The organism is Rhizobacter sp. P2_D12 (assembly GCF_056404395.1).
Map to the genome: position 1 here is coordinate 54,840 of NZ_JBFUEB010000002.1, position 56,812 is coordinate 111,651.

Here is a 56,812-nt window from a genome sequence, read left to right on the forward strand (position 1 = left end):
GGCCTACCTCGGGCCGTTTTCGTACGTGCTCGGCACCACGGTCGCCGACATCGAGGCCTTCGCTGTCGCCGAGACCAAGAAGGCCGGCCGCACCTACTACCACTCGCTCATCGTCGCCCACAAGGACAGCGGCATCAAGACGGTCGCCGACCTGAAGGGCAAGAACTTCGCCTTCGTCGACCCGAGCTCGACCTCGGGCCACCTGTTCCCGAAGGCCGGGCTGATCAAGGCCGGCTTCAACCCAGACAAGGACTTCGGCCGCGTCATCTTCTCGGGCTCGCACGACTCGAACGCCGTCGCGGTGCAGAACAGGAAGATCGATGCCGTCGCGATCGCCGACCGCATCCTCGACGCGGCCATCGCCAAGGGCCTGGCCAGGCGCGAGGACCTGGTGGTGGTGTGGAAGTCGGACCCGATCCCCGAGTCGCCCACGGTCTGGCGCAAGGACCTCGATCCCGAACTGAAGAAGCGCGTGCAGGCCGCCTTCCTGCAGGTCAAGGACATCCCGTGGTCGGACCAGGGCGAACTCAACGGCTTCCACCCGACCGACGACAAGGCCTACGACATCATCCGCGACACCGCGAAGGCCCTCAACCTCGACCTGAGGAAGCTGAAGTGATCAAGATCCGCGGCCTGACCAAGCGCTACGGCGAGATCGACGTCCTCAAGGGCCTGGACGTCGACGTGGCACCGGGCGAGTTCCTCGTCGTCCTCGGGCCCTCCGGGGCCGGCAAGTCGACCCTGCTGCGTTGCATCAACCGGCTCGCCGAGCCGACGCAGGGCGACATCCACATCGACGGCGAGCTCGCGACATCGAACGCGGCGAGCCTGCGCAAGCTGCGCCGCGAGGTCGCGATGATCTTCCAGCACTACAACGTCGTGCCGCGCCTGTCGGTGCAGAAGAACGTGCTGACCGGGCGGCTCGGCGCGGTGCCGTCGGTGCTGTCGTGGCTGCAGGTCTTCCCGCGCAAGGACGTCGAGATCGCCCGCGAATGCCTGCGGCACGTCGAACTCGACGAGAAGGCCGGGATGCGCACCGACACCCTGTCGGGCGGCCAGAAGCAGCGCGTGGGCATCGCCCGCGCACTCGCCCAGCAACCCAAGGTGATCCTCGCCGACGAGCCGGTGGCGAGCCTGGACCCGAAGACTTCGCGCACCGTGCTGACCTACCTGAAGCAGGCCAGCCGCGAGCTCGGCATCACGGTGATCTGCAACCTGCACCAGATCGACTACGCCAAGGAGTTCGGCGAACGGATCGTCGGCGTCTCGGCCGGTCGCATCGTCTTCGAGGGCAAGCCCGAGGCACTGACCGACGAGGTGCTGCAGCGCATCTACCCGGGGCTCGACGAAGGGCGCGCCCAGGCATCGCCGCCGCAGCGCGACGACGCGCCGGCCGCCGGCCTGCACAACTTCGCCCTCGAGGAGGCGTGAGATGAACATCGGTTCCTATACCTTCATGATGGCGCGTCCGGGCGGCAGCCTCGGCTGGTGGCCACGGATCGGTCTGGGCGTCGCGGCCGTCGGCGTGCTCTGGTGGGCCGCACGCGGCAGCCAGGTCAGCGTCAGCGAGCTGGTGAAGGGCGCGCCTTGGATCGCCGACTTCCTGTCGCGCATGTTCCCGCCCAACTGGGCCTTCATCGACAAGCTGGTCACGCCGGCGATCGAGACGGTGCAGATCGCGCTCTGGGGCACGCTGCTCGCGGTGATCCTGGCGGTGCCGGTGTGCTTCTTCGCGGCGCGCAACCTGACACCGAACATGGTGGTCTTCCACTTCACCCGCCAGGTGTTCAACGTCACGCGCGGCATCAACGAGATCATCCTGGCGCTCGTGTTCGTCGCGGCCGTCGGCCTGGGCCCGTTCCCCGGCGTGCTGGCGCTTGCGGTGCACGGCGCCGGCATGCTCGGCAAGTTCTTCTCCGAGTCGATCGAGGAGATCGACCAGGGCCCGATCGAGGCACTGCGTTCGACCGGTGCCGGGCCGATCCAGATCGTCATCTTCGGGGTGATCCCGCAGGTGATCACGGCCTGGATCGCCGTCGTGCTGTACCGCTTCGAGACCAACCTGCGCCAGGCCACCGTGCTCGGCATGGTCGGCGCCGGCGGCATCGGCTTCGAGCTGGTCGGCAGCATGAAGCTGTTCCAGTACCAGGACACCGCCACCTGCATCCTCGTGATCATCGCGATGGTGATGGTGGCCGACTACGTTTCGACCCGGCTGCGCGCCTGGATCCAGAAGGGAGCCCGTTGATGAACGCGAACCATGAATCCGTCGAGGCCAACGGCCGCCGCTACCTGAAGCCGGCCGCACCGGTGGTGGTGGTCTGCGTCGACGGTTGCGAGCCCGACTACATCACGCAAGCCATCCAGGCGGGCGTCGCCCCCTTCCTGCAGCGCATGCTGGCGAACGGCAGTTCGCTGATCGGCGACTGCGTGGTACCGAGCTTCACCAACCCGAACAACGTCTCGATCGTCACCGGCGTGCCACCTTCGGTGCACGGCATCTGCGGCAACTTCTTCTACGACGTCGCCGCCGACCGGGAAGTGATGATGAACGACCCGGCCTACCTGCGCGCACCGACGCTGCTGGCGGCCTTCGCCGACGCCGGCGCGGTGGTCGCGGCGGTGACGGCCAAGGACAAGCTGCGCACGATGCTGGGTCACGGGATGAAGGGCATCTGCTTCTCGGCCGAAAAGGCGGACAAGGCAACGATTGCCGAATGCGGCATCGACAACCTGCTGGCCCTCGTCGGCAAGCCGTTGCCCTCGGTCTACAGCGCCGACCTGAGCGAGTTCGTGTTCGCCGCGGGCGTGAAGCTGCTCGAGACGCGACGGCCCGACCTGACCTACCTGTCGACCACCGACTACGTGCAGCACAAGGCGGCGCCCGGCACGCCCGAGGCCAACGACTTCTACGCGATGATGGACGGCTACCTCGCGCAGCTCGACGCGCTCGGCGCGGTGATCGGCCTCACCGCCGACCACGGCATGAGCCCCAAGACCGATGCGGCCGGCCGGCCGCGCGTGATCTACCTGCAGGAGGCACTGGACCAGCACCTGGGCACCGGCCGGGCGCGCGTGATCCTGCCGATCACCGACCCCTACGTCGTGCACCACGGCGCGCTCGGTTCGTTCGCGACGGTCTACCTGCCGGTGGCGGCCCGTTCCCACGCGGTGCGTGCGCTGCAGGGCTTGCCGGGCATCGACGTGGTGATGACGCGCGAACAGGCGGTCGAGCGGTTCGAGCTGGCCGGTGATCGCATCGGCGACCTCGTGGTTGTCAGCGACCACCTCACCGTGCTCGGCACCAGCGCCGCGCGCCACGACCTCTCCGGCCTGACGGTACCGCTGCGCTCGCACGGCGGCATCTCCGAGCAGAAGGTGCCGCTTCTCTTCAACCGGCCGCTGCAGGGCGTGGACCCGGCACGGCGGCTGCGAAACTTCGACGTGTTCGACCTCGCGCTGAACCACGTCGCCGCGCCACGCCAGGGAAGCTGACATGTCGAATGAATACTTCAACCCCGTTCGCAGCGTCTACGGGGCAGGGGCCCTGTCATCCCTGCCGAAGCTGCTCGCCGGCCGACGCGCGCTGCTGGTGACCTTTGCGGAAGCGCGCAGCCTCGGCTTGGTCGCTCGCGTCGAGAAGCTGCTGAAGGACCAGCTTGCGGGCGTGATCGACGACGTCAAGCCCAACCCCGATGTCGCCGAACTGTGCGTGCAGTACGAAGCCTTCTGGCGCGACAAGGGCGGCGCCGACGTGATCGTCGCGCTCGGCGGCGGCAGTGCGATCGACACCGCCAAGGCACTGATGGTCGGCACCGAGAGCGGCCGCTTCGACGACCTGGTGGCGGGTCTCGCCGGCGGCAAGGCCTTCGCGCCGGCGAAGTCGAAGACCCTGATCGCCGTGCCCACCACCGCCGGCACGGGCAGCGAAGTCACGCCCTGGGCGACCCTCTGGGACCGCGCCGCGCAGAAGAAATACTCGCTGCACCTCGAGCAGACCTGGCCCGCCGTCGCGCTGATCGACCCGGAGTTGATGCTGTCGCTGCCGGCCAGCGTCACGCTGCAGAGCGGTCTCGATGCCCTCTCGCATGCGCTGGAATCGATCTGGAACATCAACGCCAACCCGTTGTCGGACACCTTTGCGGTCGCCGCAGTGCACGACATCCTCGACGCGCTGCCCAGGCTGATGAAGCACCTCGACGATCTCGACCTGCGTGGCCGGATGGCGCTCGCGGCATTGAAGGCGGGCATGGCGTTCTCGAACACCCGCACGGCGCTGGCGCACTCGATCTCCTACGAGATGACCCTGCGCCACGGCCTGCCACACGGCATCGCCTGTTCGTTCCCGCTGCCGATGGTGCTGGAACGCGCGATCGGCCAGAGGCGCGACCGCGACACCGTGCTCGAACGGGCGCTCGGCCCGCTCGATGCTGCGCCGCGCCGGCTCACCGCCTTCATCGAGGGGCTGGGCGTGAAGACCCGTTTCGCCGACTACGGTGTCGGCGATGCAGAAGCGGATGCCATGGTCGCCCACGCGTTGACCGGCCCGCGCGGGAGGAACTTCATCGGAACGGCGAACGAGGTGACGGCATGAACGCGAGCATCCCCCTGGGTGGCAAGACACAGGATGGCGCCATCTTCCGCGCCGAGGCGTTGCGCATCGACGGCGAGAAGGTGCGCACCGAGCGGCACCTGGATGTGCTCAATCCGTACAGCGGCGAACGCGTCGGAACCGTCGGCATGGCCACGCTCGAACAGGTGCGCCGCGCCTACGAGGTCGCACAGGCCTGCGTGCCGACGCTGTCGCGCTACGAGCGCGCCGCCATCATGAACCGCGCTGCAGCCCTGCTGCGCGAGCGCACCGAAGAGGCGTCGGACCTGATCACCGCGGAGTCGGGCCTGTCGAAGCAGGACAGCCTGTACGAGATCGGCCGCGTCGCCGACGTTCTCTGCTTCGGCGCCAGCGAGGCCTTGCGCGACGATGGCCAGGTGTTCTCGTGCGATCTCACGCCGCACGGCAAGCGCCGCAAGGTGATCACGATGCGCGAGCCCCTGCTCGGCGTGATCACGGCGATCACGCCGTTCAACCACCCGATGAACCAGGTCGCGCACAAGGTGGTGCCGTCGATCGCGACCAACAACCGCATGGTGCTCAAGCCATCGGAGAAGGTGCCGCTGTCGGCGCTGTACTTCGCCGACCTGCTCTACGAGGCCGGCCTGCCGCCGCAGATGCTGCAGGTGCTGACCGGCGATCCGCGCGAGATCGCCGACGAACTGTTGACCAACCCGCACGTCGACCTGATCACCTTCACCGGCGGGGTCTCGATCGGCAAGTACATCGCCCACAAGGCAGGCTACCGCCGCGTCGTGCTCGAACTCGGCGGCAACGACCCGCTGATCGTGATGGACGACGCCGACCTGGACAAGGCGAGCGAGCTCGCGGTGCAGGGCTCGTACAAGAACTCGGGACAGCGCTGCACGGCCATCAAGCGCATGCTGGTGCACGAGAAGGTCGCGCACGAGTTCACCGAGCGCGTCGTCGCGAAGACACGCGCCTGGCGCTACGGCGACCCGATGGACAGGGGCAACGAGATGGGCACGGTGATCGACGCGGCTGCGGCGCGGCTGTTCGAGGCGCGCGTCGAGGAGGCGGTGGCGCAGGGCGCGCGACTGCTCGTCGGCAACCTGCGCGACGGTGCGCTCTACTCGCCCACCGTGCTCGACCGTGTGCGCCCTGAAATGGCACTCGTGCGCGAAGAAACCTTCGGGCCGGTCTCGCCGATCATCGCTTTCAAGGACATCGACGACGCGATCGCGATCTCCAATGGCACGGCCTTCGGACTGTCGTCGGGCATCTGCACCAATCGGATGGACGATGCCACGCGCTTCGCCAGGGAGCTGAAGGTCGGTACCGTGAACCTGTGGGAAGTGCCTGGCTACCGCATCGAGCTGACGCCCTTCGGAGGGATCAAGGACTCGGGGCTGGGATACAAGGAGGGCGTGCAGGAAGCCATCAAATCGTTCTGCAACGGGAAGACGTTCACGCTGCCTTGGTAGACGACGCCGAGGTCCGTGTCGATCCCCGGCAGCGTTCGGAACCGCCCAACGCCGTTGTCGAGAGATCCCGCTTCTCAGCGATGCAGGAGCCGTCCAACATGCCGACGGCGTCCCTGATCGACGCCAGCCGGACCTGAACCAAGGGCGTCGATCTCGGTTCGCTTGCGATGAGGCTGTACGAGCATGGCGAAATTTTCCAGGACGTTGCGAGGGCAGCGCGAGCTACGACGACGGCGCCTGCCCTTGCCGTGGCAGGCCCGCGCCCTGCTCATCCTGATCGACCGCACCCGGCACGTGGAGGATTGCATGCGCCAGGTGCCGGGTTCGCTGGCGTGCGACGTCGCCCTGCTCGCAGACCTGAAGCTGATCGCACTGGAGCCGCAGTGAATCCCGAAGCTGCGACCCGTCTCAGTCGTCCCATCCCGTCGGCCGCGTGTCCTCGAAATCGCCCGGCATGAGCGCGGCCGTGGCGGCAGGGCCCGGGTGCCGCGGCACCTGCGTAGCCAGCTGGATCGACGCGGCCGCGTCTTCGAGGCGCTCCGCCCACATCCGCATCTCGCTGCTCCCATGCTCGCGGCAGACGCGTTGAATCTCGCGGATGTATGCAACATCCTCGGCCAGCCAGTCGATGTCGGTGTTGCGCCGCAGCGTGCGCAACAGCTTCATGTGCACTTGCATCGCAAGCGCGAGCAGTTCGTACTTGTTCACGGTTTTCCTCCGAGGACTTCGCGCGAATCGTCGTCGCATTGCCTCGGCGTGGCGAGCGAGATTCGCCAAAGCCTGCATTCGCCAAATTGCACGCGCCGGTGTAACCCGCGACACGCCACATGCGAACTTACCGCTGAGGGGACGTGGCAATGCAGCGGATCGAGTTCGAATGCTCGCGAGCCCCATGAACAAGACCGAGGAGGAGCACATCGTGAAGCCAGCATTCCACGCCGGCGGGGCCATGCACCGCGAGGCGGCGTCAGCATGCACGTGATCGCGAAGACATGAGCGGCCCGGACACGGCGATCCGGCGAACCGGCGCGGACGGCTGGCTCGCCCGATGGACGGACCTGGAGCGCGGCCTGGACGAGGGCATGGCGGGTTGGCTGCGCGCAAGCCAGCTTCGAGGCGTGCTGCGGTTCACGCCGGTGGTCATGGCCGTCAACCTCGTCAACGCCGCCATCGTGGTCGGATCGTCATGGCACCTCGTCTCCCACGTCGTGCTGCTGGGCTGGTTCGCGGTCCTCTCGCTCGTCGTGGGCCAGGGGATTCGCGGCTGGTATCGGGCGACCAAGCGTCGTCCCACGCGATGGGCATCCACCAGCGCGACCCGGCGCGCCACCTTGCACGCTTGCGTGCTGGGGCTGATGTGGGCCGTGGTCCCCGTTGCGCTCTACCCTTCATCGGATGCGCAGGCGCAGACATTCATCGCCGCGGTCGTCTCCGGGATGATCGGCGGCGGAGCGCTCGCGCTCGCGAGCATTCCGCGGGCGGCCACCGCCTACGTCGCCATCCTCGGGACCGGCAGCATCGTCGCGCTCGTCGCCTCGCACGGCACCGGCACCGTCGTGCTGACGGTCCTGCTGGTCGTCTACTGCCTGATCGCGATCTCGGGCGCATGGAACTGCGCCAACCTCCTCGCCGGACGCATCCACGCCGAGGCCGACCTCACGCGCGAGAGCGAGGAAGTCGCGGTGTTGCTGCAGGAGTTCGAGCGCCACTCGAACGACTCGCTGTGGGAGATGAATGCCGACGGGCGGTTGACTCGGGCCTCGCCGCGCCTCGAGCAGGCACTGCACGTGCCAGCCAGCGCATGGAGCCAGCACGAGGCCCTGTCGATCCTGGGACGCCAGGTCCCGTCCGAGCCGCAGGCCCTGACGGCGTGGCACTCGCTTCGAGATGCCTTTGCAGCCTGCCGCCCGTTCGACTCCATGGTCCTGCAAGTCGAGGTCGGCGGCCTGGCCCGGGTGTGGGCGATCAGCGGACGCCCCTTGTCGAACGCCCGCGGCCGGCATCTGGGCTGGCGCGGCGTGGTCGCAGACGTCACCGACCAGGTGAACGCCAGGCAGCGGGTGGAATGGCTCACGTGCAACGACGAGCTCACGGGGCTGCCCAACCGCAGCCAGTTCCGCCAGTACATCGCCAGCCTGCTCGACGATCCGTCGCGGACGTTCACGCCTTTCGCCGTCATGACCCTGAACCTCGACTCGTTCAAGAACGTCAACGAGCGCTTCGGCCATGCCGTCGGCGACGAGGTGCTGTGCTGGGTGGCCCGAAGGCTCGAGGCGGCATCGCGCCGCACCGACATCGTGGCGCGGCTCGGCGCCGATGAGTTCGGCATCGTCCTCTCCGACATTGGCGGGGAAGCGAATGCCCTCGTGTATCTCGAACGCCTGCGCAGCGATCTCGCGGCCGACAACCGCATCGGGAGTCACGGCATTCCACTGCGCTTCAGCGGCGGCATCGCCGTCGCGCCGGCGAATGGCAACAGTGCCGACGCGCTGTTGAGCTGCGCGGATGCGGCGCTGCACGAGGCCAAGCGCCTGGGTGGCGATCGCCGCCTGCAGTACCAGCCGCGATTCAAGACGCAACCCCAGCGCAGGCTCGCACTGCGCCAATGCCTGCGAGACGCGATCGACCTCGGCGAGTTGCGCCTGGAATACCAGCCCCAGATCTGCCTGCGCAGCGGGCGCGTGCTCGGCTTCGAGGCCATGCTGCGATGGAACAGCGCCCTCCATGGGGAGGTGGCACCTGCAGAACTCATCCCGATCGCGGAGTCGGCCGGCCTGATGCCGGCGCTCGGCCGCTGGGTCGCGGCGCAGGCCTGCGATGCCGCAAGACGCTGGCCGCAGGACATCCGCATCTCCATCAACGTGTCTCCGTCGCAGTTCTCCGAGCCGCTCTTCTTCGAGGAAGTCCGTGCGGCCACGTCGTCGATTCCTGCCGACAGGGTCGAGCTGGAGATCACCGAATCCATCCTGCTGGCGAATACCGAGGAGATCGTCGGCCAGCTCGACGCGTTGCGCGGCCACGGGTACCGCATCGGGCTGGACGACTTCGGCTCCGGCTTCTCGTCGATGGCGTACCTGCGCAGGTTCCGGTTCGACACGCTGAAGATCGACCGCAGCATCGTGCAGGACGTCGCGCTGTGCGGTGAGGCCCGCGCCATCGTTCACGCGATCCTGTCGCTCAGCCAGACGCTGGGGATCGACACCGTGGCCGAGGGCGTGGGCTCGATGGATGAAGCACTGTTGCTGCAGCAGGCCGGATGCGCCGCGATCCAGGGATTCCTTGTCAGCCAGGCCATGCCGCTCGACAAGGTCGGCGAGTTCCTGGCGGCCTGGAACCACGACGAGTTCCACAGCTCCCTTTTCGAATCGACGGCGAGGCTGCGACGGTGACGGCACGCCTTGGCGCATTTCCCTGCACGCACGCATGAAGTACGACATCGTGGACCTCAAGCTGCTCGTCGCCATTTCCGACACCCAGAACGTCTCGGCGGGTGCCGCGATGTGCTATTTGTCCCCGTCGTCCGCAAGCCTGCGCCTGCGAAACCTGGAGGAGGTCGTCGGCACGCTGCTCTTCGAGCGTCACGCCCGCGGCGTCAGGGTGACGACTGCCGGGATGGTGACGGTCGAGTACGCCAGGGAATGCCTTCGCGTACTCGATCGAATGCACGCGGACCTCGCCGGCTATGCCAGCGGCCACAAGGTCGAACTGAAGATCTTCGCCTGCACGTCGGCGATGTCATTCCTGACCGAGGACCTTCAATCGTTCCTGCACTCGAACCCGGGGGTGCGCATCATCCTGGAGGACCACCATGGAAGCGAGATTGCCGCCGCCGTGGCCGCCCAGAAGGCTGACCTTGGCATCGCCGTCCACGACAGCTGCCATCCGGAGCTCGAGTTCTTCGACTATCGCACCGCCGAACTGGTCGCGGTCGTCTCCAGGTCGTTCACGGCGATCGGCCCGGCGCCCGTCAGCTTCGCGACATGCCTGGACTTTCCGATGGTGTCGCTGTCGGCGAACTCGCCCATGCAGCGGTACATGACCGACCTGGCTTCGTCCCTGGGAAGGCGCACGGACAGCCGCGTCCAGGTGTCGAACTACCCCACCCTGCTGAAGCTGGTTCAGGCGGGGGTCGGCGTGGGCATCGCGCCCAGGTCGCTGGTGGACACCGAGCCGTCGCTGGACGTGCGCGTCATGCCTCTCACGGATGCCTGGGCGCGACGCAACCTCAGGATCTGCCTGCGGCGAGAACGCCCGAACGGGGCGCGGGTCCTGTCCGAACTCTGCCTTCACCTTGTCGAATCTGCCGCGCGGCATCGCGCGGCGATGTGAGGTCGCGCAACGTCGTGGGGATCCGGTGGCGGCACCCGTCAGAATGCAACCAGTCTCATTGTTGCCATTGCAGTAACCGACGGGCTTCATGGACCGAATAGCTGTACAGGCTGTCGCCAGAACCGAAGAACGCCTGCGCCAGCAGCTGCTGTGCGGGCTCTCCGGTGATGCCGAGGCCTACCATGCCTTCCTGAAGGACCTGAGCGCGCATCTGCGTGCTTTCCTGCGCAAGCGGCTGGTGCGGTTTCCGGACGACGTCGAGGATCTCACGCAGGAGGCCCTGCTCGCAGTGCACAACCAACGGCACACCTATCGCAGCGACCAGCCGCTCACGGCCTGGGTGCATGCGATCGCGCGCTACAAGCTGGTGGATTGGTTGCGCGCGCGCAACGCGCGAGAGGCCCGCAACATTCCGCTCGATGACGATGCCGAGATCCTTGCCGCGACCGACACCCAGGCCGCCGAGGCACGGCGCGACCTCGGCAAGTTGCTGCAGGAGCTGCCGGATCGCCATCGCCTGCCGATCCTGCACGTCAAGGTCGAGGGCCTGTCGGTCACGGAGACCGCTCGGCTGACAGGCATGTCGGAGTCCGCCGTCAAGGTGGGTGTGCATCGGGGATTGAAGGCGCTGGCCGCCAGGATCAGGGGTGGAGCGTGAAGACAGACGATCTCGTTTCGCTGCTGGCTGCAGCGGCCAAGCCGGTGCCCTACCGGGTGGCGGTTCGGCGAATGGGCCTCGCACTCGGGTTGGGATTCGTCGGCGCGATGGCCGTGATGGTGCTCGACCTGGGCTTCGACCCCGATCTGGCCGAGGCGACGCACATGGCCATGTTCTGGGTCAAGCTGGCGGTCCCCGGCAGCCTGTGCGTCGCCGCATTCTTCGTGGCCGAGCGGCTGTCGCGGCCCGGCGGGCGCGTCGGTGCATGGCGCATCGGCCTGGCCGCACCGGTGCTGGCGCTGTGGCTGTATGGGGCGTGGGTGATGGTGCAAGCGGCCCCGGCCCAGCGCAAGGCCCTGGTGCTCGGTGATTCATGGAGATCCTGCGCCTTCAGCATCGCGCTAATTTCGGTGCCGCTCCTGGTGGCGCTGTTCTGGGCCGTCAGGGGACTGGCTCCCACGCGCCTGGCGCTCGCGGGGGCCAGCGCCGGGTTGCTGGCCGGCGCGGCTGCGACGCTGGTGTACGCCTTGCACTGCCCGGAGATGGAGGCGCCTTTCGTCAGTGTCTGGTATGTCGCCGGGATGGTCATCCCGGCACTGGCCGGTGCGATGCTCGGACCGTGGGTGCTGCGGTGGTGACGCGTCCGCGGCGGGTCGGCTCGCCATGCCATGTACGGTCGACTTCGACAAACGTGGACATCCCGACTTCCTGCACGTCGATGCTGATGACCCCCGATGCGCCGGCCCATTCGACCTCCTCTTCGGCCATCAGCAGCGCCCGCCGCAGCGCCGTGGCGGACTGCAACCTGGCTCGAAGCGCATGGATCGCACGCGACTCTGCACGGGCGGCGCCCAGTTCGCCCAATTGAACCGAAGCGCCCGCCAGCACGCTCAATGGCAGGGCGAGGAAGGCTTGGGCCCCCAGGCGCTTCAAGCCCCATTCGAGCGCGCCGGCGTGACGGAACACCTTGCGCGCGTTCGGCACCTTGTCGAGCAGGCGCCCGAGGGCCCGGCCCATGCTTCGCAGCGCCGCCTCGTCCAGCCCGTACAGGATGGGAGCCAGGCGCCCCGCGTCGCTTCGCGCAGGCTCTGCGGGAGGCTGCGCGAAGCGATGGGAGAGAAGTGAACGCAGGCGGTTGAATCGCGTCTCCAGCCATCCGCACCAGCCGCCTTCGTCGGCCGCGCCTGCCTGCGATTCGCGGTGGCCGAACCTGCCCGCGGTGGCTGCGTCGATCGACAGGCTCAGCCGTCGCACATGTCGCCGCAAGACATCGAGCGGCGGCAACGCGTGCGCGTCCCAGGTCCAGACGCGCAGGCCCGCCGAGCTGACGGCGCTCAGCGCATGCCGCACCCGGCGGACCTCCTGCGGGTCGCGGCGATGGTTCAGTCCCGGTCCGTCGATGAGGTGCACGGCCACCAGGGGAACGTCCGCCCGCGTGCACAGGACGAAGTCGACCTGGCGCAGCCGCTGCGGGCTGGCGAGCGAGCGATCGCACTCGTTCTTCGTTGCCCGAAGAATCCAGTCGAGGGGAACATCGCAGTACAGGTGGTGCCCGGGAGAGCCGCGCATCAGGTGCTGCCAGCCCCGCAGCATCGCCTTCTGAAGCCGAGGCTCGCGCTTCAGTCCAACAACACGCAGTCCGTCGCTGACCGTCACGGTCGCTCTCCACAAGCTGATGAAAGGCGGTACCGCCACCTGAAGCAGCGATGTTCGGCCGCAGGGCGCATGGCCACAAGCGAGCATTGCCGATGCGAGCGTTGCACGTGGCCTCACGCTGGCCCGGCCAGTGTTGTCTGCGTCGAACGCTGCGTTTGTCGAATGTCGCTTGTTGATCGTGCCCGGCCTCGCGAACATCGCGGCCGATCGGCGGTTGCGCCGCCCACCAAACCCTGGAGGAGATGCACATGGCGTCTGGCCCGAAAACGCGTCCACATCAACGGCACGAACAGTCTGCGGCTGCCGCCGACCCTGCACACCCGGCGACACGGGCGTCGTTCGCGGCGCGGATGGCGGCCGTGCTGGCCGTCGCGTGGTTTGCCGGCTGCGGCGCGGGAAACGATCCGGAGGACGCACGCACGGCGAGCCACGGTGACCCTGCCGCGCCGTCCGTTCCGGACCCGGCGCCCACGGTGCCTGTCGGGGCACCTGCACCGACGCCGCCTGCGTCGCCGATGCCGCCGACGCAACCGGCACCGCCGCCGTCCAATGCGCCGAGTCCGGCGTCGGCGCTGCCCAACTGCGCCGCCCCGCTCGCTGCGTTTACGCAATCGATACTTCCCGAGATCAAGGGCAAGTGCTCGATCTGCCACGTGCCCGGGGGACTGGCGGGCGGCACGCGACTCGTGCTGCTGCCGACCGCCAGCGAGCTCGACAACTTTCGCGTGCTGCGCGACTTCTCGAAGACGCTGGGACCGGTGCTGCTCGCCAAGTCGGTGGGCTTGCCTTCGCACACGGGCGGACGGCCTTTCGGGGACACGAACTCGGCGCAGTACAAGGCCCTGGCCAAGCTGGTGTCGGACATGCGGCAACCGGGTTGCACCGACGCCGCGTCGGGTGGCGAGCCGCCACCGCAAGCCGGCGCGCCTGCTGCGCCCGCGACCGGCGTGCATCCGGCATCGGGCGGCTTCTGGCAGGGGGTGGGCTTCGAATCGACCGCGACGGTCCTTGCCCGCTCGTCGGTGCTGCTGGCCGRTCGCCCGCCCCGCGCCGACGAACTGGCGGCGGCGCAGGCCGGGGGCGTGCCGGCGCTGCGCCAACTCATCCGTGGCTACATGCAAGGGCCGACCTTCGAAAGCCTGATCGACGACATGGGGGAAGCCCAGTTCCTGACGCCCGGCGTCGTCGTGCTCGGCGACGAACAAGGTCTGGATCCGGCCGATTGGCCATCCGCCGGCGCGATGCTCAAGGCCGAGAAGGAGGGCGTCGCCCGGACCGCCGTTCAGGCCCGCTTCGACGCAGCCGTGAGGCATGAACCCGTCGAGCTGATGAAGTTCATCGTCCGGAACGAGCGGCCCTACACCGAAATCGTCTCCGCCAACTACACCGTCGTCAACGGCTTGCTGGCCGGCTACCTGGGCGCGCAGGTTTCGGGCACGTTCAAGAACAAGGAGGACGACAACGAGTGGCTGATGGCCACGCTCCCCAATGCGCGGTTGGGAGGGGTTCGGGAGCACGCCGGCGTGCTGTCGAGCCATGCGTGGCTGCAACGCTTCCCGACGACCGACACCAATCGCAATCGGCATCGGGTGAACATGCTGTTCCGGCAGTTCCTCGCCACCGACGTCACCGCGCTCGCGGCACGCCCCCTCGACGACGCGACCGTCAGCAAGGTTCCGACCGTGGAGAACCCCAACTGCTCCGTCTGCCACAACGTCATCGATCCCATGGCCGCCGGGTTCCAGAACTGGAGCGACACGAACCGTTTCCGGCCGCACAACAACAAGGGCACCAACCATGCCCTGCCCCCGACATACCTCACCGGGCGCTATCCGAAGGACGCGAACAACCGGCCGTACTACAAGGGCGGCGACAACTGGTTCCGGGACGGTGCCGCGCCGGGCYATGGCGCCAAGCCGATGCCGGGTGGATTCGAGGGCAATCCGACCGCATTGCAATGGCTGGGGCAACAGGTGACGGGCGACGCGCGCTTCTCGCTCGGCGCTGTTCACTTCTTCTACCGGGGACTCATGGGACGCGAGCCGCTGGAGGCCCCGTTCGACACGAACAACCCGCAGTACGCGGGGGATCTCGCGGCCCATGCGGCGCAGTCCGCGGAGTTCACCGAGTTGGCCGCGCGCTTCCAGGCCGACCAGGGCCATGGCAGGTTCAACGCGAAGGACCTGATGACGGACTTGCTGCTGAGCAGATGGGCCACCGCCTCGCGCGCCAGCGGCCTCGACCTCGCCAGGACCGCACAGCTCGGCGATGTCGGCAGCACCCACATGCTGGCGCCGGCGCAGCTCAACCGCAAGCTCAAGACCCTGCTCGGCCTCGGCTGGGACGGATTCGATGACCCGTACAAGGGCTTCGGCGTTGTCTACGGCGAGTTCGACGGCGCCGATCGCCTCAACGCCGCACGCGCGCATACCACGATGCAGAGCGTGGTGGTGGATCGCATGGCCTCGCTCAAGAGCTGCACGTTCGTGATGAACGACTTCGCGAAGACCCCGGCGAACCGGCTTCTCTTTCCGCACGTGAAGTCGACCGACCTGCCGGACACGCCGGGCGGGCTGGAGGCCATCACGCGAAACATCCAACACCTGCACAAGGCGCTGTGGCGCGACGATGCCGCGGTGACCGATGTCGAGGTGCAGCGCACCGTGAAGCTCTTCAAGGACACCTGGAACGACCGCGCGACGGCACCGCCGAAGCCCCTGGACTGTGCCTACAACAACAGCAACGACCCTGCGTACGCCGCGCGGGCCTGGGCCGTCATCGTGGCCTACATGGTGGGCGATCCGAGGTTCCTCTTCGAGTGATCGCCGAGCCGATGCCCTGGCGCCCGGCCGGCACGGCGCACATCAAGACAGCACTGGAAATTCAACATGCAGCGTAGAGACTTCCTGAAAGTGACGGGCCTGACAGGCCTGGCCATTCCCGCATGGGCCTGGACCGGCGAGGCGCTTGCGCAAGCATCGCCCTACACCGGGCGGATCCTGATCAACATCCACGCCGACGGGGCCCTCGACCAGAGTTCATGGACCGACCCGCGGGAGACGGAGGGCGCGATGAACCTGTACGCCGCGGCAGGCAAGCCCGCCGGCCTGGCCGGCCGGATCCGGTATGCGCCGATGGCGGCCAACAAGGCATTCTTCGACAAGTACTACCGCCAGATGCTGGTCATCAACGGTGTGCACAGCGAGACCAACACGCACCCGGTCGGCATTCGCGTCAACGCGACGGGACAACTCGGCATGGGGTACCCCAACATTTCCGAGCTGTTCGCCTTCGTCCACGGCGCCGGACTCCCGATGGCCTGGCTCAACTCGGGCGGGTACGGCATCAGTGCCGGCCTGGCGGCTGCCACGGCCATCCCGGACGTCGCGACGTGGCGCTCGCTGACGACACCCAACGCGTCGTCCGCGACCCGTGACCTGATGAAGCCGGCCGATGTGGCGCGACTGCAGGCGGCGCGCTTCGAACGGCTCGCCGCGATGCGCCAGCGCACCGACATGCTTCCGCTCTCGAGGTCGGTGACCGAGCAGTTCCTGGGCGTCTCCCAGGCGCGTGGACTGCTGCAACGCGCCGCGGCCCCGAGCACGCCGGACCGTTTCACCCAGGCACAGATCGCCCTGCTGGCCGCGCAGGCCGGCATCGTCTCGACGATCGAACTGCAGGTCGGCTACTTCGATGCCCACCGCGACCTCGACAAGAAGTACGCCGCGAGACTTCCCTACCTGACGGACTCGGTGGACTACGTCTGGCAGAAGGCCGCAGACCTCGGTATCGCGGACCGGATCTTCATGCGCATCTACTCGGATTTCGGCCGCACGCCCTACCTGAATGCCGGGGGCGGCAAGGACCACTGGGCGGTCGGCACGCAGATCCTGATGGAAGCGAACCCGCGCTGGGGCAATCGCGTGTTTGGCGCCAGCGGCCCGCATCACGAGCAGCTGGCCATCAATGTCGCGACCGGCGCCGTCGACCCGGAGCGGGGAAAGGTGATCCGCCCGCGCCATGTCCACGCAGCGATCCGCAAGTACCTGGGCATCAACACCACCGATTCCCGGTTCGACCTGAAGGTCCCGCCCGACGAGGCCTTCGACTTCTTCAACCCCGGCGCGCACACCGGCTACCCCCACCTCTGAGCGATCGCTGCCGCTGCCCGCCCTCCTTTCGACTGAAGCCATGATCATTCGTCCTTCCTCCTTGCGCCGTCTCGGTGCTTCGCTGTGCTTTCTCGTCCTTGCCGTGCAAGGCGCCTGGGCCGTCGACGTCGGTGCCCTTGCACCCGACCTCGTCCTGTCCGAAGAGAGAGGGACGAGTTCTCTCGCCCAGCTCCGGGGACGCGTGGTCTACCTCGACTTCTGGGCATCCTGGTGCGGCCCGTGCCGGCAGTCATTTCCGGTCATGAATCAGCTGCAGGCGAAGTTTCGCGGCCAAGGCCTCGACATCGTCGCGGTCAACCTGGACGCACGGCGCACCGACGCACAGGCGTTCCTGGCGGAAGTCCCTGCGCAGTTCCGCATCGCCTTCGATGCGGCGGGCAGCAGCGCCAAGCTGTTCGGCGTGCAAGGCATGCCGTCGTCGTACCTGATCGGCCGCGACGGCCGTGTCATCGCGGTCCACCAGGGATTCAGGGACGAGGACCGCGCCTCGATCGAGAAAGGCATCGCGCAGGCGCTCGCCGCCAAGTAGCCGCGCCCCGCCCCGACTGCCACGAACAACGCCCATGAGCCCCACCATGCCTGCTGTCTTTCGCTTCTTCCGTCCCTTCTGCCGCCCCTTCTGCACGCTCGTGTCCTGCGCCAGCCTCCTGGGCGGTTGCGCGATCTCGCCGCCGCACCCCTGGGAGCGCGGCCATCTCGCCAGGCCAGAGATGACGATGGCCGCCGACCCGCTCGATCAGCGCTTCGTGCAGCACATCTATGCCAGCAAGGAGAACGCCTCGGGCGGCTATGGCGTGGGCGGAGGTGGCTGTGGCTGCAACTGAGCAGGGCAGACGGTGCGGGAGCGCGGCCTGCACCATCGTGGCAGCGGCGCTCGCGCTTCCCGGCGTCGCAACGCATGCGGAGAACGCGCCCGAGCGAGGCGAGATTGCGCTGAAGTACCTGCACTACGAAGACCGGCAACCCGGCCTCGACCGCATCACGGTGAAGGCGCCCTCTCTCTACCTCATGGCGCCGATCTCGCCGAAGTGGGCGATCGAAGGTTCGGTGGTGGCCGACAGCGTTTCCGGTGCGACGCCACGCTACCACGACGCCATCTCGGGCGCGACGCAGCGCATGAGCGACCTGCGCCGGGCCGCGGACCTGCGGCTGACGCACTATGCGGACAGGTCGAGCTATTCGGCAGGATTCAGCCGCTCGAAGGAGAACGACTACACCAGCTCGGCCGCATCGTTCGCCATCGGCCTGTCGAGCGATGACAACAACCGCACCTGGAACATCGGCTACGGCTATGCGTACGACCGGATCGGTTCATCCCACGATGCGCTGTTCGACGAGCGAAGGCGCACGACCGAACTCATGCTCGGCGTCACGCAAGCCCTTTCCGCCACGGATCTCGTGCAGGGCACCCTCACGTTCAATGCGGGGCGGGGCCACTACTCCGACCCCTACAAGGAACCCGACGTCCGTCCCCGCACGCGTGACCAGCGGATCGTGCTGCTGCGCTGGAACCATCACTTCACCGACGTCGATGCTTCGATGCGCACGAGCTATCGGTTCTACCGCGACACGTTCGGCATCAAGGCCCATACCCTGGGTATCGAGTGGGTTCAGCCTGCGGGCGGGTGGCTCACGCTGACGCCGTCGCTGCGCCTGTACTCGCAAAGCGCCAGCACGTTCTACTTCGATCCGGTGTACGACCCTGCACTGGGCGCACCGTACCCCCCGGGCTACTTCACGAATCCGCCGGAGTTCATCTCGTCCGACCAGCGGTTGTCGGCCTTTGGCGCCGTGACCGCGGGGCTGAAGTTCGCAGTGCGGTTTTCGGCGGACTGGTCCGGCGACCTGAAGGTGGAGCGGTACGAGCAGCGCTCGAAGTGGCACGTTGGCGGTGAAGGCTCACCGGGCCTGAGCGCGTTCAGCGCCACCTTCGTGCAGATCGGACTCGCCAAGCGGTTCTGAACGGCGCCGCGTCGCGCATGGGTCGAGCGGGCTCGTCAGCGAGTCCGCGATTTGCTTGTGGAGATGAAGGATGAACAGTTCGTGGAGAGTGGGCCGGGCGCGACTGCTGCTGGCCATCTTCGTTGGTGTGGTGTCCCGGGTCGCTTTCGCGTCCCCGGCCGGCTTCCTGGAGCCGGCGCAGGCATTTCGTGGCCAGGTTCGCGTGCCGGGCACGGACGCCGTCGAGGTGCGCTTCGATGTCGCCCCTGGCTACTACCTCTACCGCGATCGCATATCGATTGTCCCCCACGAGACCGACGCGGTGCTGGGCCCGGTCGACCTCCCGGCCGGCCAGTCCGGCATCGATGGCGCCTCTCAGAAGAAGGTCGAGATCCTGGAAGGCGCCGTGCTGATCCGGGTCCCCGTCAAGACAGCCGGTTCCGACTTTCGCTTGCGCATCAACTACCAGGGCTGCGCCGACAAGGGCCTGTGCTACCTGCCGCAAACCGCGTTCGCCGCGGTCGCCGTGGACGACGGCAAGGTCGTGCGCGCGAGTTGGCAAGACGACGAAGCCTTGCCCTCCGCAGCGGTGGCACAGGCGGGCGAGACGGCGCACATTGCGTCGGCCCTGGAGTCGGGCGACCTCCCCACGATCGCCGGCGTGTTCCTGGTTGCCGGCCTGCTGCTGGCATTCACGCCCTGCGTGTTGCCGATGGTGCCCATCCTGTCGTCCATCATCGTCGGCCAGGGCGCGCCCGTCTCGCGCACGCGGGGGTTCGTGTTGGCATTGACCTACTCCCAAGGCATGGCGTTGGTCTACACCTGCTTCGGCGTGGCCGCGGGCTTGCTTGGCGAAGGCCTGGCAGCCGCGATGCAGAACGCCTGGGTCCTGGGCGCATTTGCGCTGCTGCTGGCGGCGCTGTCGTTGTCGATGTTCGGTTTCTTCGAGTTGCAGATGCCGGGCTTTGTCCGCGACCGGGCGGCACGCGCATCGGACAAGCTGCCCGGCGGCAAGCTCATCGGCGTGTTCGCCATGGGCGGGTTGTCGGCCCTGATCGTCGGCCCCTGCGTGGCTGCGCCACTGGCCGGAGCGCTGGTGTTCATCAGCCAGACCCGGGATGTCTTGGTCGGTGGGCTGGCGTTGTTCAGCCTCGCAATGGGCATGAGCGTGCCATTGTTGCTGGTGGGGGTGTCGGCGGGTTCGCTGCTGCCCCGCACCGGTGCATGGATGGTCGGCATCAAGACCTTCTTCGGCGTCGTGCTGCTGGCCGTGGCGCTGTGGATCGTTTCTCCGGTGCTTCCAGCGCACGTGCTGATGATCTCGATCGGCGCTGCCCTGCTCGTCGGCGCGGCGTCCCTGAAGCTGTTCGATCGCCTGGCGGATGCGGCGCCGCATCGCCAGCGGGTGGCCAAGGGGATCGCGCTGGTGCTTGCCGTGCTCGGCACCCTCCAGCTGGTGGGCGCACTGTCGGGCGGCACCGACCCCTTGCAACCCCTGGGGCACCTGGCACGCGCGGGAGATGGCGCCAGGTCGTCAGCCGCCAAGGGCATCGAGTTCCGGCGTGTGCTCAGTTCGGCCGAGTTCGACGCCGCGGTCAAGGCCGCGGATCGGCCGGTGCTGCTCGACTTCTATGCCGACTGGTGCGTCTCATGCAAGGAGATGGAGCACCTGACCTTCAACGATCCTGCCGTACGCGCCCGCCTGGCCAACGCGGTGCTGCTGCAGGCCGACGTCACCGCCAACTCGCCGGACGACAAGGCGCTGCTCAAGCGCTTCAACCTGTTCGGCCCGCCCGGCATCCTGTTCTTCAACGCCCAGGGCCAGGAGCATGCCGGCGCACGCGTGATCGGATTCGTGCCACCGGAGCGCTTCGCGGCGTCGCTCGCACTCGCCGGGTTGTGACGGCGCGGCCGTCCTCGACCTTCCATCGGCAGCAGCCTTGCAGGTTCTCTCCATGGCACGGGCGACGATGGTCGGCAGCTCAAGGCGGGCATTGAAGCTTGCTTCTCTCGGGTCAATGCCGCCGGCGGTGTACGGGGGCGCAAGTTGAAGCTGATTGCCAGGGACGACCGCCCGACACGCGAGTCGTTCAGGGCCGCGTTGCGGGCCAGGCCGATCGATCTGGGGGTACTGGCTGCGCTGCTCCAACGACAGCAACCTCGGATCCCGCTACGTCGGGATCAGCATCATCGGGCCCGGCGGGCGAATTCTCAACTGAGGTGCAAGGGGTGGGCGCGGCGCCGTGCAGATCGGTCAATGCCGGGCGGCGGCCGCGGCGAGGTGCTCGCACAGTTGCGACAGGACGCGTGATCCACCAGCGAGCCCGCGCCTGCGGCAGACCCGCAGATTGCGCCGTGCCCAAGGTTCGGCGAGCGGCACCGCTTCGACATGGCGCGACGATTCGGCATCCACCGCAAACCGGGGCAGTATGCCGATTCCCACACCCGCCTGAACCAACTTCAGCAGCGTCGAGAAGTTGGAGACTTGCACGCGGCTGTCGATCCGCCGTCCCAACGCCAGAGCCAGTCCGTTGATGTACCGCTGCATGGGTGCGTTCGCCATCAGCGACACCATCGGAAAGTCGAGGCATCTCATGAAACTGACGGGGCCCGGGCCCAGCTCCTCGTGCAGCTTGGGCACCACCGCCACCAGTTCCTCCTTGCGGTAGCCGAAGAACTCCAGCTCCGGATGGTCTCCATCGCGCGCCACGATCCCCAGATGAGCTTTCCGTGCCGCGACTGCGTTTGCGATCTCGCTGCCGTGGTGGTCCTCGAGAATGATCCGAACCCCGGGATGCACGCGAAGAAATGGCTGCAGGTCGTCGGCCAGGAATGACATCGCCGAAGTGCAGGCAAAGATGCGGAGCTGAATCTTCTTGCCGTTGGCATGGTCGGCGAGGTCGGCATGCATGCAATCCAGCACTTCGAGGCATTCACGCGCGTACTCGGCGGCCACCAATCCGGCAGTCGTGCCCTTGACGCCGCGTGCATGGCGCTCGAACAACCGGGTGCCCATGACTTCTTCCAGGTTGCGCAAGCGCAGGCTCGCGGATGAAGGGGAAAGATGGCACATGGCCGCACCCGCCGAGACATTCTGTATGTCGGAGATCGCAACCAGGAGCTTCAGATCGACGAGGTCGTACTTCATGCGCATTCCTTTTCCGCTCAGCCGGACATGAGGGGTACTCCCTGCGCGCCTGGCCGCCGGCACGCTGCGCGTCGCATCGTCGTGGGTCTCATGCCCTGCGTCGAGTGAGTTTGTCCGAACGCCGGTCTCGGAATGCACGAACACTCCGGGTGAAGGACGGCGACGTACCGCCTGCGACAACAGCGGCGCTCAACCCGTGTTCATGCTGTCGCTGCAGCCCACGACTCGGCAGTTGTCGGAGGCGAGCAACAACCCATGTGTCGGCGGTTGAGATCCGTAACGAAGTGTCCAAGCGAGCCGTTGCAGAGCGCGTGGCTGCAGCGGGTCACGCTGCAAGCTCATCGGCAACGCGTGCGCGCTCACACCCTGCCAGACAGCAGCCCGCTGTGGCGGGCAGCGCTCCAACGGGCACAGGCAGCCCTCTCCCGCCACGTGGCGAGAGCGAAGAAACAGCACGCTGCATTCGCCAATTCTCGCTGGGCCCGGGCAGCACGCGTCCGCATGATTTGCCACGACGAAGGAGCGGCGGGCATGCACATCGCACCTTCTGCGCGCCCTCGGCCGCCCTGTTGCGATGTCGTCAACAAGGCGTTGGCCGCCTGGCTTCGTGACGAGAGTGCAAATTGAGATGGAGGCTTCGATGATGAAGATCGTGCAATTGAGACGGCGACTGAGTCGCTGGTGGTTGGTGGCAGCAATGAGCGTTGGCTCGTGCGTGCTGCCGGCCTGTGGCGGCGACCGCGACGACGACTCCCAAGAGGATTCCGTGCAGGCCCAGGTACCGGGGCAGGGGCAGCCACCCGCGCAGGAGCAAAGCCCCGCATGCAAGGCATCCCGGGAGGACTTCGCGAAATCGATATGGCCGACCTTGAGCAGGAACTGCGTTGACTGCCACAGGCCGGGTGGCGCAGCCTCGAGCACAGGCCTCGTCTTTGCGGCGTCGGGAACGCAGGCGCAGGGCTTCGAGACCTTGCGAAGCTTTGCGAGCAATCGCCGGGCGACTCTGCTGGCGAAGTCGATCGGACTGTCCCAGCACGGTGGAGGCGCTCCCTTGCAGAGCGCGAGTTCCGACGAGTACAAGGCGCTTGCCGCCTGGAGCGCCAGCGTCACCCAGGCCGGGTGCTCCACCGTGGCGGGCGGCGCTCCACCCGCGACGGCTGCGAGCGGCTACTGGTCCGCAGTGCGGCGCGAGGCTCCGAGCGCAACGCTGGCACGCGCAGCGGTGCTGCTCGCGGCCCGCAATCCGAGCGCGGAGGAACTGCAAAAGGTTCGTGGCGGCGATCCCGCGGCACTGAAGCGCGCGATACGCGGGTACATGGAAGGCGGGCCCTTCATGGGCTTGATGCACGACGTCGGTTCCACGCAGTTTCTCAGCCCGGGTGTCGTCGTGATCGACCCTGAGGAGGGCCTGCACGCGGGCGACTGGCCAATGGCTGCCTCGCTGTTGGGTGCAGCAGGTGCGCAGGTCGACAACGAGGAGAAGTCGAAGTTCGAGGCCGCCATCCGCCAGGAGCCCGTGGAGTTGCTCAAGTTCATTGTCAGGAATGACCGGCCTTACACGGACATGGTGCGGGGCAACTACACCGTGGCCAATCCTGTCATGGTGAAGTACCTGGGCGCGACCACCAAAGGCAGTGCCCAGCCCGGCGATGACGGGTGGCTCGAAGCCACGCTGCCCAACAAGCGCACGGGTGGCTTGCGCGAACACGCAGGTGTCCTGTCCACGCACGCGTGGCTGCAACGCTTCCCGACCACGGACACCAACCGAAACCGCCACCGTGTCCACACCGCCTTCAGGCAGTTCCTCGCCACCGACATCGAGCAATCGGCCAAGCGCCCGCTGGATGACACCGTCACGTTCAAGGTGCCGACCGTCGAGAACCCGGCATGCTCGGTCTGCCACAGCGTGATGGATCCCATTGCGGCCGGCTTCCAGAACTGGAATGAGGCCAACCGCTATCGCCCGAACACCGCCGGCGACAGCTACCACGCACTCCCGGGCGAGTATCTCAACGGCAGCTACCCGAAGGACGCCAACAGCAAGCGCTACTACCAGGTTGGCGACAACTGGTTCCGGGACCAGGCCGCACCCGGCTATGGCGCCACGCCCATGCCGGGCGGTTTCGGCGGGAGCGACACGGCGCTGCAGTGGGTGGGCCGGCAGATCGCCGAGGACTCCCGCTTTCCGCTCGGTGCGGTGCACTTCTTCTACAAAGGCATCTTTGGCCAGGCCCCCCTGAGCGAGCCGCAGCCCGATCCGTCGAACCCGCAGTACGCAAGTCAGGCGGCGGACTATCGCGCCCAGTCCGAGGAATTCCTGGCCATCGCGTCCGCGTTCGCCACCAACCGGGGCCGCGGAGCCTACAACGTCAAGGATCTGCTCGTCGACCTCCTCACGAGCAATACCGTCACCGCGGAGCGCACGACCAGCGCCAGGTCGGAAGCCACTGCCACGCTGCTGCACCAGGTCGGCGCCGTCGGCCTGCTCTCGCCGAGCCGGCTGAATCGCAAGCTGGGCGGATTGGTGGGCGTCGGGTTCAAGGAGTTCGACACGCCCTACACGGGGTTGGGCCTGCGGTATGGCGAGTTCGACGGCGTGACGAGCCTGACACCCGCGCAGGAGTTCACCTTGATGCAGTGGATCGTCGTGGAGCGCATGAGCCTGTCGATTGCCTGCGCTGCAACGTCGAAGGATTTCGCCATGCCCGCCAACAGGCGCCTGCTGTTCCCGCACGTTGCACTGTCGGATGTCGGCGCCGCTGCAGCGAGCAAGGACGCCATTGCCTTGAACGTGGCGCACCTGCACAAGCAGCTGTGGCAGCGCGATGTGACAGCCGCCGACCCGGAAGTGCAGCGCACGGCCGGCCTGTTCATGGCCGTGATGGCAGACAAGGCCAAGCCGGCCCAGCGCGCAACGCAGTGCCAGCTCACGGACAAGGAGGATCCCACCTACGCCGGGCGTGCATGGTCTGCCGTGCTGGCGTACATGATCGCCGACCCCGACTTCCTGTTCCGCTAGCCGCGGCCCGCTGGCCGCATGAGCACGTGTGCGAGTTCTTCGAAACCAATGGAGCTTCAATCTATGCAGCGACGTAACCTGCTACAACTGCTGGCCCTTCCGTCGGCAGGGGCCATGGGCCTGGCCGCCATCGGCAACGCCTGGGGTCAGACCGGAACCTATGGAGGGCGCATCCTGGTCAGCATCCTGGCCAATCGCGCGCTCGATCAGAGTTCATGGGTCGATCCACGCGAGACCGACGGAAAGATGAACGTCTACGCGGCGGAGAAGAGGCCCGCGGGTGTGGCCGGCCGGATTCGGTATGCACCGATGGGCGACAACAAGTTCTTCTTCGACAAGTACCACCGGCAGATGCTGGTCATCAACGGCGTGCACAGCGAGACCAACTCGCATCCGCTGGGTGTCCAGGTCAATGCAACCGGCTCGTTTGCCGGTGGCTTTCCGCAACTGGCCGAACTGTTTGCAAAGGCAAACGGTCCTTTGTTGCCGTTTTCACGGCTGCAAAGCCCGGATTTCGTGTTCAAGGGCGGAGGAGGATTGGTGCCTGCAACGGCGATGCCGAGCCTGGACACCTGGCGCTTGATGGGCAATCCCAACGCGGTGTCGTCGAGCATGGACCTGATGAATGCCGGGGACGTCAATCACATTCAGGCGGCCCGGCTGGCGCGGCTGAAGACCTTGCAGGAGCAGGCCGACGCATTGCCCCGGATGAACGATTCCCTGAGGCAGTACACGGAAGCACTGAAGTCAAAAGGCTTGCTGCAGCGAACCGGGGCGTTGACGTCGCTGGACAGCTTTCAGGAGGCTCACATCAGCCTGTTGGCCGCGCAAGCCGGCCTGACGACCAGCATCCAGCTTTCCATCGGCAACTTCGACATGCACCGCGACCTGCATCGGCGATACAACGCCGGCCGCCTGCGGGAGCTGGTCCGCGTCATTGACTACATCTGGGAAAAATCCAAGGCATTGGGCATGGCGGATCGCATCTTCATGCGCATCTACAGCGACTTCGGGCGAACGCCCTACATCAATTCCGGCAATGGCAAGGACCATTGGGCCATCGGAAGCCAGATCCTGATGGAAGCCAATCCGACCTGGGGCAACCGTGTCTTCGGCGCCAGCGGCCCTCAGCATCAGCCGGTGCGGATCAAGCCGCAAAGCGGCCAGGTCGACGAACAGGGGGGCAAGTTGATCCGAGCTCGGCATGTCCATACCGCCATTCGCAGCTACCTGGGATTGAACCCGATCTCGACGAAATACGATCTCCGAATCCCGGCGGATGAAAACTTCGCGTTCTTCGACGCGTCTGCAAGCACGGGCTACCCCCATCTCTAGAGGATCGCGTCGATTGCCGCGTTCGCAATAATCCAGAGGGGTTGCCCAGCCGGGTGCCGCTCGGCACCATGAGGGAAGCACCTGGTCACGCCTGGGCAACGAAACTTCACACGGCGCGGGGTCAACGCCGGCACCGGGGGGCCGTTGTCGTCACAGGGTCGCGCCACCTGTGAACGACAGATCAACCCGAACCGGAGCCCACACCATGAAACTGAACGTCCTGATCACCTCGATCCTGCTGGCCACGAGCGCCGGCGCCTTTGCCCAGACCAACACCGCCGGCAGCGTCCAGCGCGACGTGAACCAGCAGGAACGCATCGAGCAAGGCCTGAAGAGCGGCCAGCTGACCACGAAGGAAGCGGGCAAGCTCGAACGCGAGGAAAGCCATGTCGACAAGCTGCAGGCGCAGGCCCTGAAGGACGGCAAGCTGACGCCGGCCGAGAAGGCCCGCCTCGAAGCCGCCCAGAACAAGACCAGCCGCGACATCGCCGCCGCCAAGAACAACGGCGTCACCGGCAACCCGAATTCCGCGTCGTCGCAGCGCATGCAGGCCGACGTGCAGCGCAACGTCAACCAGGAAAAACGCGTCGAGGCCGGCGTGCAGAACGGCTCGCTGACCAACCACGAGGTCTCGAAGCTGGAACGCGGCCAGGCGCACGTCGACCGCAAGGAAGCGGCAGCGGCGCGCGACGGCCACGTCGGCAAGGCCGAGGAGCGCGGCATCCAGCGTGCCGAGAACCGCCAGAGCCGCAAGATCCACCGCCAGAAGACCGACGCCCAGACCCGGGGCTGACCGTAGCCCGGATGCCAATCCGGGATCGCAAGGGCACGGCGACCCTCAGGGCTCGCCGTCCCAATACTCCAGGTCATCTTTCTCGCGGTGCATCCGCGCAAAACCGTAGGCCTCGCCCTCCCGCGTCGCCGACGCGAGGTATTTGCCGGAATCCGGGTACTCCACCACCTCCGGGCTGTCCCTGGTGCTGATGGAGATGTACTTCATCGGCGCGTCCGAGGTGTTGATGAACTGGTGCGGGTACTCCGGCCCCGGCGGGATGAAGACCACGTCGCCGGCCTTCACCGCCAGCTGCTCGCCGGCCACCCGCAAGGTGCCCTCGCCTTCGAGCACGATGAACATCTCCTCCTGCGCGTAGTGAAAGTGGTACGGGCAGCCGCGCTTGCCCGGCGCCAGCACGTCGATGCTCGCGCCCAGCTTGCGCGCCGCCGTGCCCTTGGCCAGGCGCGCGCCGGTGGTGTCGTACAGCGGCTCGCGCAGTTCGCGCTCGCGCGGCTGCGTCTCGAAGTTGCGGATCAGCAGTTGCCGCAGCTGCTCGGCCCGCGGCGTGTGGATGTCGGTCATCGTCAAGCCTCCTGGTGAGGCCGCAAGGGTGCCAGAAACCGGCGCCGAGTAACATCGCGACCTCGCTCCGCCCTGCCCGCCCCCTCCCTGCCCGTGCCCGTGCTTCCCGACACCTCTACCGCACCCCTGCAGATCCTGCAGCAGGTGTTCGGGTACTCCGCATTCCGCGGCGCCCAGCAAGCCATCGTCGACCACGTCACCGCCGACGGCGATGCGCTGGTGCTGATGCCCACCGGCGGCGGCAAGAGCCTGTGCTACCAGGTGCCGGCCATCGCCCGCCACCGCGCCGGCCGCGGCGTCGCGCTGGTCGTCAGCCCGTTGATCGCGCTGATGCACGACCAGGTCGGTGCACTCGAGGAGGCCGGCGTGCACGCGTCGTTCCTCAATTCGACGCTGACGCTCGACGAGACCCAGAAGATCGAGCGCGAGATGATGAGCGGCCGCCTGGTGATGCTGTATGCCGCGCCCGAGCGCATCACGACACCGCGCTTCCTGGCCCAGCTCGATTCGCTGCACGAGCGCGGCCTGCTGAGCCTGTTCGCGATCGACGAGGCGCACTGCGTGAGCCAGTGGGGCCACGACTTCCGCGAGGACTACCTGTCGCTGAACGTGCTGCACGAGCGCTACCCCGGCGTGCCGCGCATCGCGCTCACCGCGACCGCCGACGACCTGACGCGCGCCGACATCATCGAGCGCCTGCAGCTGCAGGACGCGCGCGTCTTCATCAGCAGCTTCGACCGGCCGAACATCCGCTACAGCATCGTCGAGAAGGACAACGCGCGCGCCCAGCTGCTGCGCTTCATCAACGACGAGCACGAGGGCGACGCCGGCGTCGTCTACTGCCAGTCGCGCAAGAAGGTCGACGAGACCGCCGACTGGCTGAAGACCGAGGGCATCCACGCGCTGCCCTACCACGCCGGCATGGAGGCCGACGTGCGCAAGCGCCACCAGGACCGCTTCCTGCGCGAGGACGGCGTCGTGATGGTGGCCACCGTCGCGTTCGGCATGGGCATCGACAAGCCCGACGTGCGCTTCGTCGCCCACCTCGACCTGCCCAAGAACATCGAGGGCTACTACCAGGAGACCGGCCGCGCCGGCCGCGACGGGCTGCCGGCCGATGCGTGGATGGCCTACGGCCTGGCCGACGTGGTGAACCAGCGCCGCATGATCGACGAGAGCCCGGCCGGCGAGGAATTCAAGCGCGGCCAGCGCGCCAAGCTGGATGCGCTGCTGGCGCTGGCCGAGGCGCACGACTGCCGGCGCGTGCGGCTGCTCGCCTACTTCGGCGAGGCGAGCGAGCCCTGCGGCAACTGCGACAACTGCCTGCAGCCGCCCGCCACCTGGGACGCCACCGAGCCGGCGCGCAAGGCGCTCAGCTGCATCTACCGCTTCCACCAGAACAACGGCCAGCGCTTCGGTGCCGGCCACCTGATCGACGTGCTGCGCGGCAAGGCGACCGACAAGGTGACGCAGTACCGCCACCAGTCGCTGTCGACCTTCGGCATCGGATCGGACCTGAGCGAGGTGCAGTGGCGAGCCGTGCTGCGCCAGCTGATCGCGCTGGGCCACCTGCGCACCGAGGGCGAATACAACACGCTGGAGCTGGCGCCGAGCGCGCGCGAGGTGCTGCGCGGCGAGGTGCAGCTGCTGCTGCGCGAGGCCCACGAGGCGCCGAAGGGCCGCCGCGGCAAGGGCGGCACGGGCGGCAAGGCGGCACGCGGCCGCGACAAGCCGCCGCCGGTGCCGCTGGACGACGGCGGCCTTGCGCGCTTCGCGGCGCTGAAATCGTGGCGCGGCGAGGTCGCGCGCGAGCACGGGCTGCCGGCCTACGTGATCTTCCACGACGCGACGCTGGCCGAGATGGCGCGCGCCCAGCCGTCGTCGCTGGACGCGCTGGGGCAGATCAGCGGCGTCGGCGCGAAGAAGCTGGAGGCCTACGGCAGCGAGATCCTGCGGGTGCTGTCCGAATGAGCGGGCGCGACCCGCAGACCCTGGCCAACGGGCTGGGCGCGGCCCTCGTGACCGTGCTCGCCTACGTGCTGGTCGAGATCCTGCTCAGCGCGCTGTTCCTCGACCTGCAAGGGCCGCTCGGCCTGGACGAGATCGAGGCCGGCGAGCTGGCGCGCGTGCTGGCCACCGGCCTCGTGGTGTCGACGCTGCTGCACTGGCGCGGCCTGGGCCACGGCCGGYTGCTGCACGATTCGCCGATGCCGGTGTTGCTGACGCTGCTGGCCACCGCCGCCCCGCTGCTCGCGCTGCTGCCGCTGCTGTGGGCGGTGAACGGCTGGGTCGACACGCTGCTGCAGATGGTGTTCCCGCTGTCGGCCTGGGAGGCGGCCTGGTTCGAGCGCGCGGCGGACGGCTCGCCGGTGTCGCTGCTGTCGGCCTGCCTGCTGGCCCCGGTGCTCGAGGAGATGCTGTTCCGCGGGCTGATCCTGCGCGGCCTGCTGACGCGCTACCCGCCGTCGACCGCGATCGTCCATTCGGCGGCGCTGTTCGGGCTGGCGCACTTCAACATCTACCAGTTCTTCGTCGCGTTCAGCACCGGCATCGTGCTCGGGCTCGCCTGGCAGCGCACCCGCTCGCTGTGGCCCTGCGTGCTGCTGCATGCCGGCTTCAATGCCGGCGTGATGTGGATGTCCAGCCCCGACGGCAAGGCGTTCGGCGATGCGCTCGCGCAGCCGCTGTGGCTGCCGGTGGGGCTGGCGCTGTTCGCGTGGGGCGCGCGGCTGCTGCTGAAGCTGCCGGTGATCCCGGCTCAGGGCTCCAGCGACTGACCGGCCACCAGCACCGGCGGCAGCCACAGCTCGATGACGCCGGGTCGCATCACCAGTGAACGGCGGCGCTCGCGGATCCAGACGCCATCGATGCGCTCCGGCGTGACCCACGGCTCGCCGATGAAGCGCGACAGCGCCAGCGCGCATTCGCGGCTGGCCGGATCGTGCAGCACGAAGGTCGGCACCGGCCACGGCACCGGGCGGCGCTGCTGGCGCAGCTGCGCGTTGCGCGCCGCGTTGTCGATCGGCGCCACCTGCACCAGCGTGTCGATCTTCTCCTGCATGGCCTGGCGCAGCGCGCTGGCGGCCTCGCGCGAGGCCTCGTCGTAGATCTCGATGTAGAGCGTGCTGCGCTCCTCGCCCGGCTTGCAGGCGGCCAGGTTGGCCCGTTGCGGGTTGTCGGCCGGCRCCACCGGCGCGGGTGGCGGCGGGGCCGGCAGCTCGACGTGCGCAGCGCTCGCGAGCTGCGTCGCGCGGCCGGTCAGCGCGAGCCAGACGCGGCGCGCCGCGACCGCCTGCTCTGCCGGCGAGGTGCCCGGGTGCCAGTAGCTGAACGCGCTGTTCTCGGTCGGCGGCTTCTGCACCACCGCGCACAGGTCGTTGCGCAGGCGCTGGCTCGCCGCCACGCAGTCGGCGGTCGGGTCGGCGTCCTTGCGGCATTCGTCGGCGATGCGGCCGGCCAGGCGCTCGACGCCGGCGCGTTCCAGCGGCCGCAGCGCCGGGCTGCCGCGCAGGTCGAACAGCAGCGAGGCCTGCGTCACCACATGCTCGGCCACCGACGGGCAGGCGCCGTTGAAGCCCTGCAGCGCCTTCGACACCTCGGTGAACAGCTGGCGCGCCTCGGTCTGCTGGTCGGTCTGGTTGCGCTGCAGCTGCTCCTGCACCTGCCACATCGACAGCAGCAGCGTGCCCGACGCACTGACGCCGATCGTCGTGGTGATCGCGGTCGCCTTGGCGGTGCGGCGCCACAGCGGCGCGGCCTTGGCATCGTCGTCGGCGTCGTCGCGCGCGCTGCGCAGCCGTGCCGCGACGCGCAGGCCGTGCCGCGCCGGGCTGCGCCAGCCGGGCAGCTGCGCGAGCCAGGTGTCGTGCATCACGCGGCCGAAGTCCTCGCCGAGGCGGTGGTAGCTCTCCCACTGCGCCTCGTCGAACGACTGGTCGCCGGTCGATTCGTGCGGGAAGCGCTCGTGCTGGCGCGCATAGGCCAGCAGGTCGACGTCGAGCGCGTCGTGCAGGTTGGGCTTGACGACCAGCAGCGTGGCCTCGGGCCGCCACGGCCCGCGCGGCCCGGGGCGTTCGCGGTAGCGCACGCGGGCCAGCAGCACGCCGCGGCGCGAATGGTTGTCGGCCATGTGCTCGGGCGACAGCACGGTGAGGTCGGCACCGGCCAGGCTGAACAGGTGCTGCGCCTCTTCGCGGGTGTAGAAGTCGATCTCGGCGCCGAAGTCGATGCGCGCCTTGCGCACCAGGTTCTCGATGTCGCCGAAGGTGTAGTCGGCGTCGCAGCTGCCGTCGGCCAGGATCATGAAGTCGGTCTCGCGCTTGAGCAGCGGGTAGATGCCGCTGTTCTCGAAGTGGCCGCCGTCCGACAGGTACCACCACGGCCGCTCGACGCCGAAGAAGGTGGCCGAGGCTTCGCTCGCCAGCATCAGCGGCTTGGGCCAGGCGCGCCATGCGAGGCGGCTGAGCCAGCGCAGCTGCGCCGCCTGGCGCGGCGCGCGCACCCAGTGGCCGAGCCGCACGCCGAGAAAGTAGACCAGCAGCGCAAGGCCGCGCGAGGTGTACGAGCCGGCGCCGGGCGAGGCCGCCGCGCCCGACACCGCGACCCAGCGGCCCAGCGTGCCGGTGTCCTGCCCGGGCTTCAGCGCGATGAACTCGCGCGGGCCGATCTCCAGGCCGCGCCAAGTGGCCGTCACCGCGGTGCCCTTGCGGTCGGCGTTGTACAGCCCGCTCTGGTCGTCGCGCGTCTGGTTCAGGCAGGTGTTGACGAGGTGGATCGGGCCGCCGCCTTCTTCGGGGCGGTAGCTCGCGAGCGCGGTGTCGTCGCCGTCGACGACGCTGGTGACGTCCGCCTGGGCGTGGCCGGGCGCGGCCGGGCCGCCGGCCAGGCCGCGCCGCGGGTTGCCGACCGCCAGGTAGGCGCGCGTCAGGCGCGCCCGGTAGAAGCTGTGCAGCGACGAGGTGTTGGCCATCTGCGCATTGCCGGCGGTCAGGATGATCCAGGCCGCCCAGGACAGCGCGACCAGCGACGCGCGCATCCACGCCGGCACGTCGCGCAGCGCGTCGAAGGTGTCGGGCGCGAAGACGAACCACTGCAGCAGCACCAGCCAGGCCGTCACGAGGGCCAGCAGGCCGACCAGCGAGGCCAGGTCGACCAGCCGCGGCAGCCAGCCGCGCGCATGCGCACCGGCTTCGGCCGCCATCTGCTGCAGCGGCTGGGCCAGCCGGCGCAGCACCAGCACCATCAACCCGCCGAAGCCGACGCCGCCCCACAGCCACTGGTTGCCCGATTGCAGTTCTTCGAGCACCCACCAGCTGAGGCGGTCGAGCGCGCCCATGCCGCCGATCGCGAGCACGACGAAGGTGGCGGCCTTCAGCCAGCGCGTCAGCTGGTTGCGCAGCCGCGCGACGGCCAGCGCATGCGGCTCGCGGCTGAGGGCCAGGCGCGCCTGCACCACCATCTGCCCGACCACGATGGCCAACAGCGCGAGCACCGCGGCGGTCGGCCAGTTGAGCGCGTCGTGCAGCGGATCGACCGCGCTGCCGGAGCGCAGCTCGCGCAGCAGCAGCCAGGCCGCGCCGACCATCACCGCGAGGAAGCCGACGTCGCGCCAGCCGGGACCCACCGCGCGCGCATCGGGGTCGGGCGTGTCGCGTGCGGCCCAGTAGCCGGCGATCAGGCCCGGCGCGGTGGCCGCCCACAGCGCGAGCGCGACGGCCCACCACGGCGTGAACCAGCGTTCCCAGCCCTGCGGGTCGAGCACCTGGGTGCTGTGCTGCCACAGGTGCGGGGCGATCACCAGCAGGCCCAGCAGCATGCTGGCGAACATGAATTCGGTGTGGATCGCGAGCCAGGCGCGCAGGTAGGTGACGACGGCGATGCCGATGTCGCGCGAGCCGGCCGGCGACAGGTAGCGGCCGTTGCGGCGCAGCCATTGCAGCACCGGCGAATCGCTGTGCGCGAGCAAGGCCTGGGTGCGCTGCAGCCCGAAGCTGCTGACGAGGCGCCCGAACATCGCGCCGGTGTAGCCGCCGCCGGAGACGGTGGACAGGTAGTCGACGCGGCCGAGCATGCCGTCGCCCGCGAGCGTGCGGTCGGCCGGGTCGGCGCGTTCACTGTTGGGTTGGCCGTGGTTCTGCGCCAGGCCGCGCAGCAGGCCGAGCGCGAAGGTGGCGCTGCGCACACCGCCGCCGGACAGCGCGAGGCCGACGCTGGGCAGGTGCAGCGCCGGGTGGTCGGCATCGTCGGCCAGGCCGAGCACGTGGCGGCGGCGGGCCTGCAGCGCGTCGCGCTCGGCCTGCAGCAGGGCCTGCCAGTCGTCGGGCAGCGGGGGGTCTTCGGGCTTCATCGGCACCGACTGTAGGACCGGCACGCCGGCTTGTCAGCGGCAGGACGACTGCGTCCTAGGGGGACGCCTGACAGCCCGTGTCAGACGTGTGAAACCCGCCTGTAACCAGCTGCACCGCTGCCAATTCGTACCGTGTGCTTGTGCGCGGTGGAACGGCCCGGTCCCGAGCAAGCGCTTGGGGTGGCCGGTGGCGGGTCGAAAAGAAAGGGGCACAGCCAGATTTGCCCGAAAGCCCGCCCATGCCGCTCCAACCCCGCCTTCTCATTGCCGCCTGCCTCGCCGGCCTGGGGCTGGCCTCGTTCGCGCCGGCCGCGTGCGCCGACACCATCGGCTTCCACCTCGCGAGCAAGCACATCCCGGCCAAACGCTACAACAACACCAACCCGGGCATCTACTACCGCACCGACGACGACTGGACGGCCGGCATCTACCGCAACTCGCTGCGCCGCACCAGCGCCTACGCCGGCTACACCTTCGAGTACGGCCGCTTCGGCGTGACCGCCGGCGGCGTGACCGGCTACGACCACGCGGTGCAGCCGCTGTTCGTGCCAACGGTGTCGCTGTTCACCGTGCAGGGCGTGACGGCGCGCGTCGCCTTCATCCCGCGCGTCGAGAAGCGCATCGGCTCGCACGTGCTGCACCTGATGGTGGAGTTCTGATCCGCCTCTTCCTGCTCAGGGCACGCGCTGCCCGCTGTGCCATGGGGTCCAGATCAGCGCCGCGGTGAGGCCGGCGGTGCTGCTGCGTTCGAACAGCGGGCTGGCGCGGTTGGCCGCGCCGGCGTGGCTGTTCAATGAAGCGCCGAGGCTGAGCACCGTGTCGGTGGCGATGCGGCGCGACCACCACGCGCGCACGCCGCTGCCGAAGTAGCCGGCGCCCGCGTCGTAGGCCGGGCGCTGCGCGGTCGCGTAGCGCGGATCCACCTGGTAGAAGTAGTCGTGCAGCGATTCGCTGGCCCAGGTGGTGAGCACGCTCAACTGCACCTGGCTTTCGCTGTCGGGCCAGCCGCGGCGCTGCCAGCGCAGCTCGGGCTCGACCACCGAGCCGTGGCGGTCGATGCGGTGGCCATCGGTCGAGAACACCGCGCGCGCCTTCAGGTGGGCGCTGATCTGCTGGCCGTCCTGCAGCGGCAGGCGCCAGCGCAGCTGCGGGCCGAGTTCGAACAGGTAGTCGAGGCCGGGCATGCCCTGGCGCGCGTCGTTGTCGCGGGCGTTGAAGGCGACGGCACCGGAGAGGTCGAGTTCGAGGCGGCCGCCGGCGAACAGGCGGCTGCGCACGCCGTCTTCGTCGATGCGCAGGCGCTCGCCGCGGTAGACGACGATGGGCACCGGCGCGATGCGCGAATGGCGCGTGCCGGCGGCCGGGTAGTCGGGGCCGTTGACGGCGACGAGACCCATGCCGACGTCCCACAGCGGCTTGCCGGTGGGCTTGGCTTCGATGTCGACGGGGGGCGGGTCGGCTTGTTGCGCCTGCGCGAACGGCGCGGACGACAGGGTCAGGGCGAGCAGGAACAGCAGGGGCAGCGGGCGCATCGGGCTCTCTGGGGTCGCACGGATCGGCGCGACACCATACCCGAAGCCGGCGGCATCACCTCAGGGCGTGATGGCGATCGACAGCGTGTCGCTGTCGGACCAGTTGCCGTTGCCGTCGGTGGCGCGCGCGAAGACGCGCAGCGTGCTGCGGCCGTCGACCGGGGCGACCACGGCCCATTCGTAGGGCGAGAAGCTGTCGCCGCCCAGCAGCACGGCGCTGCCGCCGTCGAGGCGGTAGAAGCGCACGTCGTCGATGCCGTTCTCGTCGGAGGCCGCCGCGGCCAGGCGCACCGTCTGGCCGGCCTGCACCGAGGAAGCCGAAGCCACCAGCTCGACGCTGGGCGGGCCGAAGTCGCCGAAGCCGTTGTCCCATTGGACGTAGAAGCCGCCGCCGCACCCCGTCAGGATGGCGGCGGCGAGTGCGGCACTGGACAGCGCGAGGCGGTTCATGCGTGCATGCTACTGCGTCAGCCGCGCTTCAGCTTCGCCAGCTCATCCCCCACCAGCTTCACGACCAGCCGGTCCAGCGTCTGCACCGAGTACTGCTTCACGTCATGCGTCGTCTGCGTCCCCGGCCCGCTGGACGGATCGCTCGCATCGCGGTACGTCAGGAACACGAAGCGCCCCGCGGTGTACTGCGCCATCTGCCGGTAGATGTATTCGCCGACCGGATCGAGCCCGCTCGCGCCGACCGCGAACAGCTTGATGCCCTTGGCCAGCGCGGCCTGCATGTCGACGTCGTACTGCGGGCCGCCGTAGTCCAGGTGCGGTGGCGCATCGGCCACCAGCACCACCATGCGGGCCGCGTCGCGGCGCCAGCTCATGCCGTGCACGACCTCGTGCAAGGCCTCGTTCAGCGCCTCGGGCGTGTCGCCGCCGCCGTTCGCCTGCACCTGGCCCAGCACCTGCTGGAACGCGCCCAGGTCGTCGGTGAAATCCTGCGTGCGCGTCAGGAAGGCATCGCCGCGGTCGCGGTAGGCCACCAGGCCGTAGCAGACGTCCGGCTGCGCCGGCAGGCGCGCGATCTGCTGCGCCATCGCATGCATCGACGTCTTCAGCTTCGCGATCTCGTCGCCCATCGAGCCGGTCGCGTCGACCAGGAACACCAGGTCCAGCCGCGGCCGCTGCACTGCGTCGAACTGGCCCAGCCGCACCTGCACCGCCTGCGCCTGCCCACGCTGCAGCAGCGCGCGGCCCTGCACGCCGTTCTTGCGCACCGCGACGCCCAGCGTCCGCTCGGCCTGCATCCCCTGCGAGAGGAAGGCGCGCGGATGCAGCCACACCCGCCCACCGGTGTCGGTGCGGGCCCACATCAGCGGCTGCGCGACACCGGCGCGCTGGACCGCGACCTCGGCGTCATGCACCGGGAAACCCTGTGCATCGATCACTTCCAGCAGGTAGCGCTCGCTGATGTCGCGATCGCGCACCGGCAGGCCGCCGTTGCGCTGGCGGTAGGCCAGGTACTCGCCGAAATCGGCGTTGTCGTCGACCATGCCGGCGGTCACCGTCTCGCGTGCCGGGCGCGGCGCGACGGCCTGCGGCGCCGGTTGCGGCGCCGAGGGCCACGGCGGTGCCGGGGCGAACGCGGCACCCGTCTCCGCCGCCGGCTTGTCCGCCGGTGCCGCCGGTGTTGCCCGTTCGCGCGCCGAATCGGCCAGCGCACCGGTGGCCGACTTCGCTTCGCGCCGGACGTCATCGCGCTCGAACCGGTCGCTGCGGCGCAGCACCCGCGGGTTCTGCCCGCCCGGCACCTCGCGCAGCGCCGGCAGCCGATGGCAGCTGGTGGCCGACGGCGCGACGAAGCTCGGCGGCGCATCGTCCGGCTGCGCCGGAGCGTCCTGCCAGACCGGCGGCCACGGCTCGGCCGCCTGGGCGAGGTTGTTGTCGATGCTGCCGGCGCACGCGGCCAGCAGCAGGCTGCTCGCGACGACGGACGTCAGTGCGCGCCGCGGTTTCATCATCAGCGTGTTCATGCGGGTCTCCAGGTTGTCGAAATGAGGACCCTGGCTGACACGTGCCACGCGGCGCCGTGGGGTGAAACCGGCGCCAAGTTTTTTCGCGGCGCCGGATTCACCCCATCGCGCCCGCTGCGCCGTACCACCCGCTGCATGAGGCAGACTGCGATGCCATGCACCCCGGCCCCGACACCCCCGACGACACCCTGATGAACGCCTATGCGGGCGGCGATGCCGCCGCCTTCGAAGCCCTGTACAGCCGCCACCAGGCCGGGCTGTACCGCTTCGTGCGCCGGCTGCTGGGCCCCTCGCTCGCGTCGCAGGCCGACGAGGTGTTCCAGGACACCTGGCTGCGCGTCGTCAACGCGCGCGCCAGCTGGCAACCGCAGGGCGCGAGCTTTCGCACCTGGCTGTTCACGCTGGCCCACCACCGCGTGATCGACGTGTGGCGGCGCAGCGGCCGCGAGGTCTCATTGACCACCGGGGACGACGACACGCCGTGGGAACCCGAGGCCGCGGCCGGCGTGCCGTGGCAGCAATGGCCGGCTGCCGCGCAGCAAAGCGACGACATCGCGTTCTGGCGCCGTGCCGGCGAACGGCTGCTGGCCTGCCTGGAAGAGCTGCCGCTGCCGCAGCGCAGCGCCTTCCTGCTGCACCACGACGACGAGCTGCCGCTGGCCGAGGTGGCGCGCACGCTCGAGGTCGGCTTCGAGACCGCGAAGACCCGCCTGCGCTATGCGATGAGCAAGCTGCGCGCGTGCATGGGCGCCTACCTCGCGCCGCTGCAGGGCCCGGAGGGATCGCGATGAGCGATGACCGCGACCTGGAGCGCGACGCCCACCTGCGCCAGGCGCTGCGCCATGCGCCCGACGCCGATGCGGCCCCGCCTGCGCAGCTGCGCGAGCTGATCCTGCGCGAGGCCCAGGCCAAGGCGCGCGAAGGCCGGCCGGCGGCGCCTGCCGCGGCGCCCGGCCCGCTGCACCGGCTGTGGCAGTGGATCGGCAGCCCCCGCTTCGCCGCTGCGCTGGCCGGCGTGGCGGTGATCGGCTTCGCAGGCCTGCTGTGGCGCGAACGCCCGGCCGAAGAGGCCTTGCCGCCGCGCGTCGCGCAGCAGGCGCCGGCCGCACCGGCGGCCGTGCCAACTGCCGTGCCGGCGGCGCCGAAGGAGGAAGCCGTACCTGCTGCCGCCGCGCCTGCGCCTGCGCCTGTGGCTGCACCGGCACCCGTCACGCCGCTGCGCACCGAGAAGCCCAAGCTGGCGCCCCGCCCGCCGCGGCAGGACGTACCGGCCGCGGGCGTGCTCGCAGATGCCGCCCCGGCGCCCGCGGCGCCACCGCCCCCGCCACCGCTGCGGCGCCCGAAGCGAAGCGGGCCGAGGCCGCCGACGCGCTCGCCGAACGCAGCCGCGACAGCGCCCGCGAGCGCAGCAGCGAAGCCGTCGAATCGCGCCGCAGCCAGGCGGTCGCGAAGGCCGCGGCACCGGCGTTCTCCCCGGCACCGGCCGGCGCACTGCAGGCCGACGCGCCGGTCGCGGCGATCGCGCAGCTGCGCCTGGCCATCGGCGCCGAGCCGACCCTCTGGTACTGGCAGCGCCCGRCCGGCCCGTCGCGCCCGTTCGACAACGCGATCAGCCAGTGGCTGGGCCGCGCCGAAGCGGCCACGCGCGGCCGCTGGCAGGCGCGGCCGTCGCTGCCGGCCGAGGCCGCGCCAACCGAGCTGCTGCTGCTGCGCAACGGCGAGCTGTCGCAGCGCCTGCGCATCGCCGATGACGCGCTGCTGTGGCAGCGCCTGGACCGCGGCGACGTGCTGCGCGCCCCGCTCGATGCGGCCACGCTGGCCGCGCTGCGCCAGGCACTGGACGCCGCGACGCCCTGAATCAGCCCGCGGCCAGCCAGGCCGCGAGGCCCTCGGTGATGCCGCTCGCGAAGCGCTGGAACACCGGCTCGGCGACGAAGCCCAGGTGCGGCGTCAGCAGCAGGTTGGGCGCGCTGCGCAGCGGGTGGTCGGCGGCCAGCGGCTCGGCGTCGAACACGTCGAGTGCCGCGAACCCCGGCCGGCCCTGCTCCAGCGCCGCCACCAGCGCCGCGGTGTCGACCAGCGCCGCGCGCGAGGTGTTCACCAGCACGCTGTCGGCGCGCATCGTCGCCAGGCGAGCGGCATCGATCAGGTGCCGGGTCTCGGGCGTCGGCACCAGGTGCAGGCTGACCACCGCCGAGGTCGCCAGCAGCTCGTCCAGCGACACCGCGCTCGCGCCGTGCTGCAGCGCGCGCTGCTCGGTCAGGTGCGGGCTCCAGGCGGCGACCTCCATGCCGAAGGCGCGCCCGACGGCCGCGACGCGGCCGCCGATCTCGCCCAGGCCGATCAGGCCGAGCCGCTGCCCGTGCAGCACGCTCGCCAGCGGCTCGGCCGCATCGCTGCGCCAATGCCCGGCGCGCAGCCGCGCGCTCGCCGCCTCCAGCCGCTTCACCGCGCCGAGGATCAGCGCCCAGGTCAGCTCGCAGGTGGCGCTCTTCGACGGCCCCCATTCGGTGTGGTGCACCGGGATGCCGCGCGCCTGCAGCGCCTGCGGGTCGAGCGCGTTGTTGCGCGTGCCGGTGTAGGCCAGCCAGCGCAGCTTCGGCAGCTGCGCCAGCAGCTCGGCCCCGAACGGCGTGCGGTCGCGCATCAGCACGATCGCGTCGGCATCGCGCAAGGCCTGCAGCAGCGCCTCGCCGCGCAGCGGCGCATGGTGGATGGTGACGTCGGCGGCCGCGTCGATGGCGCGCCAGTCGGCCAGCCGGCGCAGGCTGCGCTCCCAGTCGTCCAGCACGACGATGCGCGGGCGCATCACGGACGCGCCAGCGCAGCCAGCGCCTTCAGGTCGGCCGCCGCCCCCAGGCCCCAGCAGGCCTCGATCAGGCCGCGCGCGCGCACTGCGCCGAGCACCGGGTCGGCCAGGCCGTGGAACTTGGCCTCCAGCGCCGCATCGCCCATCGGCCGCTGCAGCGAGCCGATCGCATGCTCGACGAACACGTGCACGCGGCGGCCGTCGCGCAGCACCGCGGTGACGTCGGCACTGGCCTCGCCGATGCCGTCGTCCACCGTGGCCACCACCTTGCGGCGCAGCGCCACCATGTCGGGCCGCGTGACCACCGCGTCGGAGAACTCCTCCTCGGCCGCGTGGCCGAACACCAGCCCGGCCGCGCAGCCGTGGTACACGCTGAACTTGCCCTGCAGCCCGTCGGCCGGCTCCTTCTTGCCGGTGAGTTCGAGCACCAGCGAGTGCACCTTCAGCTCGATGCGTTCGACGTCGTCGGCGCGCACGCCCTGCTCGCGCAACTGCACGCAGGCATCGATGCTCGGGTGGATCACGATGCCGCAGGCGAACGGCTTGTAGCTGTTGAACGAGATCTCGAAGCGCTCGCCCAGCTCGTCGGTGACCTCGTGCCACGCGCACTTGGTCGACACCACCTGCGCGAAGCCGCGCGGCGCCTCGATGGCCTTCGGGCTGGCCGTGAAGCCGTGGCGCGCCAGCAGCGCCGACATCAGCCCGGCGCGCGCCGCCGCCCCCGGGTGGAAGGGCTTGGTCATGGTGCCGAACTGCTCCCGCAAACCCACCGGCTGCGAGGCGGCGATGCCCAGCGCCATCGCGGTCTGCTGCACGTCCAGCCCCAGCAGGCGGGCGCAACCGGCGGCCGCGCCCAGCATGCCGGTGGTGCCGGTGATGTGCCAGCCGCGGTCGTAGTGCTCCGGGTAGACCATGTTGCCCAGCCGGCAGGCGACGTCGATGCCGATCACCAGCGCGTCGACCAGCTGGCGGCCGCTCGCGCCGTGGTGCTCGGCCAGCGCCAGCAGCGCCGAGGCCACCGGCCCGGCCGGGTGGATGATGGTCTTCAGGTGGGTGTCGTCGAAATCGAAGGTGTGCGAGGTGATGCCGTTCAGCAGCGCGGCGCTTGCCATGTCGACGCGCTCGCCGCGGCCCAGCACGCTGGCCTGCGGCGCGGGCTGCAGCATCTGCACGGCCGCCAGCGCCGCGTCGGCGGCCTCGTGGCGCGCGGCGCCGACGGCGCAGCCGAGCCAGTTCAGGAAGGTGCGGTGCGCCTCGTGGTCGACCGCGTCGCTCCAGCCGCGCGACGGGTGTTCGGCGACGAAGCGGGCCAGGATCTGCGTGATGGGCGGTGCGTTGTGGTCGGCGGCGACCTGGGTGTTGCGGGCCATGGGGTGTCTTCAGTTGTCGAGTTGAATGTTGCGTGCCTTGGCCAGCCTGGACCAGCGCGCGATGTCGTTGCGCATGTAGTCGCCGAACTGCGCCGGCGTCATCGCCATCGGCTCGACCGCCTCGACGGCCAGCTTGTCGCGCAGGTCGGGCGCCTTCAGCACGGTGGCGAGCGTCTCGTTGAGCTGGCGCACGATGGGCTCGGGGATGCCGGCCGGGCCGACCACGCCGTACCACTGCATCGCGTCGAAGCCCTTGAAGCCGGCTTCTTCCAGCGTCGGCACGTCCTTGGCCTGCGGATGGCGCTTGGTGCCGGTGACGGCCAGCGCGCGCACGCTGCCGGCGCGCAGGTGCGGCATGGCCGCGGCCAGGCCGGGGAACATGGCCTGCGTCTGCCCGCCGATCAGGTCGGTGAAGGCCGGCGCGATGCCGCGGTAGGGCACGTGCACCATGAACGAGTCGACCTGCTGCTTGAAGAGCTCCATCGTCAGGTGCGTCAGCGATCCCGGTCCGGCCGAGCCGTAGGCGACCTTGCCGGGGTTCTTGTGCAGGTAGTCCATGAACTCCTTCAGCGTCTTGACCGGCAGCTGCGCGTTGACGACCAGCACGTTCGGCGTCGCGCCGATCATGCCGATGGGCGTGAAGTCCTTCAGAGCGTCATAGGGCAGCTTGCGCGTGGCCGGGCTGGTGCCGTGCGTGCCGACATAACCCTGCATCAGCGTGTAGCCGTCCGGAGCCGCATGCGCCGCGGTCTGGCCCGCGATCACGCCACCGCCGCCGCCCTGGTTGTCGACCACGATGGTCTGGCCCAGCAGCACGCCCCAGCGTTCGGTGACGGTGCGGCCGATCATGTCGCTGCCGCCGCCGGCGGCCACCGGCACGATGTAGCGCAGCGGTTTGGTCGGGAACCTGGCCTGGGCGCGGGCCGGCGCGGAAAGGGCCGCGGGCAAGGCGCCGAACGCCGCGGCATGCAGCAGGGTGCGTCGTTTCATGGTTGTCTCCGGTGTTGTCGTGAACTGCTAAGGGGTCGCGCCCAATCTGGCGTGGGCGTCGGTGACATGGGTTCTGGCGAGCCGCTCGCTCGCCAGGGCATCGCCCTGGCGCAGCGCACGCGCGATCTGCACGTGCTCGGCGATCGAGATGCGCCGGCCGGCATCGCCCGACAGGTTGATCAGCCGGGCCACGTGCAGGCGCTGGATCACGCCGCGGTAGCTGGCCAGCAGCTGCTGGTTGCCCACCGCCTCGACGATGGCCCAGTGGAACTTCAGGTTCTCGGCGTAGTAGGCCTGCGCGTCGCCGCGGTCCACCGCCTGGTTCATCGTCGCGATGGCGGCCTCGAGCTGGCGCACGAACGGCAGCCGGCGCGTGCCCGGCAGCGCCGCGACGCGCGACGCGGCATAGCCGTCGAGCATCTCGCGCAGCTCGTACAGCTCGCGCACGTCGGCCGCTTCCAGCCGGCGCACGAACACGCCGGCGTTCTTGCGCGACACCACCAGGCCCGAGCTCTCCAGCTCGCGCAGCGCCTCGCGCACCGGCACCCGCGACACCTTCAGCCGGGCCGCGATGTCGGGCTCGTTGATGCGCTGGCCGGGCAGCAGCGCACCCTGCAGGATCAGCTCCAGCACGTCGTCGCGCACCAGCTTGGCGAGGGAGGTGTCGCGCACGTCGCTCAGGCGGTCGGCGGCGGCAGGGGCGGTCCAGGGCAGCATCGGCGGGGCCAGGTTGTTTCCGTATATCGTATACGAAACAGCGGAAAGGCCCGCCGCATCCCCTGTTTGCCGGTGACCCGCCCCTGGGTCGCGCGGTGCTGCGCCGCTATGATGTTTGGTTTCGCGCCCGCAGCCCTCGATGCCCCCGTCCCGTCCCGCTGAACCCGACGCTTCCATCGAAGCCCCCGTCATCAGGGTGCGGGGCGCGCGCACGCACAACCTGAAGAACATCGACCTCGACATCCCGCGCAACAAGCTGGTGGTGATCACCGGGTTGAGCGGCTCGGGCAAGTCGAGCCTGGCGTTCGACACGCTGTATGCCGAGGGCCACCGCCGCTACGTCGAGAGCCTGAGCGCCTATGCGCGCCAGTTCCTGCAGCTGATGGACAAGCCCGACGTCGACGTGATCGAGGGCCTGAGCCCGGCGATCAGCATCGAGCAGAAGGCCACCAGCCACAACCCGCGCTCGACGGTGGGCACCGTCACCGAGATCCACGACTACCTGCGCCTGCTGTACGCCCGCGCCGGCACGCCCTTCTGCCCCGACCACGACGTGCCGCTGCAGGCGCAGAGCGTCAGCCAGATGGTCGACACCGTGCTCGCGCTGCCCGAGGACACCCGGTTGATGGTGCTGGCGCCGGTGGTGCGCGACCGCAAGGGCGAGTTCGGCGAGCTGTTCGCCGAGATGCAGGCGCAGGGCTACATCCGCTTCCGCATCGACGGCAGCACGCACGAGGCGACCGAGCTGCCGAAGCTGAAGAAGGCCGAGAAGCACGACATCGACGTCGTGATCGACCGCGTGAAGGTGCAGCCCGATGCCGCCGCCACCGGCCTGCGCCAGCGCCTGGCCGAAAGCTTCGAGGCCGCGCTGCGCATCGCGCAGGGCCGCGCCGTCGCGCTGGAGATGGACTACGGCCGCGAGCACCTGTTCTCCAGCAAGTTCGCCTGCCCGATCTGCAGCTACTCGCTGAGCGAGCTGGAGCCGCGGCTGTTCTCGTTCAACTCGCCGGTCGGCGCCTGCCCGAGCTGCGACGGCCTGGGCCTGGTGACGGCCTTCGACCCGGAGCGCGTCGTCGCCTTCCCATCGCTCAGCCTGGCCAGCGGCGCCGTCAAGGGCTGGGACCGGCGCAACGGCTACACCTTCTCGCTGCTCGAGAGCGTGGCCAAGCACTACAAGTTCGACATCGACGCGCCGTTCGAGGGCCTTCCCGAGAAGGCCCGGCAGGTGCTGCTGTACGGCTCGGGCGACGAAGACATCGCCTTCGTCTACGAATCCGAGGGCGCCGGCACGGGCAAGGGGAAAGGCAAGACCCGCAGCGTCAAGCGCTCGCACCCGTTCGAGGGGATCATCCCGAACTTCGAGCGCCGCTACAAGGAGACCGACTCGGCCGCGGTGCGCGAGGACCTGGCACGCTACCAGGCCGCCCGCCCCTGCCCCGATTGCCACGGCACGCGGCTGCGGCGCGAGGCGCGCAACGTGTTCCTGCAGGGCCTGGATGACGAAACACCCGAGGCCAAGGGCGAGCCGATCTTCCGCGTCGAGCACTTCACGCTGCGCGAGTGCCTGCACTACTTCAGCCAGCTGACGCTGCGCGGCGCCAAGGCCGAGATCGCCGACAAGGTGGTGCGCGAGATCCGCTCGCGGCTGAAGTTCCTGAACGACGTCGGGCTCAACTACCTGAGCCTGGACCGCAGCGCCGACACCTTGTCGGGCGGCGAGGCCCAGCGCATCCGCCTGGCCAGCCAGATCGGCTCGGGCCTGACCGGCGTGATGTACGTGCTCGACGAGCCCAGCATCGGCCTGCACCAGCGCGACAACGACCGGCTGATCGACACGCTGCGCCACCTGCGCGACATCGGCAACAGCGTGCTGGTGGTCGAGCACGACGAGGACGCGATCCGCGCCGCCGACCACGTGATCGACATGGGCCCGGGCGCCGGCGTGCACGGCGGCCACGTGATCGCGCAGGGCACGCCCGACGTGGTGGCCGCCAGCAGCGAATCGCTGACCGGACGCTACCTGTCGCGCGTGCTGCGCATCGCGGTGCCGAAGCAGCGCCACCGCCTGCAGGACCCGGCCCCGGACGACGCGCAGCCGCGCAGCCTGCGCATCGTCAACGCGCGCGGCAACAACCTGAAGGGCGTGACGGTCGAGATCCCGGTCGGGCTGCTGACCTGCGTGACCGGCGTGTCCGGATCGGGCAAGAGCACGCTGGTCAACGACACGCTGTACGCCGCGGTCGCGCGCAAGCTGTATGGCAGCCATGCCGAGCCCGAGGCGCACGACGCGATCGAGGGCCTGGAGGTGTTCGACAAGGTCATCAATGTCGACCAGAGCCCGATCGGGCGCACGCCGCGCAGCAACCCGGCCACCTACACCGGGCTGTTCACGCCGATCCGCGAGCTGTTCGCCGAGATGAACACCGCCAAGGAGCGCGGCTACGGCCCGGGCCGCTTCAGCTTCAACGTGGCCGGCGGACGCTGCGAGGCCTGCCAGGGCGACGGCGTGCTGAAGGTGGAGATGCACTTCCTGCCCGACGTCTACGTGCCCTGCGACGTCTGCCACGGCAAGCGCTACAACCGCGAGACGCTGGAGGTGCTCTACAAGGGGCGCAACATCACCGAGGTGCTGGACATGACGGTGGAGGACGCGCATGCGTACTTCAACGCCGTGCCCAACATCGCACGCAAGCTGCAGACGCTGCTCGACGTCGGCCTGGGCTACGTGCGGCTCGGCCAGAGCGCGACCACGCTGTCGGGCGGCGAGGCGCAGCGCGTCAAGCTGGCGCTGGAGCTGTCCAAGCGCGACACCGGCCGCACGCTGTACATCCTGGACGAGCCGACCACCGGGCTGCACTTCGCCGACATCGACCTGCTGCTGCGCGTGCTGCACCAGCTGCGCGACGCCGGCAACACCATCGTCGTGATCGAGCACAACCTGGACGTCATCAAGACCGCCGACTGGCTGATCGACATGGGCCCGGAAGGCGGTGCCGGCGGCGGCACGGTGGTGGCCCGCGGCACGCCGGAAGACATAGCAGCAAACCCGGCCAGCTTCACGGGGCAGTACCTGAAACCCCTGCTGGAAGAGTGATCGAAAGTCCGCGCTGCGGGTGTTGCGAGAGCTGGCTAGACTGCAGTCCCTTCCACAGGAGCGCGCCGTGAGCCTGGACATCGACTACTACCTCTCCCCGCACTCGCCCTACACCTACCTCGGCCACCAGCGCTTCTGCGAGATCGCCGCGGCTGCCGGCGCCCGGGTCAACGTGCTGCCGGTCGACCTGGGCGGCAAGGTGTTCCCGGTCTCGGGCGGGCTGCCGCTGTCCAAGCGCGCACCGCAGCGCCAGGCCTACCGGCTGCTCGAACTCAAGCGCTTCAGCGCCTGGCTGGGCCAGCCGATCAACCTGCAGCCGAAGTACTTCCCGGTCAACAGCGACGACGCGGCGCAGCTGATCATCGCGGTCGACATGAAGGACGGCACCGAGGCGGCGCTGCGCATCGCCGGGGCGGTGCTGCGGGCGGTGTGGGTGGAAGAGCGCAACATCGCCGACCTGGCGGTGCTGCAGGCGATCGTCGCCGAGCAGGGGCTGCCGGCGCAGCGCGTCGACGATGCGCACTCGCAGGCGGTGCACGAGCGCTACGAACAGGATTCGGAGGCCGCGATCGCCGCGGGCGTGTTCGGTGCGCCGAGCTACGTGATCGGCGGCGAGATCTTCTGGGGACAGGACCGGCTGGATTTCGTCCAGCGGCGCTTGCAGCAAGGCTGACCGGGGTTGTCACCCGGGCTACGTGGACGCGTGGCCCGGATGCCAATCCGGGGATCAACTATCCATTGCGCACCGCGCTGCCTTCCGCATCCGACGCGTCGGACACCCAACTGCCCTGCATCAGTTCGTCGACGTGCGGCTGCAGCAGCAACGCGATCAGGGCAATCAACAGGCCGACCGCCGTGATGACGGTGACCGTGGCCGCGATGAAGAAGCTCATGGTGCGCTCCGGTCAGGACATCACATGTTGTACTTGGCCTTGGCGCTGTTCACGCAGGCCGTCTTCGCATCGCCGGCCAGCGAGTCGCACTTCTCGGCTTCCGCCTTGTAGTTCGCGGTCTTCTTGTCGTCCGTGGCGGTGGCGTTCGCCTTCTTGGTGTCGCGCTCGGCCTTCGCATCGGCCTTCGCCTTGGTCTCGGCGGCCTTGGCTTCCTTGACGCAGACGTCCTTGTCGTTGCCGGCCTTGTCGTCGCAACGTTCCTTGGCGACCTTGTAGTCGGCCTCGGCGATGTCTTCCTTGGCCTTGTAGACGGCGCGCGGCGTGCCCTTGTAGTCAGCCTCGGCGGTCGCCTCGGTCTTGACGCGGGCGGCCTTGGCTTCGGCCACGCAGATGTCCTTCGCATTGCCCGCCAGCGATTCGCAGGTCTTGTGCGCCGCTTCGTACGTCGATTTGGCGGACGCCTTGGCCTGGTCGTAGGCGGTCTTGTCGGCGGCGAAAGCGCCGCCGCTGAACATCAGCGCGGCAATGGCAGCCGTGATGCACGACAGCGTGAGCGAGCTTTGGGTCATGGGTCTTCTCCTCGATGGAATGGCTTCGAGCCGGTTCCACAAGATTAGGCAGCGCGGCGCGCGCGGTCTGCCGGACAAGGCGGGCGCAGGATGTGGGAGATGCCCTACAGCCCTTGTGGCGCGTTGGCGCCGGCTCGACAATGGCGGGCCATGCACAACCCATCGCCCGACCTGGAGCACAGGCGCCTGCTCGATTTCGCGCGTGCGTCCGGCGACTGGATGTGGGAAACCGACGCGCAGTTGCGCTATACCTGGGTCTCGGGCGCCTTCGAGGCCATCACCGGCCTGCCGCCCGAATCGATCATCGGCCGGCAGATCGCCGATTCGCCGCTGCTCGACGAACTCGCCAACCCGATCCCCGGCGGCGGCAGCTTCCACCAGCTGCTGCGCGCGCACCGGCCGATCGCGCGCGTGCTGACCGACAAGCCCACCCGGCACGGCGTGCTGCGCATCTCGCGCAGCGCGGTGCCGGTGTTCGATGCGCACGGGCAGTTCGCCGGCTACCGCGGCACCGCGCGCGACGTGTCGGCCCACGTCGCCGCCGAGCGCCAGGCACATGCCCAGGCCGAACTGCTGCGCAAGCTGTCGTCGCAGGTGCCGGGCGTGATCTTCCAGTTCCAGCGCGATGCCGACGGCCGCGTCAGCTACCCGTACGCGAGCGATGCGGTGCGCGAGCTGTTCGGCGCCGAGCCGCCGCGCAACGGCGACGGCGGCGACCCGGGCGTGCCCTTGCGCATGCTGCATCCGGACGACGTCCGCGGCTACCTCGACAGCATCGACGCGTCCGCCCGCACGCTGACGCGCTGGCAGCGCAGCTACCGCATCGTGCGCGACGACGGCAGCGTGCGCTGGATGGAGACCCGCGCGATGCCCGAGCGCCTGCCCGACGGCGCGACGCTGTGGCACGGCTTCACCGCCGACATCACCGCGCAGAAGCAGGCCGAGCTCGCTTTGCGGGCCAGCGAGGAGCGCTGGAGCATGGCCGCCGAGGCCGCCGGCATCGGCGTCGCGCAGTACCTGCTGGCGACCGGCCGGCTGGCCTTCGATGCCCGCGCCTGCACGAACCACGGCCTGCCCTACCCGCTCGGCCACTACACGCTGGACGACTGGCTGGCGGCCTTCCATCCCGACGACCGCGGACCGACCGAGGCCGCGGTGCGGCAGGCGCTCGCGAGCGGCGGTTCGCTCGAGACCCGCTACCGGCTGACGCGGCCGGACGGACAGGTGCCGACGCTCGAGATCTTCGCGCAGTGCACCTTCGACGCCGCCGGACAGGTCAACGGCCTGCTCGGCACCTGCCGCGACGTGACGCAGCAGGTGGCGCTGGAGCAACTGAGGCGCGACAAGGAGGCGGCCGAGCAGGCCAACCGCGCGAAGAGCGAGTTCCTGTCGCGCGTCAGCCACGAGCTGCGCACGCCGCTGAACGGCATCCTCGGCTTCGCGCAGCTGATGTCGCTCGACCGCGTGCACCCGCTGGCGCACGACCAGATGCGCCGCATCGACAGCGTGATGCGCGCCGGGCGCCACCTGCTGGAGCTCATCAACGACGTGCTGAACCTGGCGCGCATCGAGCAGGAGGACTTCTCGCTGAAGCCGGTGCCGGTCGACCTCGACGCGGCGCTCGACAGCTGCGTCGCGCTGATCCAGCCGCTGGCCGACAACGCCGGCATCCGGCTGGTGGCGTCGGCGCGTGGGCCGGTGGCCGAGGCGCATTGGGCCGTGGCCGACGCGCGCGCGGTCGAGCAGGTGCTGCTGAACCTGCTGTCGAACGCGATCAAGTACAACCGCCCCGGCGGCAGCGTCCACCTGCAGCTGGGCCGCGACGGCGGGCAGGTGCGGGTGGCGGTGCGCGACGAGGGCGAGGGCATGTCGCCCGAGCAGCAGGCGCAGCTGTTCCAGCCCTTCAACCGGCTGGGGGCCGAGCAGCGCCGTGTCGAAGGCAGCGGCCTGGGCCTGGTGATCGCGCGCACGCTGGCGGCGGCGATGCACGGCGAGCTGCAGCTGCAAAGCGCCACCGGCCAGGGATCGACCTTCACGCTGGCGCTGCCGGCCGGCACGGCGCCGCCGCCCGCGCGCCCGGCGGACGCGGCAGCAGCCCCGCCCGAGGCCCGCGTGCCGGCGCGCAAGCACGTGCTCTACATCGAGGACGAGCCGCTGAACGTGATGCTGATGCAGGAGGTCTTCAAGGCCCRCCCGCAGTGGCGGCTGAGCATCGCGGGCGATGGCGCGGCGGGCCTGGCGGCGGCGCGCACGCAGGCGCCGGACCTGCTGCTGATCGACATGAACCTGCCCGACACCACCGGCCTCGCGCTGATCCGCACGCTGCGCGGCGACCCGGCCACCGCCGGGCTGCGCTGCATCGCGCTGTCGGCCGACGCGATGCAGCCGCAGATCGACGCGGCGCTGGCGGCCGGCTTCGACGACTACTGGACCAAGCCGATCAACGTCGCGCGCGTGCTGGACAGCTTGGGGCGGGCGATGCTGGAATGAAAAAAGCCGGTGCACTGCACCGGCTTCTTGAGGTCGCGGGCCCGAATTACTTCAGGTGGCCGTTGATCAGCTTGGTCATCTCGAACATCGAGACCTGGGCCTTCTTGAAGATTTCCTTCAGCTTGGCGTCGGCGTTGATCATCGTGCGCTTGGCCTTGTCCTGCAGGTCGTTCTTCTTGATGTACTCCCACACCTTCTTGGTCACTTCCGTGCGCGGCAGCGGGTTGCCGCCGATGACGGCAGCCAGCGATGCGCTCGGGGTCATGGCCTTCATGAAGGCGGCGTTGGGCGTGCGCTTCTTGGCCGGAGCGGCCTTCTTCGCAGCGGCCTTCTTGGCCGGCGCAGCCTTCTTCGCGGGAGCGGCCTTCTTGGCCGGGGCGACCTTCTTGGCCGCTACTTTCTTCGCGGGTGCAGCCTTCTTGGCCGGTGCCGCTTTCTTTGCAGGAGCCGCTTTCCGAGCGGGCGGTTTCGCAGTTGCCATGTTGAATTTCTCCATCAATAACGTTGTTGATGTGCCCGGGTTGGGTGAGAGCCGCATGAGCTCTCGGTTCTCCAGGTCCACGTGCGGAGCGAATACTACTGCGAGAGTGCTGCATTGAGAAGCAGTTTTCATAGGTGAAACACGCATTCATGCGCCTCGGCGCGCTCTTTTGTCGCCTCAGAGCCTCATCTGCGTGCCTTCGAGCTGCACTTCGAGGGCGCGAACGATGCGGTAGCGGGCTACTACCCACGCGCGCCGAAGGCTTCCGAGAATGCAGGTCGACGGTCTCGCACGGTGCGTTTCCGTCCTTGTCGAAGGAGACGAACGATGGGCAAGAAGATCCTGATGCTGGTCGGCGACTACGCCGAGGACTACGAGACGATGGTGCCGTTCCAGGCGCTGCAGATGGTGGGCCACACGGTGCACGCGGCCTGCCCGGACAAGAAGGCCGGCGACTTCGTGATGACCGCGGTGCACGACTTCGAGGGCCAGCAGACCTATTCCGAGAAGCCCGGCCACCGCTTCACGCTGAACGCGAGCTTCGCGTCGGTGAAGGGCGAGGACTACGACGCGCTGCTGATCCCCGGCGGCCGCGCGCCCGAGTACCTGCGCATGAACAAGGCCGTGATCGCGCTGGTGCAGCACTTCTCGCGCGCCGACAAGCCGATCGCCGCGGTGTGCCATGGCGCGCAGCTGCTGGCCGCCGCCGGCGTGATCCGCGGCAAGCGCGTGTCGGCCTACCCGGCCTGCGCGGCCGAGGTCGAGCTGGCGGGGGCGAGCTATGCGGCGATCGAGGTCGACCAGGCGGTGACCGACGGCAAGCTGGTCACCGCGCCCGCATGGCCGGCGCATGCGGCCTGGCTGTCGCAGTTCCTCGCGGTGTTGGGCACGAAGATCCAGCATTGAGCGAGAAGCCCCTCGTTGCAGCGGGTTCCGGATCGGCCGAAGATGGCGCCCCTGCTCCGCTGCATCGAGGGATCCGACCATGTGCGAAGTCTTCATCCGCGCCGACCCGTCATCCTATGAGTCGCGCACGCGCTCGGTGCGGCTGCATGGCGTCGTGACCAGCATCCGGCTCGAGAACCTGCACTGGGAGGTGCTGGAGGAGATCGGGGCGCGCGACGGCATGAGCGTCACGCATTTGCTGGAGCGGCTCTACGACGAGCTGGTGGAGGCACGCGGCGAGGTCGGCAACTTCGCCTCGTTCCTTCGTGTCAGCGCGTTGCTGAATGGTCCCCCCAGTCGCCTTCGCTCCTGCCCCCAAGGGGCGCCACACCAGGGGCCCGGCAAAGCCGGTTCCCCGGTGCGTGGCTTGATGGGCCTGCGCTCGCTTTCGTAGCCCGGATGCCAATCCGGGAACCCAGGTTCAGTAGACGTCGCGGCGGTAGCGGCCGGCATCGGCCAGCGCGGCAAGTTGATCGATGCCCAGCACCTCGGTCAGCGCTTCATCCACGCCCGCGGCCATGCCTTCGAGGCTGCCGCACACATAGATCGCCGCGCCATCGGCCACCCATTCGCGCAGCCGCTGCGCCTGTTCCCGCACGCGGTGCTGCACATACAGCCGCTGCGGCGGGTCGCGCGAGAACACCCGGTCGACCCGCGCCAGCACGCCCTGCCGGGCCCAGCCGTCGACGTCCTGCGCGTAGTGCCGGTCATGCGCCGCCTGGCGCTCGCCGAACAGCAACCAGCAGGCCGCGGGTGCCGCCAGCGCCGCGCGCGCCATCAGGTGGCTGCGCAGGCCCGCCAAACCGGTGCCGTTGCCGATCAGCACCAGTGGACGCGCCGCGTTGTCGCCGATGCGGAAACTGGTGTGCGCGCGCAAGCGCAGCGGCACCGTCCCGCCGATCTCCAGCGGCCCGGTCAGCCAGCCCGAGGCCACCCCCAGGCTGCCGTCCGGATGCCGCTCCTGGCGCACCATCAGGTGCAGCCGGCCGGCCGTCGGCACCGAGGCGATGGTGTACTCGCGCGGCCGTGACGCATCGCCCGGCGCCTGCACCTGCACCAGGTCGCCGGCCTGCCAGTCGGGCAGCGCCCCTTCCACCGGGACGAGTTCGAGATGGCACACCGGTGCCGCCGCACTGCCCTCGTTCAGCACGTGGCGCGCCACCAGCCGCCACGCGGCGAAGGCCGGCGCCTGCCAGTCCGGCACGTCGACCGTGCCGGCCAGGTGCGCGACCTGCTGCTGCCAGCGCTTCAGTGCCGCCGGGTCTTCGTTGTCGAGTTCGACGCGCTCGAACAGCGGCGTCGCCCCCTGCGCCTGCAGCCACCCATCCAGGCGCCGGCCGAAGCCGCAGAACTGTGCATAGCTGCTGTCGCCGAGCGCCAGCACCGCGTGGTGCAGGTTCGGCAGCGGCAGTCCGCCCTGCGCGATCTGCTGCGCAAAACGCGACGCGGTGTCCGGCGCATCGCCTTCGCCGTAGGTGCTGACGATGAAGAGCGCGCGCTCGGTGCGCGCCAGCTCGGCCGGCGTCAATTCGCGCAGCGGCAGCAGCCGCACCGCGACGCCGGCGGTGTGCAGCAGGCGCGCGGTCTGCCAGGCCAGTTGCTCGGCGAAGCCGGTCTGGCTCGCGAACGCGACCAGCAACGGCGTGCCGTCGCCCGCCGCATGGTCAAGTGCTGCCGCATCGCGCGCCGCGGCGGCATGGCGCCGGCGTTCGCGCCAGGCGATGAAGCCGCAGAACGCGAGGTAGGCCAGCGCCACCGCGCCGGCGGCGAACGCCCGGTGCAGCGGGCTCACAGCAAGGCCGCGAACGCGCGGCTGCTGCGCTCGTGCAGGCGGCCGTCGGCGCGGCGCGTGACGAACAAGGCCGCGATGCCGCGCTCGTCGGCCCACGCCGGGCCGTCATCGGGGCCTAGCACGGTGAGCGCGGTCGACAGCGCATCGGCCGCCATGCAGCTGTCGGCCAGCACCGTCACCAGCGCCAGGCCATGGGCGATCGGACGGCCGCTGCGCGGGTCGATGGTGTGCGGGTAGTGGCGCCCGTCGCGCGCGAAGAAGCGCCGGTGGTCGCCCGAGGTCGCGATGGAAAGGCCGTGCAGCGCGACGCGCGTCTCCACCGCGTCCTCGTCGGGCTGCCAGGCGCCGCCCTGCCAGCGCGGCGCCGGCTCCAGCGCCACCCACCAGGGCTGGCCATCGGGCTTCACGCCTTCGCCGCGCAGCTCGCCGCCAACCTCCACCAGCAGGTCCTCGATGCCGAAGCGTTGCTGCAGCAAGCGCACGACGCGGTCGACGCCGTAGCCCTTGGCGATCGCCGACAGGTCGAGCCGCAGGCCACCCGGCTGCCGGGCGCGGCGCGGCGCCACCTGCAGGCGCTGCCAGCCGCCGAGGGCCCGCGCGGCCTCGACGCGCGCCTCGTCCGGCGGCTCGAAGCCCGGCTCGTCGTGGCGCCCCTGCGGGCCGAAGCCCCAGGCGTCGACCAGCGCGCCGGCGCACGGGTCGTAGGCGCCATCGCTGTCGCGCGCCACCCGCAGCGCACAGGCCAGCACCTCGTCGAACCCGGCCGGCAGCTCGTGCCAACTGCCCGCCGCCGCGCGGTTGAAACGGCTGATATCGGAGTCGGGCTCCCACGGGCTCATCTGCGCGACGATGCCGTCCAGCGCGGCCTGGATCGCCTGCTGGATGGGGTCCAGCGGCAGGCCGGCCGAGCCGACCAGGCGCACCGACCAGCGGGTGCCCATGGTCAGGCCCTGCAACGCATGCACGCGCCCGCCGAGGGCCGGCGGACGCGTCGCGATGCGCTGCGGGATCAGCACCCGCGCCGGCTGCATGGCCCTGTCTTCCCCTTCTTTCCTTACTGCGGCAGCACTTCGACCGTCGCGCTGGCGCTCGCGCGGCGCGTCGGCGGCGTGCCCTCGGCGGCACGCACCGCGTGGCTCACGCCGATCCAGTAGCGGCCGGCCTCCGGCCACTTGGCGCTGAACTGGCCCTTGGCATCCGTCTTCAGCGCGATCTCGCCGAGCTTGTAGCGGTAGCGGTTGCCGCCGCGCAGGATGGTGACGTCGATGTTCGCCGCCGGCTGCCCGTCGAGCAGCACGCGGAAGCTGGAGGTGTCGCCGGCGCTCAGGTCGGTCGGCGCGCTCAGCGGGACGAACTCCAGGCCCTGCCCTTGCGGCGCGAAGGCCTTGTCGCCCACCTTGGCGCCCTTGGCGTCGTTGCTGACCCAGGTCTCGACGCGGTTCTGCATGCGCGTGACCTGCAGCTCCTGCGCATCGGCCGGCACCTCCTTCGCCATCGCGTCGGGGCTGCCGCGCCAGCGCTTGGGCTCGCCATTGAGCTTGTAGTTGGCGAACACGCTCTCGGTGTAGTTGACGATGCGGTAGGTGCCGGGTTGGGTCAACTTGACGTCGAAGCTGCTGCGGCGGCGTGCGCTGCTGCGGTTCTCGGCCTCGAGCCTGCTGCCGTCCGGCGCGACGATGGACAGGCCATCCAGCGCCAGCGCATTGGTGTCGTACTCGAACAGGTCTTCGGACACCGCGGCATCGACCGTGACCACGGCCTCGCGGCCGCTGACGACGGTGGCCGAGGGCACGAGCCAGGTGCGGTGCGCGTGGGCGGCCAGCGGGAGCAGCAGGACGGCCAGGCCGAGAAAGCGGGTGGAGGTTTTCATCGGCACGCTCCTCAGGGCTTCAGTTCCAGCGCGACCGCGCCGAGTTCGTGTTCGCCTTGCGCCTTGGCGACCTGGGCCGACTTGACCGGCCAGTCGAAGGGCACGCGCAGCACCTCACGGCCGCCGTTCTCGCGCGCTGCCTCGACCACCAGCTGGTAGCTGCCGGGCGGCAGCGTCGCCAGGCCCTTCGTGCCGGCCAGTCCGATCACGTGCTCGCCCGGCGCGCGCGTCGCGGCGGTGACGCCGTCCATCGGCGTCTGCATGTCGCGGCCGCCCTTGCGCCACCAGCTGCGCATGTCCTTCAGCCACTTCGCGCCGCCGTTGTCGCGCTTCTTCACGTCGTACCAGAGCGCCAGCTGGCCGGCGAAGGCGGGGTCGGCCGCCTTCTCGACCCACACCGCCACATAGGGCTTGTGGTACTCGGCCACGCTCAGCTGCGGCAGTTCGAGCTTCAGGTTGGCCTCGGCGGCGAATGCCGGTGCGGCCAGCGCAGCGGCGGCACCCATGGCCATCGAATAGCGGAGTCTCATCGGAAGGTCCTTCGGAGGAATCAATGAATGAACAGGATCGCCAGCAGCAGCGGCAGCACCAGCCCGCCGGCCACCACCGGCCAGGTGGACGGGCGCTTGTCGGCATGCATCTTCAGGATGAACAGGCCGGTCACCGAGAACACCAGGCAGGACGCGGCGAACAGGTCGATGAACCAGCCCCACGCGGTACCGGTGTGGCGGCCCTTGTGCAGGTCGTTCAGGTACGAGATCCAGCCGCGGTCGGTGCGTTCGTATTCCAGCGCGCCGTCCTCGCGGGCAATGCGCAGCCAGGCATCGCCGCCGGGACGCGGCAGCGGCAGGTAGACCTCTTCGGGCGACCACTCGGCCGGCCGGCCGGCGACCTCGATCGCGAGCGTCGCCTCGACCCAATCGGCCAGCGCCGGAGGCAGCGGCGCGGCGGGTCGCTTGTCACCCACCGACTGAATCAGCTTGAACAGCTCCGGCGGCAGCTGGGCCGCCTTCTTCGTCACCTGCGGTTTCGCTTCGATCTGCGACGCGTGGTTCAGCGTGAAGCCGGTGACGGTGAACAGCAGCAGCCCGACCAGGCTCAGCGCCGAGCTGATCCAGTGCCACTGGTGAAGCGTCTTCAGCCAGTAGGCGCGCTGCGGTGCCGGAGTCGCTGCCCCCATCAGGTGTCGGCCCACTGGCGCAGCAGGTTGTGGTAGTGGCCGGTCAGCGCGACCAGCTCGGCGCTGTCGCCATGCCGCTCGCGCAGGCG

The 56,812-nt window shown here is 69.4% G+C and carries 51 protein-coding genes (2 of these 51 only partly in view); 30 read left to right on the forward strand and 21 right to left on the reverse strand.

Annotated features, from left to right (window positions below):
* The 7 genes from phnD to AC1DYN_RS01040 form a co-directional block, all read left to right on the forward strand.
* On the forward strand, window positions 1-619 hold the 3' portion of the coding sequence (gene phnD / locus AC1DYN_RS01010; RefSeq protein ID WP_477957222.1) for a phosphonate ABC transporter substrate-binding protein. The gene continues 260 nt to the left of window position 1, outside the view; only the last 619 of its 879 coding nucleotides appear in the window; its start codon lies beyond the left edge, outside the window; its stop codon occupies window positions 617-619.
* Window positions 616-1,431 (forward strand): phosphonate ABC transporter ATP-binding protein, encoded by an 816-nt coding sequence (phnC, locus tag AC1DYN_RS01015; RefSeq protein ID WP_477957223.1) that lies wholly within the window; start codon window positions 616-618, stop codon window positions 1,429-1,431. Before phnD ends, phnC begins: the two co-directional genes overlap by 4 nt.
* Before the next feature lies 1 nt (window position 1,432).
* Entirely contained in the window at window positions 1,433-2,248 is an 816-nt protein-coding gene (gene phnE / locus AC1DYN_RS01020; protein WP_477957224.1) for a phosphonate ABC transporter, permease protein PhnE, read from the forward strand.
* Window positions 2,248-3,495 carry a phosphonoacetate hydrolase gene (phnA, locus tag AC1DYN_RS01025; protein ID WP_477957225.1) on the forward strand — a complete coding sequence of 416 codons (1,248 nt, stop codon included), beginning with the start codon at window positions 2,248-2,250 and terminating at the stop codon, window positions 3,493-3,495. The genes phnE and phnA overlap by 1 nt, the downstream gene beginning before the upstream one ends.
* 1 nt (window position 3,496) lies before the next feature.
* Complete coding sequence (gene psrA / locus AC1DYN_RS01030; protein WP_477957226.1) at window positions 3,497-4,594, forward strand: iron-containing alcohol dehydrogenase PsrA; 1,098 nt, start codon at window positions 3,497-3,499, stop codon at window positions 4,592-4,594.
* Complete coding sequence (gene phnY / locus AC1DYN_RS01035) at window positions 4,591-6,057, forward strand: phosphonoacetaldehyde dehydrogenase (protein WP_477957227.1); 1,467 nt, start codon at window positions 4,591-4,593, stop codon at window positions 6,055-6,057. Before psrA ends, phnY begins: the two co-directional genes overlap by 4 nt.
* 183 nt (window positions 6,058-6,240) lie before the next feature.
* A complete protein-coding gene (locus tag AC1DYN_RS01040; protein WP_477957228.1) occupies window positions 6,241-6,444 on the forward strand; it encodes a hypothetical protein in 204 nt (67 codons plus the stop codon).
* Window positions 6,445-6,465: 21 nt separating this feature from the next.
* Here AC1DYN_RS01040 and AC1DYN_RS01045 read toward each other — a convergent pair whose 3' ends face one another.
* Complete coding sequence (locus AC1DYN_RS01045; protein ID WP_477957229.1) at window positions 6,466-6,765, reverse strand: hypothetical protein; 300 nt, start codon at window positions 6,763-6,765, stop codon at window positions 6,466-6,468.
* Window positions 6,766-7,049: 284 nt separating this feature from the next.
* Between AC1DYN_RS01045 and AC1DYN_RS01050 the strand changes: the two genes are divergently transcribed.
* The 4 genes from AC1DYN_RS01050 (at window position 7,050) to AC1DYN_RS01065 (ending at window position 11,682) form a co-directional block, all read left to right on the forward strand.
* Entirely contained in the window at window positions 7,050-9,446 is a 2,397-nt protein-coding gene (locus AC1DYN_RS01050) for a putative bifunctional diguanylate cyclase/phosphodiesterase (RefSeq protein ID WP_477957230.1), read from the forward strand.
* A gap of 34 nt (window positions 9,447-9,480) precedes the next feature.
* Window positions 9,481-10,386 carry a LysR family transcriptional regulator gene (locus tag AC1DYN_RS01055; RefSeq protein ID WP_477957231.1) on the forward strand — a complete coding sequence of 302 codons (906 nt, stop codon included), beginning with the start codon at window positions 9,481-9,483 and terminating at the stop codon, window positions 10,384-10,386.
* Window positions 10,387-10,474: 88 nt separating this feature from the next.
* Entirely contained in the window at window positions 10,475-11,044 is a 570-nt protein-coding gene (locus AC1DYN_RS01060; RefSeq protein WP_477957232.1) for a sigma-70 family RNA polymerase sigma factor, read from the forward strand.
* Window positions 11,041-11,682, forward strand: coding sequence for an NrsF family protein (locus tag AC1DYN_RS01065; protein ID WP_477957233.1), 642 nt, complete (start codon window positions 11,041-11,043; stop codon window positions 11,680-11,682). The genes AC1DYN_RS01060 and AC1DYN_RS01065 overlap by 4 nt, the downstream gene beginning before the upstream one ends.
* On the opposite strand, the gene AC1DYN_RS01070 is transcribed toward AC1DYN_RS01065, so the two are convergent.
* Window positions 11,630-12,700 carry a hypothetical protein gene (locus AC1DYN_RS01070; protein ID WP_477957234.1) on the reverse strand — a complete coding sequence of 357 codons (1,071 nt, stop codon included), beginning with the start codon at window positions 12,698-12,700 and terminating at the stop codon, window positions 11,630-11,632. The two genes, AC1DYN_RS01065 and AC1DYN_RS01070, sit on opposite strands and share 53 nt — an antisense overlap.
* A gap of 248 nt (window positions 12,701-12,948) precedes the next feature.
* On the opposite strand from AC1DYN_RS01070, the gene AC1DYN_RS01075 reads away from it, so the two are divergent.
* The 6 genes from AC1DYN_RS01075 (at window position 12,949) to dsbD (ending at window position 20,716) form a co-directional block, all read left to right on the forward strand.
* Window positions 12,949-15,522, forward strand: coding sequence for a hypothetical protein (locus tag AC1DYN_RS01075; RefSeq protein ID WP_477957235.1), 2,574 nt, complete (start codon window positions 12,949-12,951; stop codon window positions 15,520-15,522).
* A gap of 66 nt (window positions 15,523-15,588) precedes the next feature.
* Entirely contained in the window at window positions 15,589-16,851 is a 1,263-nt protein-coding gene (locus tag AC1DYN_RS01080) for a DUF1501 domain-containing protein (RefSeq protein WP_477957236.1), read from the forward strand.
* A gap of 40 nt (window positions 16,852-16,891) precedes the next feature.
* The gene (locus AC1DYN_RS01085; RefSeq protein ID WP_477957237.1) at window positions 16,892-17,401 is read left to right on the forward strand and encodes a TlpA family protein disulfide reductase; all 510 of its coding nucleotides are present in this window, start codon (window positions 16,892-16,894) and stop codon (window positions 17,399-17,401) included.
* A gap of 34 nt (window positions 17,402-17,435) precedes the next feature.
* Window positions 17,436-17,696, forward strand: a complete 261-nt coding sequence (locus AC1DYN_RS01090) for a DUF4266 domain-containing protein (RefSeq protein WP_477957238.1) — start codon at window positions 17,436-17,438, stop codon at window positions 17,694-17,696.
* 37 nt (window positions 17,697-17,733) lie between these two features.
* Entirely contained in the window at window positions 17,734-18,834 is a 1,101-nt protein-coding gene (locus tag AC1DYN_RS01095; RefSeq protein WP_477957239.1) for a DUF3570 domain-containing protein, read from the forward strand.
* A gap of 70 nt (window positions 18,835-18,904) precedes the next feature.
* Window positions 18,905-20,716, forward strand: coding sequence for a protein-disulfide reductase DsbD (gene dsbD, locus AC1DYN_RS01100; protein ID WP_477957240.1), 1,812 nt, complete (start codon window positions 18,905-18,907; stop codon window positions 20,714-20,716).
* A 351-nt stretch (window positions 20,717-21,067) separates the two neighbouring features.
* On the opposite strand, the gene AC1DYN_RS01105 is transcribed toward dsbD, so the two are convergent.
* A complete protein-coding gene (locus AC1DYN_RS01105; protein WP_477957241.1) occupies window positions 21,068-21,961 on the reverse strand; it encodes a LysR family transcriptional regulator in 894 nt (297 codons plus the stop codon).
* Window positions 21,962-22,601: 640 nt separating this feature from the next.
* Here AC1DYN_RS01105 and AC1DYN_RS01110 point away from each other — a divergent pair.
* From AC1DYN_RS01110 to AC1DYN_RS01120, 3 genes are all read left to right on the forward strand, one after another.
* Entirely contained in the window at window positions 22,602-24,980 is a 2,379-nt protein-coding gene (locus tag AC1DYN_RS01110; protein ID WP_477957242.1) for a hypothetical protein, read from the forward strand.
* A 63-nt stretch (window positions 24,981-25,043) separates the two neighbouring features.
* Window positions 25,044-26,315, forward strand: coding sequence for a DUF1501 domain-containing protein (locus AC1DYN_RS01115; protein WP_477957243.1), 1,272 nt, complete (start codon window positions 25,044-25,046; stop codon window positions 26,313-26,315).
* 205 nt (window positions 26,316-26,520) lie between these two features.
* Window positions 26,521-27,108, forward strand: coding sequence for a hypothetical protein (locus tag AC1DYN_RS01120; RefSeq protein WP_477957244.1), 588 nt, complete (start codon window positions 26,521-26,523; stop codon window positions 27,106-27,108).
* Window positions 27,109-27,153: 45 nt separating this feature from the next.
* Here the strand turns inward: AC1DYN_RS01120 and AC1DYN_RS01125 are convergent, their stop codons facing one another.
* On the reverse strand, window positions 27,154-27,672 hold the full coding sequence (locus AC1DYN_RS01125) for a cupin domain-containing protein (RefSeq protein WP_477957245.1): 519 nt from the start codon (window positions 27,670-27,672) through the stop codon (window positions 27,154-27,156).
* A gap of 93 nt (window positions 27,673-27,765) precedes the next feature.
* On the opposite strand from AC1DYN_RS01125, the gene recQ reads away from it, so the two are divergent.
* Window positions 27,766-29,643 carry a DNA helicase RecQ gene (gene recQ, locus AC1DYN_RS01130; protein WP_477957246.1) on the forward strand — a complete coding sequence of 626 codons (1,878 nt, stop codon included), beginning with the start codon at window positions 27,766-27,768 and terminating at the stop codon, window positions 29,641-29,643.
* The gene (locus tag AC1DYN_RS01135) at window positions 29,640-30,449 is read left to right on the forward strand and encodes a CPBP family intramembrane glutamic endopeptidase (RefSeq protein ID WP_477957247.1); all 810 of its coding nucleotides are present in this window, start codon (window positions 29,640-29,642) and stop codon (window positions 30,447-30,449) included. The genes recQ and AC1DYN_RS01135 overlap by 4 nt, the downstream gene beginning before the upstream one ends.
* Here the strand turns inward: AC1DYN_RS01135 and AC1DYN_RS01140 are convergent.
* The gene (locus tag AC1DYN_RS01140; RefSeq protein WP_477957248.1) at window positions 30,431-34,018 is read right to left on the reverse strand and encodes a hypothetical protein; all 3,588 of its coding nucleotides are present in this window, start codon (window positions 34,016-34,018) and stop codon (window positions 30,431-30,433) included. The genes AC1DYN_RS01135 and AC1DYN_RS01140 overlap by 19 nt on opposite strands.
* A gap of 239 nt (window positions 34,019-34,257) precedes the next feature.
* Here AC1DYN_RS01140 and AC1DYN_RS01145 point away from each other — a divergent pair, with 239 nt between their 5' ends.
* On the forward strand, window positions 34,258-34,677 hold the full coding sequence (locus AC1DYN_RS01145) for a hypothetical protein (protein ID WP_477957249.1): 420 nt from the start codon (window positions 34,258-34,260) through the stop codon (window positions 34,675-34,677).
* A 15-nt stretch (window positions 34,678-34,692) separates the two neighbouring features.
* Here AC1DYN_RS01145 and AC1DYN_RS01150 read toward each other — a convergent pair whose 3' ends face one another.
* The 3 genes from AC1DYN_RS01150 to AC1DYN_RS01160 are packed head-to-tail and all read right to left on the reverse strand — an operon-like array spanning window position 34,693 to window position 37,523.
* The gene (locus AC1DYN_RS01150) at window positions 34,693-35,550 is read right to left on the reverse strand and encodes a MipA/OmpV family protein (RefSeq protein WP_477957250.1); all 858 of its coding nucleotides are present in this window, start codon (window positions 35,548-35,550) and stop codon (window positions 34,693-34,695) included.
* A 60-nt stretch (window positions 35,551-35,610) separates the two neighbouring features.
* Window positions 35,611-36,000: an Ig-like domain-containing protein gene (locus AC1DYN_RS01155; RefSeq protein ID WP_477957251.1), complete on the reverse strand. Its 390-nt coding sequence runs from the start codon at window positions 35,998-36,000 to the stop codon at window positions 35,611-35,613.
* Between the two features lie 17 nt (window positions 36,001-36,017).
* Window positions 36,018-37,523: a vWA domain-containing protein gene (locus tag AC1DYN_RS01160; RefSeq protein ID WP_477957252.1), complete on the reverse strand. Its 1,506-nt coding sequence runs from the start codon at window positions 37,521-37,523 to the stop codon at window positions 36,018-36,020.
* 155 nt (window positions 37,524-37,678) lie between these two features.
* Here AC1DYN_RS01160 and AC1DYN_RS01165 point away from each other — a divergent pair, with 155 nt between their 5' ends.
* Window positions 37,679-38,314: a sigma-70 family RNA polymerase sigma factor gene (locus AC1DYN_RS01165; protein WP_477957253.1), complete on the forward strand. Its 636-nt coding sequence runs from the start codon at window positions 37,679-37,681 to the stop codon at window positions 38,312-38,314.
* Between the two features lie 253 nt (window positions 38,315-38,567).
* Window positions 38,568-39,380 (forward strand): hypothetical protein, encoded by an 813-nt coding sequence (locus AC1DYN_RS01170; RefSeq protein ID WP_477957254.1) that lies wholly within the window; start codon window positions 38,568-38,570, stop codon window positions 39,378-39,380.
* A 1-nt stretch (window position 39,381) separates the two neighbouring features.
* Here AC1DYN_RS01170 and AC1DYN_RS01175 read toward each other — a convergent pair whose 3' ends face one another.
* Genes AC1DYN_RS01175 through AC1DYN_RS01190 form a run of 4 tightly spaced genes read right to left on the reverse strand, consistent with a single transcriptional unit; the run spans window position 39,382 to window position 43,409 of the window.
* On the reverse strand, window positions 39,382-40,332 hold the full coding sequence (locus tag AC1DYN_RS01175; protein ID WP_477957255.1) for a D-2-hydroxyacid dehydrogenase family protein: 951 nt from the start codon (window positions 40,330-40,332) through the stop codon (window positions 39,382-39,384).
* Complete coding sequence (locus AC1DYN_RS01180; protein WP_477957256.1) at window positions 40,332-41,702, reverse strand: MmgE/PrpD family protein; 1,371 nt, start codon at window positions 41,700-41,702, stop codon at window positions 40,332-40,334. Before AC1DYN_RS01180 ends, AC1DYN_RS01175 begins: the two co-directional genes overlap by 1 nt.
* 9 nt (window positions 41,703-41,711) lie before the next feature.
* Complete coding sequence (locus AC1DYN_RS01185) at window positions 41,712-42,692, reverse strand: Bug family tripartite tricarboxylate transporter substrate binding protein (RefSeq protein ID WP_477957257.1); 981 nt, start codon at window positions 42,690-42,692, stop codon at window positions 41,712-41,714.
* A 27-nt stretch (window positions 42,693-42,719) separates the two neighbouring features.
* Window positions 42,720-43,409: a GntR family transcriptional regulator gene (locus AC1DYN_RS01190; protein WP_477957258.1), complete on the reverse strand. Its 690-nt coding sequence runs from the start codon at window positions 43,407-43,409 to the stop codon at window positions 42,720-42,722.
* 139 nt (window positions 43,410-43,548) lie between these two features.
* On the opposite strand from AC1DYN_RS01190, the gene uvrA reads away from it, so the two are divergent.
* A complete protein-coding gene (gene uvrA / locus AC1DYN_RS01195) occupies window positions 43,549-46,503 on the forward strand; it encodes an excinuclease ABC subunit UvrA (protein ID WP_477957259.1) in 2,955 nt (984 codons plus the stop codon).
* Window positions 46,504-46,570: 67 nt separating this feature from the next.
* Complete coding sequence (locus AC1DYN_RS01200; RefSeq protein ID WP_477957260.1) at window positions 46,571-47,176, forward strand: 2-hydroxychromene-2-carboxylate isomerase; 606 nt, start codon at window positions 46,571-46,573, stop codon at window positions 47,174-47,176.
* Between the two features lie 58 nt (window positions 47,177-47,234).
* Here the strand turns inward: AC1DYN_RS01200 and AC1DYN_RS01205 are convergent, their stop codons facing one another.
* Both AC1DYN_RS01205 and AC1DYN_RS01210 read right to left on the reverse strand, forming a co-directional pair.
* Window positions 47,235-47,396 carry a hypothetical protein gene (locus AC1DYN_RS01205; RefSeq protein ID WP_477957261.1) on the reverse strand — a complete coding sequence of 54 codons (162 nt, stop codon included), beginning with the start codon at window positions 47,394-47,396 and terminating at the stop codon, window positions 47,235-47,237.
* 20 nt (window positions 47,397-47,416) lie between these two features.
* The gene (locus AC1DYN_RS01210) at window positions 47,417-47,965 is read right to left on the reverse strand and encodes an invasion associated locus B family protein (RefSeq protein ID WP_477957262.1); all 549 of its coding nucleotides are present in this window, start codon (window positions 47,963-47,965) and stop codon (window positions 47,417-47,419) included.
* A gap of 150 nt (window positions 47,966-48,115) precedes the next feature.
* Here AC1DYN_RS01210 and AC1DYN_RS01215 point away from each other — a divergent pair, with 150 nt between their 5' ends.
* On the forward strand, window positions 48,116-50,455 hold the full coding sequence (locus AC1DYN_RS01215) for a hybrid sensor histidine kinase/response regulator (RefSeq protein WP_477957263.1): 2,340 nt from the start codon (window positions 48,116-48,118) through the stop codon (window positions 50,453-50,455).
* A 46-nt stretch (window positions 50,456-50,501) separates the two neighbouring features.
* Here the strand turns inward: AC1DYN_RS01215 and AC1DYN_RS01220 are convergent, their stop codons facing one another.
* Window positions 50,502-50,936 (reverse strand): SWIB/MDM2 domain-containing protein, encoded by a 435-nt coding sequence (locus tag AC1DYN_RS01220; protein WP_477957304.1) that lies wholly within the window; start codon window positions 50,934-50,936, stop codon window positions 50,502-50,504.
* A 327-nt stretch (window positions 50,937-51,263) separates the two neighbouring features.
* Between AC1DYN_RS01220 and AC1DYN_RS01225 the strand changes: the two genes are divergently transcribed.
* Entirely contained in the window at window positions 51,264-51,842 is a 579-nt protein-coding gene (locus AC1DYN_RS01225; protein ID WP_477957264.1) for a DJ-1/PfpI family protein, read from the forward strand.
* Window positions 51,843-51,921: 79 nt separating this feature from the next.
* Window positions 51,922-52,275, forward strand: coding sequence for a ribbon-helix-helix domain-containing protein (locus AC1DYN_RS01230; RefSeq protein WP_477957265.1), 354 nt, complete (start codon window positions 51,922-51,924; stop codon window positions 52,273-52,275).
* A gap of 27 nt (window positions 52,276-52,302) precedes the next feature.
* On the opposite strand, the gene AC1DYN_RS01235 is transcribed toward AC1DYN_RS01230, so the two are convergent.
* The 6 genes in view from AC1DYN_RS01235 to AC1DYN_RS01260 are tightly spaced (at most 23 nt apart) and all read right to left on the reverse strand, a layout consistent with a single transcriptional unit that may run on beyond the window.
* Window positions 52,303-53,673 (reverse strand): sulfite reductase subunit alpha, encoded by a 1,371-nt coding sequence (locus AC1DYN_RS01235; protein WP_477957266.1) that lies wholly within the window; start codon window positions 53,671-53,673, stop codon window positions 52,303-52,305.
* Window positions 53,670-54,704 carry an FAD:protein FMN transferase gene (locus AC1DYN_RS01240; RefSeq protein ID WP_477957267.1) on the reverse strand — a complete coding sequence of 345 codons (1,035 nt, stop codon included), beginning with the start codon at window positions 54,702-54,704 and terminating at the stop codon, window positions 53,670-53,672. The genes AC1DYN_RS01235 and AC1DYN_RS01240 overlap by 4 nt, the downstream gene beginning before the upstream one ends.
* Window positions 54,705-54,727: 23 nt before the next feature.
* Window positions 54,728-55,543 carry a DUF4198 domain-containing protein gene (locus AC1DYN_RS01245; protein WP_477957268.1) on the reverse strand — a complete coding sequence of 272 codons (816 nt, stop codon included), beginning with the start codon at window positions 55,541-55,543 and terminating at the stop codon, window positions 54,728-54,730.
* 11 nt (window positions 55,544-55,554) lie between these two features.
* On the reverse strand, window positions 55,555-56,073 hold the full coding sequence (locus tag AC1DYN_RS01250) for a DUF2271 domain-containing protein (protein WP_477957269.1): 519 nt from the start codon (window positions 56,071-56,073) through the stop codon (window positions 55,555-55,557).
* A gap of 20 nt (window positions 56,074-56,093) precedes the next feature.
* Window positions 56,094-56,723 carry a PepSY-associated TM helix domain-containing protein gene (locus tag AC1DYN_RS01255; protein WP_477957270.1) on the reverse strand — a complete coding sequence of 210 codons (630 nt, stop codon included), beginning with the start codon at window positions 56,721-56,723 and terminating at the stop codon, window positions 56,094-56,096.
* Window positions 56,723-56,812, reverse strand: the 3' portion of a protein-coding gene (locus AC1DYN_RS01260) for a Fe2+-dependent dioxygenase (protein ID WP_477957271.1). The gene runs 591 nt beyond the window's last position; the window shows 90 of its 681 coding nt (coding positions 592-681); the start codon falls outside the window, past its right edge; it ends in the stop codon at window positions 56,723-56,725. The genes AC1DYN_RS01255 and AC1DYN_RS01260 overlap by 1 nt, the downstream gene beginning before the upstream one ends.

Coding starts and splice junctions, on each gene's coding strand:
- phnE (WP_477957224.1), top strand. CDS start 1,433: ATGAACATCGGTTCCTATACCTTCATGATGGCGCGTCCGGGCGGCAGC.
- phnA (WP_477957225.1), top strand. CDS start 2,248: ATGAACGCGAACCATGAATCCGTCGAGGCCAACGGCCGCCGCTACCTG.
- psrA (WP_477957226.1), top strand. CDS start 3,497: ATGTCGAATGAATACTTCAACCCCGTTCGCAGCGTCTACGGGGCAGGG.
- phnY (WP_477957227.1), top strand. CDS start 4,591: ATGAACGCGAGCATCCCCCTGGGTGGCAAGACACAGGATGGCGCCATC.
- AC1DYN_RS01040 (WP_477957228.1), top strand. CDS start 6,241: ATGGCGAAATTTTCCAGGACGTTGCGAGGGCAGCGCGAGCTACGACGA.
- AC1DYN_RS01050 (WP_477957230.1), top strand. CDS start 7,050: ATGAGCGGCCCGGACACGGCGATCCGGCGAACCGGCGCGGACGGCTGG.
- AC1DYN_RS01055 (WP_477957231.1), top strand. CDS start 9,481: ATGAAGTACGACATCGTGGACCTCAAGCTGCTCGTCGCCATTTCCGAC.
- AC1DYN_RS01060 (WP_477957232.1), top strand. CDS start 10,475: ATGGACCGAATAGCTGTACAGGCTGTCGCCAGAACCGAAGAACGCCTG.
- AC1DYN_RS01080 (WP_477957236.1), top strand. CDS start 15,589: ATGCAGCGTAGAGACTTCCTGAAAGTGACGGGCCTGACAGGCCTGGCC.
- AC1DYN_RS01085 (WP_477957237.1), top strand. CDS start 16,892: ATGATCATTCGTCCTTCCTCCTTGCGCCGTCTCGGTGCTTCGCTGTGC.
- AC1DYN_RS01090 (WP_477957238.1), top strand. CDS start 17,436: ATGAGCCCCACCATGCCTGCTGTCTTTCGCTTCTTCCGTCCCTTCTGC.
- dsbD (WP_477957240.1), top strand. CDS start 18,905: ATGAACAGTTCGTGGAGAGTGGGCCGGGCGCGACTGCTGCTGGCCATC.
- AC1DYN_RS01105 (WP_477957241.1), bottom strand. CDS start 21,961: ATGAAGTACGACCTCGTCGATCTGAAGCTCCTGGTTGCGATCTCCGAC.
- AC1DYN_RS01110 (WP_477957242.1), top strand. CDS start 22,602: ATGATGAAGATCGTGCAATTGAGACGGCGACTGAGTCGCTGGTGGTTG.
- AC1DYN_RS01115 (WP_477957243.1), top strand. CDS start 25,044: ATGCAGCGACGTAACCTGCTACAACTGCTGGCCCTTCCGTCGGCAGGG.
- AC1DYN_RS01120 (WP_477957244.1), top strand. CDS start 26,521: ATGAAACTGAACGTCCTGATCACCTCGATCCTGCTGGCCACGAGCGCC.
- AC1DYN_RS01125 (WP_477957245.1), bottom strand. CDS start 27,672: ATGACCGACATCCACACGCCGCGGGCCGAGCAGCTGCGGCAACTGCTG.
- AC1DYN_RS01145 (WP_477957249.1), top strand. CDS start 34,258: ATGCCGCTCCAACCCCGCCTTCTCATTGCCGCCTGCCTCGCCGGCCTG.
- AC1DYN_RS01150 (WP_477957250.1), bottom strand. CDS start 35,550: ATGCGCCCGCTGCCCCTGCTGTTCCTGCTCGCCCTGACCCTGTCGTCC.
- AC1DYN_RS01155 (WP_477957251.1), bottom strand. CDS start 36,000: ATGAACCGCCTCGCGCTGTCCAGTGCCGCACTCGCCGCCGCCATCCTG.
- AC1DYN_RS01160 (WP_477957252.1), bottom strand. CDS start 37,523: ATGAACACGCTGATGATGAAACCGCGGCGCGCACTGACGTCCGTCGTC.
- AC1DYN_RS01165 (WP_477957253.1), top strand. CDS start 37,679: ATGCACCCCGGCCCCGACACCCCCGACGACACCCTGATGAACGCCTAT.
- AC1DYN_RS01175 (WP_477957255.1), bottom strand. CDS start 40,332: ATGCGCCCGCGCATCGTCGTGCTGGACGACTGGGAGCGCAGCCTGCGC.
- AC1DYN_RS01180 (WP_477957256.1), bottom strand. CDS start 41,702: ATGGCCCGCAACACCCAGGTCGCCGCCGACCACAACGCACCGCCCATC.
- AC1DYN_RS01185 (WP_477957257.1), bottom strand. CDS start 42,692: ATGAAACGACGCACCCTGCTGCATGCCGCGGCGTTCGGCGCCTTGCCC.
- AC1DYN_RS01190 (WP_477957258.1), bottom strand. CDS start 43,409: ATGCTGCCCTGGACCGCCCCTGCCGCCGCCGACCGCCTGAGCGACGTG.
- uvrA (WP_477957259.1), top strand. CDS start 43,549: ATGCCCCCGTCCCGTCCCGCTGAACCCGACGCTTCCATCGAAGCCCCC.
- AC1DYN_RS01205 (WP_477957261.1), bottom strand. CDS start 47,396: ATGAGCTTCTTCATCGCGGCCACGGTCACCGTCATCACGGCGGTCGGC.
- AC1DYN_RS01210 (WP_477957262.1), bottom strand. CDS start 47,965: ATGACCCAAAGCTCGCTCACGCTGTCGTGCATCACGGCTGCCATTGCC.
- AC1DYN_RS01220 (WP_477957304.1), bottom strand. CDS start 50,936: ATGGCAACTGCGAAACCGCCCGCTCGGAAAGCGGCTCCTGCAAAGAAA.
- AC1DYN_RS01225 (WP_477957264.1), top strand. CDS start 51,264: ATGGGCAAGAAGATCCTGATGCTGGTCGGCGACTACGCCGAGGACTAC.
- AC1DYN_RS01230 (WP_477957265.1), top strand. CDS start 51,922: ATGTGCGAAGTCTTCATCCGCGCCGACCCGTCATCCTATGAGTCGCGC.
- AC1DYN_RS01240 (WP_477957267.1), bottom strand. CDS start 54,704: ATGCAGCCGGCGCGGGTGCTGATCCCGCAGCGCATCGCGACGCGTCCG.
- AC1DYN_RS01245 (WP_477957268.1), bottom strand. CDS start 55,543: ATGAAAACCTCCACCCGCTTTCTCGGCCTGGCCGTCCTGCTGCTCCCG.
- AC1DYN_RS01250 (WP_477957269.1), bottom strand. CDS start 56,073: ATGAGACTCCGCTATTCGATGGCCATGGGTGCCGCCGCTGCGCTGGCC.
- AC1DYN_RS01255 (WP_477957270.1), bottom strand. CDS start 56,723: ATGGGGGCAGCGACTCCGGCACCGCAGCGCGCCTACTGGCTGAAGACG.